Source organism: Pseudomonas agronomica (assembly GCF_025917275.1).
In the GTDB taxonomy this organism is placed as follows: domain Bacteria; phylum Pseudomonadota; class Gammaproteobacteria; order Pseudomonadales; family Pseudomonadaceae; genus Aquipseudomonas; species Aquipseudomonas agronomica.
This window is the reverse complement of sequence record NZ_JAOSHO010000009.1, coordinates 1-42,371: the sequence shown is the minus strand read 5'-3', so window position 1 is coordinate 42,371 and position 42,371 is coordinate 1. Positions and strand designations below refer to the sequence as shown.

The window sequence follows — 42,371 nt, the reverse complement described above, 5'->3', positions numbered from 1 at the left end:
CCCTCGCCACGGGTTTGTCGACGTCCTTTAGCGAGCGGCAACGCCCCCGATCACGGCCACCTGTGCAAATCCCAAACAAGTCCTGTGTCGCCCACGCTGTGTTCGGGTGCCGGTCATGGCCCTAGCATTCCCTTCATTCACTCCACGAAAGAAGGAACTGTCCATGCAGCGTTTTACCCGTCGTTTCCTCTCCGCCTGTGTAATCTCAGGCGTTCTCGCCAGCGCCGGCGCCTCGGCCGAAACTCATCCAACCATCCGCGCCATGTCCGGCGCAGTGCCGGTCAGCCAGTTGCCTGCCGGTAAAACCGCGTTACTGGTGATCGATTTCCAGAACGAATACTTCACCGGTAAGATGCCGATCCCCGACGGCCCGGCAGCGCTGGCCAACGCCCGGAAGCTGATCGAGTTCGCCGATGAACACAAGATGCCCGTCTACCATGTCCAGCACATTGCACCCGCTGGTTCGCCAGTGTTCGCCATCGACGGTGAAACTGTGAAATTCCACCCCGACATACAGCCCAGGGCCAAGGATCCGGTCTTGCAGAAAACCACTGTCAGCGTGTTCGGCAGTACCGATCTGGACAAGCGTCTCAAAGCCGCCGGAATCGAGAACGTGATCGTCTCCGGTCTCATGACCCATGCGTGCGTGGCGGGCGCAGCCCGGGATGCGGCGCCGCTGAGCTATAACGTGTTGGTGGCGGCCGATGCATCGGCTACCCGTGCGATTACCCGGGTCAACGGAGAGTCGACCGACAAGGACGCCTTGCACCAGGCCGCGCTCGCCGAAATCGAGGACACGTTCGGCGATGTGATGAACACCGCCGAAATCATCAAGCTACCGGTGCGCTAACCCCATGAATCAGATGCTCGCCATGCGCGTGTTCCGCTGCGTCGTCGAGGCCCAGGGTTTTACAGCCGCCGCCGAGCGGCTGGATACCACGCACTCGTCGGTCTCCCGACATTTGCAGCAATTGGAATCCACGTTGGGCGTGCGTCTGATCAATCGCAATACCCGCCGGATGAGTCTTACGGCGGCGGGGGAAAAGTATTACGAAGCTTGCGTGGATATTCTCGACCGGGTAGACGCTGCCTCCCAAGCCGCTGCCCAGGAACAGGAGCGGCCCTCCGGTCTGCTTCGCATCAGCGCGCCGTTGGTTACAGGAACGTTGGAGCTGGCTCGCTGGCTACCGACGTTCCAGGCGCGATATCCAGATATTCAAATTGATTTGTCTTGCTCCGATCCGTTGGTCGATCTGGTGGCCGAGGGATTCGATGCGGCGCTACGCATCTGTGGGCCCCTGGCCGACAGCAGCCTGGTCGCGCGGTTGCTCAGCGTATCGCCGCTGGTGCTGGTCGCGGCGCCGGCCTACGTGTTCAAGCGTGGCTTGCCTCGCAGCGTTGCCGAACTCAACGACCATCGGCTACTCACCTATGGATCGGCTGGCCAATGGACGCTCGCCAATGCGAAGGGAGAATCGATCACCCTGGACTGTCACGGCACGTTTCACACCGACACCATCACAGCCTTGCACGCCTGTGCCTTGGCGGGCGGTGGCATTGCCGCATTTACCCTGGCGACGGTGCAGGATGACCTGCTGGCGGGAAGGTTGGTGCGGATTCTGCCTGAACACACCCTTGGGGAACGGCACTACTACGCGCTTTATCCTCACGCCCGGCATCTGCCGGCCAAGGTGCGAGTGTTCGTCGATTACATGGCGCAGTACTACCAGGCGATGTCAGGCGGGTGAGCGCAGCGACGCGCCCTGCGCACCGCGAATCAATCAGCATTCATGACGTTGCCGGCCTGCGCAACGCCGCGATGTCCCGCTTCGGCGAAGCGCCGAACAGGCGGCTGTATTCACGGCTGAACTGCGAAGGGCTTTCATAGCCCACCTGGTAGGCGGCGCTCGCTACGTCCAGGTGCTCGTTGAGCATCAGGCGCTTCGCTTCGTTCAGCCGTAGCCATTTTTGATACTGCAGCGGGCTCATCGCGGTGAGCTGGCGGAAATGATGGTGGAAGGTCGGGGCGCTCATCTGCACGCGCGCCGCGAGGTCGTCCACGCGAACGGGCCCGGTGTAGTTGAGTTTCAGCCAGTCGATGGCCTTGGCGATCCGGTAACCCTGGCTGTCGACGGAGGCAATCTGCCTCAGCCGCGCGGCCTGGTCGCTCATCAACAGTCGATAGTGGATCTCCCGCTGGATCAGCGGGGCCAGCACGGGGATCGCTTCGGGTTCATCCAGCAGCGCCAGCAGACGCACGAACGGCTCGAGGAAATCCGCTGACGCCGTGCCGATACTCGCGCCAATCCCTGCGGGGCGCTCGACACTGGGCGCCACGCCACCCTGGGCGACCAGATCGGCGACCATGCGCAAGTCAAGCCGCATGACCAGGCCCAGGCACGGCTGCTCCGGGCTGGCCGCCAGCACTTCGGAGTTCGCGGGCATATCCAGCGACGTCATCAGGAAACGTGTGGTGTCGTACCCGTATGCCTGGCCGCCAATCCACACCTGCTTCATCCCCTGGGCGACGAGGACGATGCTTGGCTCGATCATGCAGATCATGGGCGGGGCAGGGGCGTCGCGACGGAAAAAGCACAGGCCCGCAATTGACGTTTCAAAGTCACCCGCGCCGGCCGTCCGGGTGGCGATGAGGTTTGCGAGCCGGTCTTGTGGCGATCTGCCTTGGGTGGTCATGTCGATTCTGTCTGGGTTGATAGCTATGGGCAGGACATTAACCCGCCAAGCGAAGCGTTGCCTATGCGTAACCGGCGGGTTCACAGGATCGGGCAAGAACTCCAGCGAAATGTTCTACCGACCGTCGATACCCATTCGTGAAAATACCCGTCGGATTCAGTTCATGGCGTCATCGTCGCCGTCGCGAGCAAGCTCGCTCCCACGAGGGCTTCCGAGCGCTCCAGAAATTTCAGGATTGTTATGACCTCTATCTCATCGCTAGAACCACAGGGCAAGCCTGCGTGGGGCGCGGTGCTTGCCATGTCGCTGGCTGCCTTCGCCCTTGTTGCGTCCGAATTCATGCCCGTCAGCTTGCTGACGCCGGTGGCGGCGGACCTCCAGATCAGTGAAGGGCAGGCCGGCCAGGGCATCGCCGTCTCGGGTGCCTTTGCCCTGGTGACCAGCCTGCTCATCGCACCGATTGCGGCCCGGATCGAACGCAAGTGGCTGCTCTCGGCACTGACGCTGTTGATGATCTTGTCCGGCACAGTGGCGGCAGCGGCGCCCAGTTACCTGATTTTCATGGTCGGTCGCGCGCTGATCGGCGTTGCGATTGGCGGCTTCTGGTCGCTGTCGGCGGCCACGGCCATGCGGCTGGTGCCGGAAGATAAAGTCCCTCGCGCCCTGGCCATCGTCAACGGTGGCAACGCCCTGGCGACAGTGGTCGCTGCGCCGCTAGGCAGCTTTCTGGGGGCGATTATCGGTTGGCGTGGCGCGTTTTTCTGCATCGTACCGGTCGCCGCACTCGCCCTGGCGTGGCTGCTGTTGAGCCTGCCCTCGATGCCGAACCAGGCGAAGCGCGGCGGCGGGAATCCTTTCAAGCTCATGACCCGGGCGCCGGTGGCGTTGGGCATGCTGGCGGTCAGCACGTTCTTCATGGGCCAGTTCATGTTGTTCACTTACCTGCGACCCTTCCTGGAAACCGTGACGCAGGTGGGCGTCTCGCTGCTATCGCTGATGCTGCTGGCGATTGGTCTGGCGGGTTTGCTGGGCACCTTCCTGATTGGCTCGTTCTTGAAGAACGGCCTGTATCGCACGCTCATCGTCATCCCGCTGTTGATGGCCGCGATCGCCCTCGCGCTGGTGGGGTTCGGCAGCTCCGCGTCGGTCACGGCTGTGCTGCTCGGCCTCTGGGGCCTGGTGGCCACGGCCGCCCCCGTAGGTTGGTGGACTTGGCTGGCCAGAACGTTGCCGGAGGATGCCGAGGCCGGAGGCGGTTTGATGGTTGCAATCGTCCAGCTCGCCATTGCCTCGGGGGCCACGGTGGGCGGCGTTCTGTTCGACTTGAGCGGTTATCGCGCAACTTTCGAGACCAGCGCGGCCGTGCTGGTTGTTGCCGCTGTGTTGACGATCCTCGCAGCTCGCGCGGCGGCTCGACAATCCTCGCGGACATCGCGCGCCAGGACATACAGCACGGTGGGTTGAGAAGAACCGTTGGGCGCCTGCGGTTGGTGGCACATTGATATCTTGGTAAGCTCCAGGCTGGTTACCTACCGAGTTGGTTAGTTGTGTCTACTGAAAGAATCCAGCCCTTGGAGCAAGCCCTCCTGGCAGTCATCGCCGCTGCGGGAAAGATGGGCATCAGTTGCGATGAGTTATGCGCGCATGCGGTCGGCGGGCTCGTGTCGGAGCAGTACTGGACTTGGGCGGACGCCCAGCATGCCGAGCGCGCCGCCGATGAGATCGACAATGCCTTGGCAATCCTCGTTGGCAGGCAAGCCGGGACGCCGACCAAAAGAGGGCCCGATGCGACATTAGAATCGGCTGCAAACTAAGAACGGGCGACTCGTTGAGTCGCCCGTTTTATTTTTATAGACCCAAGCCTTCCTCGATGATCGAGAGGAAATCATCTTCATCCAGCGTGACGGGTTCGGGCCGTGGTTGTCCGGTTGGCTGCAGAAGCCAGCGCGACTCGCCATGTTCGCCCACCGTCCGCAGGATGCAGCGCTCCGTGCCTTTCATGTGGATTTCGATGCACCCTTCGGCGCCGGGGGAAAAACGCGCGATCGGATCAAGCGAGATGCGGCGGTGATTACCTTCGATGACCAATTGATCAATTGCGTAGTTATACGTCGATCCGCTGGCATGACGCTCGAAGACATGGGTGGGGTTACGCCGGATAACCAGGCCCGCTTCACAAACCGGCGCCAGCCAGGTTTCAAGCTGGCGATACAGCTCGTACACCTGGCCAGGCCAATGTTCGATCGCCAGGTCCGCACAATTGTCGGTGTCGGCCGGCGTGCGTTGGGCCTGCCTCAGCTTCGCCGCCAGTTCGTCTGCCTTGCTCATGTCTATTCCCTGTCGTGGTGATGGGTTGAGCTTAGCTGAAGGGGCGGGGTGGTCAGTTGCGCTGGGTCATGGAAGCGAACTTGCAAGTTAATGCTGGGCGCGGGATGACGCATCAACTCGCAGCGGTTTTCTGACGGTGTTGCCCTGGGTCAGTTGCTCAGGCATCTCCGGCAACGAAGCCACATGCACGGCCCGGGACGGCATGGCGAAGCGCACGCCGATCCTGGCGAACTCGTCCATCATCCCCAGGTTGATGGCTTGCTGGATGTCCATGTAGACGTTGTAGCTGGGGTCCAGGACGATGTAGACCGTTTCGAATTCCAGCGTACTTTCGCCGAAACTGCGAAAGTGCGCGCGGTCGAAACGGGTTTTTTCCTGGGCCTTGATGATCCTTTCGACGATGGCAGGCACTTGGCGAAGCTGTTCGGTCGAGCATTCCTGAGGCAGGGCGAACTCAAAGACGATGCGGCGTTCCTGCAGCCGTTTGTAGTTCTGGATGGTGGTGCTGATCATCCCGGCGTTGGCCATGACGATCTGCTCGCCGCCCAGGCTGCGGATGCGTGTGGTCTTCAGGCCGACATGCTCCACGGTACCGGCCAGCGAGCCGACGACAATGAAGTCACCCACTTCGAACGGTTTGTCCACGGCAATCGACAGCGAGGCGAACAAGTCGCCAAGGATGTTCTGTACGGCGAGCGCAACGGCGATGCCGCCGACACCGAGGCTGGCGATGAAGGCGGTGATGTTCACGCCGAGGTTGGAAAGCATGGCCAGCAGCACCACCGCCCACAGGAACACTTTCGCGCCCCAGAGGCTCAACGTTGCCAGGGCACTTTTCTGATGGATATCGGTGTGGCTGTGCCGGGCAAAATAATGCATCAGCGCCAGGGCGATCGCCCGGTTTGCCCACAGGCCCACCTGCAAGGCCGCGACCACGAACCAGAGGCTGCTGACCCGTCCGAGCCAGCGTTCCGGCAGATCCAGCACACCGATGCCTATGAGAATCGAGGCCAGCAACAGCAAGGTGTTGCTGGTGCTGGACAGCACCTCGACGGCGATATGGCTGATGTAGGCGTCGGGCTTCTGCGCCCGGGCGCGCACGTTTTTCAACAGGAAGCCGATACCGGCCCTGGCGACGATGAAACTCAGCGTCATCACGCTGAACGCCAATAACCAGTTGGCAATGGAGATGCCGAGTAGTTGGGTGTCGGTAAAAATCTCGAGGGAGCTTGAATCCATTGGCGGGTCACCTGTGCCATTGCTGTTCAGGTTGTGCCCTGGCCGATTCGGTGCAAAGGCACGGGCCGGGCCATGAACTTTGTTAGTTCATGTGAGGCGGGTGCCGTTCAAATTATTGTCGTCCCGGTTGGCAGGCGTGCGATGGGCCATCCAGGTATCAATAGACTGGGTGTTCGAAGGACATATCGGCCACAAGACACGAGGGTTTTTGGATCCACCCGGCCATCCATCGACTTCCTCCTAAAGGCAAATTGCCGCCCCCCAAGCGGTACGCTAAGCTCCCGATTATTGGGGGCTTTTGAGCGATTCGCTCATGTGTTGCCCTCCCCAGGATTTTCGCTTGCCTATCCCCATCCATGATCCGAACCATGCGCCCGGCGGCGCCTTGAAACGCCTGCCGTTGCTCAAGGCTGCGGTGACGTTCATTGCAGCCGTGTGCCTGTGCCTTTGTGCTTTGCTCTATTTTCAATTGGAGCAGTCCCGTCGCCATGACCTGGACTCGGCGCGTGTCGCCTCGGCCAACCTCACCCGGGCCATGGCCCAACAGGCCCAGGACACGTTCGTACAGGCCGACCTGGTGCTGGCCAGCCTGGCGGACTGGATCCAGAACGACGGGTTCGGCCCGTCGACACGGCCGCGGCTGCAGCAGACCTTCGCCCGGCGCGTGCAATCGCTGGAGCAGTTGCACGGCCTGTTCCTGTTCGACAAGAACGGCCAGTGGGTCATCACGTCCTTTGCAAGCCTGCACAGGGGCGCGGGGATCGCGGATCGTGATTATTTCAAGTTTCACCAGCAGAATGCCTCGCTGATCGCCCATGTCAGCCCTGCGATCCGGAGTCGACAAAACGGTGATTGGATTATCCCGGTTTCCCGTCGATTGAATGACGCCAAAGGCAATTTCCAGGGCGTGCTAATGGCCGGCATCAAGATGTCGTATTTCGATCATTTCTTCAGGAGTTTCAATCTCGACGCCAAAGGCGAAATGGCCCTGGCGCTGTCCGACGGTACGCTGCTGGCGCGCCGGCCGTTCGACGAAAGCCTGATCGGCCAACCGTTGGCCGAGGAGCACATCTATAAGCATGAACCGTCGAGCGCCGGTGCCGGCGATGCGATCATTCGCAGCGCCCCCGACGGCATTGTCAGGCTTTACGCGCACCAGCATTTGCAGGCTTATCCGCTGGTAGTCACCGCGGCGATGTCCGAGGAGGCGATCCTGGCGGGTTGGTACGGCACGGCTTTTCAATCCAGCCTCATCGTTGCCTTGGTGGTGTTGGGCATCTGTTTGTTCGGCTGGGTATTCGTGCGTCAGGTGCGCAACAGCGAGCGGATCGAGGCGGACCTGCGCAAGGCTCAGGAGGCGTTGGAACTGATCGCCACCCACGACAGCCTGACCGGGTTGGCGAACCGACGGCTGTTCGAACGGGCGCTGGACGTCGAATTTGGCCGAGGCGCCCGTCAGCGCAGCCCGTTGAGCCTGATCATGCTCGACATCGATTTTTTCAAGCGCTACAACGACACCTACGGGCACGTTGCCGGGGACCACTGCCTGGCGGAGGTGGCGAAGGTGCTCAAGAGTTGCTGTCACCGCAAGGCGGACCTGGCGGTGCGTTTTGGCGGTGAAGAATTCGCGGTCCTGCTGCCCGATACCAACCTGCCGGGGGCCATGGCATTGGCCGAGCAGATCCGTCGCAGTGTCATCGATAAAAACATAACCCATTCGGGTTCTCCCACCGGCTATCTGACGGTGAGCCTGGGTTGCCATGCCTTCGTGCCCAGCAGCCTGGATAGTATCGAAGTCTTCATCCAGCGAGCTGACTCGGCGCTTTATCAAGCCAAGCACGGGGGGCGCAACCGCGTCGCGGCGCTGTCGATGGAAGATGGACTCTGCGCGTTGGAGCGCTCTGATCGTTGAGATCGGTTGGAATCATCGATCATGGACAGCGGTCCATTGCACAACACTTCCTACACATGTCGCGTAGGCCCTTTCGGCAAATTCTGTGGTCTCGTCAATTGAGGCGGATTGGCGGCTAAGTGTAAAAAACCAAGGGTCGATTGCGGTTCATGCTGTGAAGCTTGCACGGCGAAGCCAGCGCCGAAAGGACAGGAACAGGTCGATGGATACCACTGCCGATACCCCTTCTGACGTCACCCGACACGCGCCGATTACGCTACGCCTGGTCGCGGGCCTTGGCGTGTTGTTTGTCGCGGGTGTCCTGGTGGCCATCGCCGTGCTGTTCAACATCGCGCAGAAGCTGGACGCGGAGGACGTGCGCAAGACGCATTTCTATATCGAGCGCGCCCTCGATAATCGAATCACGGCGTCGAGAAACTACATCACCAGTTACGCGTTCTGGACCACGGCGTATAAGCACCTCAATGGCGAAGTCGACGTGCAGTGGGCGTACGGCGAACAGAACATGGGCAAGACCCTGTTCACCAACGATGAGTATGACGGTGTGTTCGTGATTGATCGCGAGCGCACCAAATATGCGGTGGTGCGCGGACAGAATATCCAGGTCGAGGCAACGGCGTATCTCGACATGCCATTGGCGGACCTGGTGGATCAGCTACAGGCACAGGCCGACCTGACGATGCCGTTGATCCGCTACACGCTGTTCGACGGCTGGCCGGCCATTGTCACGGCGTCGGCGATTACACCCAACGACGAACGCCCCCAGGTCGATCGACGAGGAACGTCGGTGTTGCTGTTCGTCGACCAGTTAACGCCGGTCAAGCTGCGCAAGATGGGCAAGGGCTACGGTCTCACCGACTTGAACCTGGTGAAGGATTCGGCGTTGGCTTCCGGCCAGCCCGCCGTGCCGCTGGACAGCACTGGCTACAGCTTGGTCTCGCGGCTGGAGCGGCCGGGCCAGCAACTGCTCTGGTCCCTGCTGCCGCCGTTGGGCGGGGCGTTATTGATCCTGGCGTTGCTCACCGCCTACTTTTTTCGATATGCCATGCGCACGGCTCGCCAGGTGGATGCCGGGTATGACAGCCTCGCAAAGTCGAAACACGCCCTGGAGGCCAGCGAAGAACGCTTTCGCGCCGTGGCCGAGGCCGCGTCCGACTGGATCTGGGAAATCGACAGCCATCGGCACATTACCTACCTGTCGGGGCGCTTCAACACGGTCACCGGTTTCTCCGACCAGCAATGGCTGGGGCAGGATATCGAGCAGCTCTTGTACTGCGACACCACGCCGATTGCGTTGTGGCTAAGCAAACTGGACGAAGAGCAGACCGCCAGCAACTTGCGTTGCTCTTACCGTGACCATTCCGGGCAACTGCGGTTCTGTCGAGTGTCGGCGCGGCCCATCCATGACAAGGCCACCGTAACCGGGTATCGCGGCACCGCCAGCGATATCACCGACGAGGTGGCGGCCCATGCCCAGGTCCAGCACCTCTCGATGCACGATGCGCTGACTGGCCTGCCGAACCGCAACAAATTGGCGCGTCATCTGGATGATGCCCTGGTGGCCAAGGAGCATTCCGCGCCGTTGGCGCTGCTGATGGTGGACCTGGACAATTTCAAGCCGATCAACGACTCGCTCGGCCATCCAGCCGGCGATGCGGTTTTGCTGGAAGTGGCCCAGCGGTTGCGCGACTGCACCCGCGAGCACGACCTGGTGGCGCGCCTGGGCGGTGATGAGTTCGTGGTCGTGCTCAGCGGGATGGAGCACATCACCGAAATCGACCGGTTCTGCGCGCGGCTGATCGAAAGCCTGCAACAGCCGATCCACTACGAGACCCACTCGCTGCACATCGGTGCCAGTATCGGCATCGCCGTCAGCCGCCGCCAAGGCTACGTGCCGGGCGAGCTGATCCGCTGCGCCGACATCGCCCTCTACCAGGCCAAATCCGAGGGTAAGAAGACCTGGTGCTATTTTGCTTCGCACATGAACGATCAGATTCAGCATCGTCGTCAGCTGGAAAGCGACCTGCGCCAAGCGGTGAAAAAAAACGAATTCGTCCTGCATTTCCAACCACGGTACACCGTCGATGGGAAAGAGATCGTCGCTGTCGAAGCATTGGTCCGCTGGCAGCACCCAACCCAAGGCCTACTGGGCCCCGATGCCTTTATTCCATTGGCCGAGCAAACCGAGCTGATCGTTCCGCTTTCGCGCTGGGTGTTGCGTGAAGCCTGCGAAACCGCGCTGACCTGGCCGGGCGCGCTGATGGTTTCGGTCAACCTGTCGCCGGCCCAGTTCGAGCGCAGCGATGTCGTGGAGGACGTGCGCCAGGTATTGGTCGAAACCCATTTCCCGGCGAGTCGCCTGGAACTGGAAATCACCGAGAACGTGATGCTGAACGATGTGGACGGCGCGCTGCAGGTCATGAACGCGCTCAAGGAACTGGGCGTGCGCTTGAACATGGATGATTTCGGCACCGGGTATTCGTCCCTCGGTTATTTGCGCACCTACCCGTTCGATGGCATCAAGATCGACAAGCGCTTCATCGCCTCGATGAGCAACAGCAGCAATGACCGTGCCGTGGTCCAGGCGATCATCAACCTGGGCAAGGCGATGGGCCTGACCGTGACCGCAGAAGGTGTGGAAACCCTGGCCCAACTGGGTTCGTTGGGCACCGATCAATGTCACGAAGTGCAAGGCTATTTCCTCAGTCGGCCCATCGACAAGCAGGCGTTTGCAGACCTGCTCGAAAGCGGTCGATCGTTGCCGCGAACCGGTTCCTGAGTATTTGTTGCAACCTGCGCAGCTTGCCGCCGGTCACAGTAAGTGTCTTGGTAAATCGAGTTCATGGCCCATGAAAAACCTGCGGATCGCGACCTTCAATATCAACGGCATCCGGGCCCGGCTACCCAATCTGCTGGAATGGCTGGAGCGGGAGAAACCCGACGTCGTCTGTTTGCAGGAGCTCAAGGCGGCGGACAAGGACTTTCCGGCGGCGGAGCTGGAGTCGGTAGGGTATGGGTCGATCTGGCATGGCCAGGCCTCGTGGAATGGCGTCGCCATCCTGGCCCGCGACGCGCAGCCGCTGGAAAGCCGGCGCGGTCTGCCAGGTGGCGACGATGACAGCCACAGCCGTTATCTTGAAGCCGCGGTGCATGGCGTCCTGGTGGGGTGTCTTTATCTGCCCAACGGCAATCCACAGCCTGGCCCGAAGTTCGAATACAAACTGGCCTGGTTCGAGCGGCTGATCGATTATGCCCAGGGGCTGCAGGCGAGTGATCATCCCGTGGTGCTGGCGGGCGATTACAACGTGGTGCCCACTGACATGGACATCTACAACCCGCGCTCCTGGCTGAAGGATGCGCTGCTGCAGCCCGAAAGCCGCGAATGCTATCAGCGATTGCTGGACCAGGGCTGGACAGACGCGTTGCGCCACCTCTACCCGGAGGAGCGCATCTACACCTTCTGGGATTATTTCCGTCAGCACTGGCAGAAGAATTCCGGGCTGCGCATCGACCACCTGTTGCTCAACCCGCTGGCCAGCGCCTACCTGAGCGAGGCGGGCGTGGACGCCTGGGTGAGAAACCAGCCACATCCCAGCGACCATGCCCCGACCTGGATCCGGTTGTCTTCGCGCAAGCGGCGCTGAAGGCCCAAAGGGGCATGCCACCGTGCAGATTGTCCATGGAAGGGAAATGCCTTATACCTGCCCGATCGCAGGGCGCTTATTGAAAGCCCTGCATCCGACAGGAAAGGACACCCCCCATGAGCCAACCTCGATTGAGCGATACCGGTCGTTATCTGCGACGCCTGGGCTTCGACTCGGCACCGCCACCCACCCTTGAAACGCTGCGCCAGCTTCAATGGCGCCACACCGCCGAGTTCCCCTTTGAGACGCTTTCGACACTGCTGCGCGAACCCGTGCCGATCGACCTGGAGTCGGTGGAGCGGAAGGTTTTCGAACAGGGGCGCGGCGGTTATTGCTACGAACTCAACCAACTGTTCTTTGCGCTGTTGCAGGCGCTCGGCTTCAATGCCCGCGCGATCACGGGACGGGTGGTCATGAATGCCCCCGAAGGTGCCTGGACTGCACGGACCCATCGCTTGAGCCTGGTGACGATTGATGATGTTCGCTACATCACCGACGTGGGGTTTGGCGGCATGGTGCCGACTGCGCCGCTGCTGTTGGACAGCCGCCAGGTTCAGCTGACTCCTCATGAGCCGTATCGAATCGACGTCAACGAGGACGGCTACCTGTTGCGTGCAAAAGTCGCCGATGAATGGCGCCCGATGTACCTGTTCGACTTGCAGCGGCAAGAAGAGATCGATTTCACGGTTGGCAATTGGTACGTCTGTTCCCACCCTGAATCACCGTTCATGGGCCGGCTGATGGTCGCCCGCACTGGCGACGGTTTGCGCAAGACGCTCAATGGCAACAGCTATGCCGTGCACCGGATAGGGCACGAAAGCGAACGACGCACCATCAACGACGCTGATGAGCTGATGGATCTGCTGGAAAATGAATTCGAGCTGCGAGTACCGCCACGGGCGCTGCTGCGTCCAGCCGTGGAGAGGCTATTGATATAGGTTCTGAGCATTATTGGTTTGGGATTTGCAGTCCGTTCCATGTCGCCGCTGGCAACAAGTTGTATACAACTCTATGGACATTTGTTCTGAGTTTTGAATACAGTGTGCGCATAACAAAAAACAGGGAACCCCCGAACCATGAAAACGCCCCATGTTTCACTCCCACGGCCCGAGGACGAAAATCTCGGCGTCGGCGCGAATATGGCTTACGGCCTGCAACATGTGTTGACCATGTACGGCGGCATCGTCGCGGTGCCCTTGATCATCGGCCAGGCGGCCGGGTTGTCGCCGGCTGACATCGGCCTGCTGATCGCCGCGTCATTGTTCGCGGGAGGGCTGGCAACCCTGCTGCAAACCCTCGGGCTGCCGTTCTTTGGCTGCCAGTTACCACTTGTGCAAGGCGTTTCGTTCTCCGGCGTCGCGACCATGGTCGCGATTGTCGGCACCGGTGGCGAAGGGGGCTTCCAGGCGATCCTGGGCGCTGTAGTTGCCGCATCCTTGATTGGTCTGCTGATTACCCCGGTGTTTTCGCGGATCACTCGGTTCTTCCCGCCGCTGGTGACCGGCATCGTCATCACCACCATTGGCCTGACACTGATGCCAGTGGCGGCGCGCTGGGCGATGGGCGGCAACAGCCATGCCCCCGATTTCGGCAGCATGGCCAACATTGGTTTGGCCGCCGTGACACTGGTACTGGTGTTGCTGTTGAGCAAAATGGGCAGCGCGACCATTTCCCGGCTGTCGATCCTGCTGGCGATGGTCATCGGTACGGTCATCGCGGTGTTCCTCGGCATGGCCGATTTTTCATCGGTCAGCGAAGGCCCCATGTTCGGGTTCCCGACGCCGTTCCACTTTGGCATGCCGACCTTTCATATCGCCGCGATCCTGTCGATGTGCATCGTCATCATGGTGACGCTGGTGGAGACCTCGGCCGACATCCTGGCGGTGGGCGAGATCATCGACACCAAGGTCGATTCCCGGCGGCTGGGCAACGGTTTGCGGGCCGACATGCTGTCGAGCATGATCGCACCGATTTTCGGCTCCTTTACCCAGAGTGCCTTCGCCCAGAACGTCGGCCTGGTGGCGGTGACCGGCATCAAGAGTCGTTTCGTGGTGGCCACCGGCGGGGTGTTCCTGGTGGTGCTCGGGCTATTGCCGTTCATGGGCCGGGTGATCGCCGCCGTGCCGACGTCCGTGCTCGGCGGCGCCGGTATCGTGCTGTTCGGTACCGTTGCGGCCAGCGGTATTCGGACGCTGTCGAAGGTCGATTACCGCAACAACGTCAACCTGATCATCGTCGCCACGTCCATCGGCTTCGGCATGATCCCCATCGCCGCGCCTAACTTCTACGATCATTTCCCAAGCTGGTTCGCGACGATTTTCCATTCAGGCATCAGCTCTTCGGCCATCATGGCGATTGTCCTGAACCTGGCCTTCAACCACCTCACCGCGGGCAATTCCGATCAACAATCGGTGTTCGCCGCCGGCACCGAGCGGGTCTTGCGTTATCAGGATCTGGCCGCGCTGCGCGAAGGCGACTATTTCAGCGACGGCAAGCTGCACGACTGCGATGGCAATGAGATACCGGTGGTGGCGGTGCCCGACCATTTGGCGCCAGAGCATGGTCCCGCGCGACTGAAAAGCAGCGAGCATGTCTGAACCCTGAGTATTCGCGCCAAAAAAAAGCAGCCTGCGGTTCTTGACCGCAGGCTGCTTTTTTATTGCCTCATGGCTGGTTACCAGCGACCGTAGTGACCGCGTGGCGGGCCGTAGTAATAGCCCCGTGGTGGCCCGTAATAAACCGGCGCCGGGCGGTAGTAGATCGGTTGTTCCACGTACACCGGCTGCGGCTGGTAGTAGACCGGAGGGGGTTGCTGTACGTAGACCGGTTGCGGTTGCACATAAACGGGTTGCTCGACGTACACCGGCCGGTCACGGTTGATGAGCGCGGAGCCAACGATGGCAGAGCCGACGATGGCGCCGAACACTGCGGGCCCCTCCCAACCACCGCGACCATGGGCGGATGCCTGGCCGGTGACCGCGAGTGCCCCCACGAGCAGGGCGATGATGGGGAGTTTGCGTTTCATGGCGATTCCTCGTTCCGGCCCCGGCGCCTGTGGTCTGCAACAGACCCGAGTAGGGGCGCGGGGATACTTGCTATGACAGCGATTTTCCCAGGATTTACGACGCCGTTGGGTAAATATTGTGTAAGGTCTGTCGCCGATTTTTTTTACACATAGGCGAATCGCTGCGTTACGCCTGGTGTCTGATCATCGAATAAAACCGGTCAGGACGGCGATTCCGTTGGTCCGAAAAACGCTTGGAGAAGACCCGCATGCAAATGAATCCCAACAAAGACACCCTGCTGTGCATGTCCCTGTCGGGGCGCCCAGGCAATTTCGGCCTGCGGTTTCATAATCATTTGTATGAGCAATTAGGGCTGAATTTCTATTACAAAGCGTTCAGCAGCCAGGACCTGCCCGGCGCCGTGGGCGGTATCCGCGCCCTGGGGATTCGTGGGTGCGGCGTGTCGATGCCGTTCAAGGAGGCCTGCATTGCTTTGGTCGACGAGTTGGACCCTTCCGCCGCAGCGATCCAATCGATTAATACCATCGTCAACACCAACGGCCATTTGAAGGCGTACAACACCGACTACATCGCCATTGCCCAACTGTTGAAAAGCCATGCCGTGCCCACGGAGTCGACATTCGCCTTGCGGGGCAGCGGTGGCATGGCCAAGGCGGTCGCCAGTGCCTTGCGCGATGGTGGCTACAAAAACGGGCTGATCGTCGCTCGCAACGAAACCACCGGACGAGCCTTGGCCGATTCCCTGGGGTACGACTGGCAAGCCGAACTGGGTAATCGTCGTCCACAGATGTTGATCAACGTGACGCCGATCGGCATGACCGGCGGCGCGGAGGCGGATCACCTGGCGTTCGAACCTTGCGCCATCACCGTTGCCGAGACTGTGTTCGATGTCGTGGCGATTCCTTCGGAAACGCCGTTGATCGTGCGTGCCCGAGAGGAGGGCAAGCGGGTCATCACAGGGCTGGAGGTCATTGCGATCCAAGCCCTGGAGCAGTTTGTCCTGTACACCGGCGTGCGGCCCAACCTGGAGCAGTTCGAAAAAGCCGTGGCGTTCGCCCGGGCCGCGTAGCGCGGTTACTCCAACCGCGCCAGCCGTTCTTCCAGCGCCGCGATTCGCGCTTCGAGCTCTTCGATGCGCTCCAGCGACACGCCGCCGGCGGTGTTGCGCTCGGCTGGCTGGTGGCGGGCGGCGAGGATGGCCTCGATGTCCGCCGGATCGCCCATGGCATGCACATAACGGTCTTCGCGCTGGCCGGCCTGGCGCGGAACCAGTAGCGCCAGGCCGCGGGCAATCAGGCGCTCAAGCTGATGCACGACTTGCTCGGTGTCTTCGAAATCGTGCATGCGGCCGCTGCGGGTCAGCAGTTCATTGACCGTTTGCGGGCCGCGCAGGAACAGCAGGCCCATCAGGATCACTTGGGCTGGCACCAATTCCAGCGCCTTGTCGACCCGGTGCTCCCAGCGGTCGGCGCGGCTGCCCATGACCAATCGGGTAAAGCCGCGGCCTTCCAAGGCGCGCAGGCTCTGGCCGACCTGGCCTGGATTGAGGTTGGTCACCGGCTCGCGGCTGGTTTTCTGGTTGCACGCCAGCACCAGCGCATTGAGGGTAAGGGGATAGGTCTCGGGGTTGGTGGCCTGTTTTTCGATCAGTGCGCCGAGAATGCGGATTTCCGTGCTGCTGAGCCGTGGTTCGTCGGCCGGGCTTTGTTCTTCGATGCTCATCGCGCGTTCCCTATGCTGTGGAAGCCGCCTAGCGTAATCCTTGCGCAATAAAAGACAAGGTGCGCAACAAGCCGTGGCTATAATCGCCCACGTTCGATGTATTCCCTTCTATCACTCGCATGAGATTGCCATGACTATTTCTCTGTATGCCGCTTCCGTCCCGGTCTTCAAGCAGATGCTCAACGCCTTGAGCGACGTCCTGAACAAGGCCGAGGCCCACGCCACTTCGAAGAACATCGACCCGAACGCTTTCCTGCAGGCCCGCCTGTTCCCGGACATGTTCCCGCTGGTGCGCCAAGTGCAGATCGCCGTGGACTTCGCCAAGGGTGTGTCCGCGCGCCTGGCCGAGGTTGAGTTGCCAAAGTACGACGACAGCGAGACCACCTTCGCCGAGTTGCAAGCGTTGATCACCAAAGTGCTGGCCTTCATCGAAGGGATCAAGCCCGAGCAGATCGATGGCAAGGAAGGCATCGAGATCGTGACGCGTCCAGGCACGCCGAAGGAGAAGCGCTTCACTGGCCAGAATTATTTGCTGACCTATGGCCTGCCGCAGTTTTTCTTCCACGTGACGACCGCGTATGCGTTGTTGCGTCATAACGGCGTCGAAGTGGGCAAGCGCGATTACATGGGCGCTTTCTAAAGCCAGCGCTATGAAAAAGCCCGGAACGGTGCAAGCCGTTCCGGGCTTTTCTTTTTTGCGGGGCTGTACGGTTTACGCAGTACGCTGCGCTCGCTCTTCCTCGCCCAGGCAAGCCGCCGCCGTGAACAAGACATCGGTAGACGAGTTCAAAGCCGTTTCAGCCGAATCCTGCAGCACACCGATGATGAAGCCCACCGCAACCACCTGCATGGCGATTTCACTGGGGATACCAAACAGGCTGCACGCCAGCGGGATCAGCAACAGCGAACCACCGGCAACGCCGGAAGCACCGCAGGCGCAGATCGCTGCGACGATGCTCAACAGCACGGCCGTTGGCACATCCACGACGATGCCGAGCGTATGCACGGCTGCCAATGTCAGGACCGTGATGGTGATGGCCGCGCCGGCCATGTTGATGGTTGCGCCCAACGGGATGGAAACCGAGTAAGTATCTTCATGCAGGCCAAGACGTTTGCTCAGTTCCAGGTTCACCGGAATGTTCGCCGCCGAGCTGCGGGTGAAGAACGCGGTGATGCCGCTCTCGCGCAGGCAGGTGAACACCAGTGGGTACGGGTTGCGACGCAATTTCCAGAACACGATGAGCGGATTGACCACCAGCGCCACGAACAGCATGCAGCCGATCAGCACGGTCAACAGGTGCAGGTAGCCGAGCAGGGCGCTGAAACCGGAGGTGGCGAGGGTCGAGGCCACCAGTCCGAAAATCCCCAGCGGGGCGAAGCTGATGACCAGCCGTACGATCACCGTCACGCCGTTGGACAGGTCTTCCAGCACGGTGCGCGTGGTTTGGCCCGCGTGGCGAATGGCGATGCCCATGCCGATGGCCCAGGCCAGGATGCCGATGAAGTTGCCGGTCATCAACGCACGGACCGGGTTATCGACGACGCTGAGCGCCAGGCTTTGCAATACTTCGCTGATGCCGCCGGGCGCCGTGACGGCAACGTCCTGGGTGGCCAGCACCAGGCTGGAGGGGAACAGCGTACTGGCAATGACCGCGACCACTGCCGCGGCAAAAGTACCCAGCAGATACAGGAACAGGATGGGCCGGATGTGGGTTTCCTGGCCATGCTTGTGGTTGGCGATCGAGGCCATGACGAGTACGAACACCAGGATCGGCGCCACGGCCTTGAGCGCGGATACAAACACCTTGCCGATGAACTCGGTGGATTTCGCCAGATCTGGCGCCAGCCATGCCAGGACAATACCGGCGATCAGGCCGATGATGATTCGCGTGACCAGGCCAGTCTGTTTGAGGCGTTGCAAAAGTGAAGGGGACACAGCAGTCATAACGGCATCTCTGATTTTTTTATGTGCAACGGTCAGCCAATCAGGGCAACAAGCGGGCAGGCCACATGAGCTGGACCGAAAAGAAGGTGAAGCAATTTGCAGGCCGCGGACTTTATCACAGCCCGACAAAAAATCTGACGGACCTGTGACGATCCGTCACCCGCATGTTTAAGCGCATTTTGCCGGAAGGGACATTCTGTTAGGCTTTGCCTTCCTCACCTTTCAATATCTCCAGCGGGCCTTTGGCTAACGCTGGTGTCGTCGTTTTGTTGGAGTCTTGCATGTTGTTGCCCATCTTTCTGTTGTCCGCCGCCGGCTTTACGGTGCTGACCACGGAATTCATCATCGTCGGCCTGCTCCCCGCCATTGCCCGCGATCTTCAGGTCAGCATTCCCCAGGCCGGGCTGCTGGTGACCTTGTTTGCGTTTACGGTGGCGGCATTCGGGCCGTTCCTGACCGCCTGGTTCGCCCGCGTAGAACGGCGCAAATTGTTCATCAGCGTGCTGGTGATGTTCGGCCTGGCCAACACGTTGGCAGCGCTGGCTCCGAATATCTGGGTGATGGCCGTTGCCCGGTTGATCCCGGCGCTGGGCCTGCCAGTGTTCTGGGCGTTGGCCAGTGAAACGGCGGTGGACATCGTCGGGCCGCAGTTCGCCGGGCGTGCCATCGCCAGGATCGGTTTCGGCATCGTCTGCGCCACCGTGTTCGGCATCCCGGTGGGCACGCTGATCTCCGATGCGTTTGGCTGGCGCAGTGCCTTTGCGATCCTGGCGGTCATCGCGTTTGCCAAGGCGCTGCTGCTGTTCATTTACCTGCCGAAGACCAACCTGCATCAGCATCAGGTGAGCTTTCGCTCGCAATTCAAGATCTTGCGCAGCCCCTTGATGCAAGGGCATGTGCTGCTGTCGATCCTGGTCTTCAGCGGCATGTTTACCGCCTATACCTACCTGGCGGATATTCTTGAACGCCTGGCCGGCTTCGACGGCACGCTCGTGGGCTGGTGCCTGATGGGCTTCGGCGCGGTGGGCTTGCTGGGCAATTCCCTGGGCGGTCGCGCGGTGGACCGGCACCCGTTGATCGCGTCGATGGTGTTCTGCCTGTTCATGATCGGCGGCATGGTGGCACTGGTGCCAAGCATTCATTCGACTCTGGGTCTGGCGGCTGCGATGGGGATTTGGGGGGTGACCCAAGCGGCTCTGTTCCTGGTCAGCCACGTACGGCTGATGAAAGCCGCACCCGAGGCACCGGCGTTCGCGGCGTCGCTGAACATCGCTGGCGCCAACCTGGGCATTGGCCTGGGCGCGATGGTGGGCGGGCGGGTCATTGATACCCTGGGGTTGGGCAACGTCGGTTTCGCGGCGGCCGGATTCATCCTGGTGTCGATATTGTTGGCGTTGCTTTTGATGACCTTCAAGCCTCGTGCTGCCTGCGCTTAGACGCTGAACAGCTCGCGGCGCGCACCTTCGGCGATGGCGACGATGCCCGGATGGCTGACCTTGCGCTCCACGGAGATGGCGTAGAAGGACTCGCTCACTGCATCTGTCTGGCCGATGACCTGCACGCCGTATTGTCGCTTGACCTCTTCAGCGATCACGCTGGGGCCGATGAAAATCCCGCTGCCGGATTGACCAAACGCCTGCATCAGCGCGCTGTCGTCGAATTCACCGACGATGCGCGGTTGGATCTGCTGCTCGGCGAACCAGCGTTGCAGGCGGCTGCGGATCACGGTTTCCGGCCCGGGGATCAGCAGCGGGGCGTCATGCAGGCCGTGGGGGAAATCCCGTCCATGACGATCGGCCAGCGCGGCGGTGGCGAAAAAACTGATTCCGCATTCTCCCAGCTTCTGGCTGAAGCCCTTGATATCCAGGTGGCTCGGCATCGGGCTGTCGGAAATTACCAGGTCCAGGCGCTGGATTGCCAGGTCTGCCAACAGCCGTTCGAGCTTGTCTTCGCGACAGGTGATGCGCAGCGGTTCAGTCAATTCCATGGTCGGCGCCAGCAGCCGATAGACGATCGATTTGGGCACGACATCCGCCACCCCGACCCGAAACAATGTTTGTTGCTCGTTGGGCTGGGCCCGCAGCATCAGTTCCAGTTCGCCGCCCAGTTGGAACATCTGCTCGGCGTACGGCAACGTCTGGCGACCGGCCTCGGTCAGCTCAAGTTGGCGTCCGACGCGGCGGAACAGCTTGATATTGTAGGTCTGTTCGAACAATGAAATTTGTCCGCTGATGGTCTGCGGGGTCAGGTTCAGCTGCTCACAGGCGCGGACAATACTCCCGGTTTTCGCCACCACCCAGAAATAATGCAATTGCCGATAATTGAGCATGACATCCGCCGCTTCGTAAAAACCGAAGTATAGCTGCCAAAAATACGAATTTTCCTGAAGTATTTCCGTCTCTAGAATTCCGGGCCATCGGTGAGCCATGTTTTGTGCTCGTTCTATTCTCTGAGAGGCACTGTCCATGATGCATAGAAACCTGGGGCTCGCGGCCTTGCTGTCGTTGTCGTCGATGGCCCTGGTGGGCTGTGAACAAGCGGAAAAAAGCGCCCAGCAATTAGCCCAGCAACTTAAGGAACAAGCGGTCGAAACGGCCAAGCAGGCTATCGACGATACGCACAAGGCAGCCGAACAAGCCCTCAGCGAGGCCACCGGAGGGCTGATCAGCCCAAAGGAAGAGCCGGAGAAAGACGCTGAAACATCCGAATCCTCCACCAAGACCCTCTAACCGTCATATCGAGTCAGGACTGACCCATGGATTATCTGTTACAGCTCGCCGCCAGCCCCACTGCCTGGATTGCCCTCGCAACCCTGGTCGTCATGGAAATCGTGCTCGGCATCGATAACCTGATCTTCATCTCGATTTTGACCAACAAGCTGCCCGAACAACACCGTGTCAAGGCACGGCGGGTCGGCATCGGCATGGCGCTGATCCTGCGCCTGGGCCTGTTGAGCACCATCGCCTTCATTGTGCAGTTGACGGAGCCTGTCCTCGAAATTCTCGGCCAGGCGTTTTCCTGGAAGGACATGATCCTGATCGCTGGCGGCTTGTTCCTGTTGTGGAAAGCCACTACCGAGATTCACCACAGCATGGACCCGGCGCCCAACGACCCCAAGTCGGCCTCGTCTGGCGTGACCCTGGGTTTTGCTGCCGCGATCGGTCAGATCCTGATGCTGGACCTGGTGTTTTCCATCGACAGCATCATCACGGCGGTGGGCATGACCGAGCACCTGCCGATCATGATTATTGCCGTGGTGGTTTCGGTCCTGGTGATGCTGTTGGCGGCCGAGCCGTTGGCGAAATTCATCAATGACAACCCGACCGTGGTGATGTTGGCCCTGGGCTTCCTGATCATGATTGGCATGACGCTGATCGCCGAGGGTTTCGGTGCCCATGTACCTAAGGGTTATATCTACGCGGCGATGGCCTTCTCGGCAGCGATCGAGGTGCTGAACATGTTGTCCCGTCGCGCCAGGGAAAAGGCGATGGTCAACAACGGCTGATTCCCAGCGAAAAAAAGCCGCCCCGGTCCAAGGCCGGGGCGGCTTTTTCATGTGTGGCCGATAGACGTCAGTGTGCAGCGGCGTGGCCCCTGGCGGGTTTCGGGGTGGGCTGCGTTTGCCGTGCAGGACCGGGATGGTGGCGCCGGGCGATCCGCAATACGCCCCACAACATGGCGGTGGCTACGCTCAGCCAGCCAAATATCAGCATCAGAATAGTCGTCGTCAGGCTCATCTGTGCCTCCTTCTGCCCAAGGTCGGGCAATGCACTCATTACAATGGACAGTCTAGTCGCTGAAGTGTTACGGGCAGTCGATCCGCGGAATCGACCAACGGATCGGTTCGTTCTATCTCGATGGTGAAACTGTCGTTAATGGCTATACCCAGGCTTGCAGGCACCTTATGATCGTCCGCCCAAGCCCGGCCCGGATGCCGGGCCTGCCTTAACGAGAGAGTCATCATGTCGCCGGTCATTTCATCTTTTCGATCACTGGTACTGGCGGTGTCCTGCCTCGTCGCCCTGGTGGGGTGCGCGGGAAGCGTGTCGCCGCAGATCAAACGCCTGCCTGAACGGGTAGAACTCAACAGCGTGCCGTTCTATAGGGGCGAAATGTACCTGGGCGCCCCGCAGTCACTGGCGGCGCTGCTGACGTTGCAGGGCACTGTCATTACCCCGGGACTGTTGGAAAAACCCTTGCACTTGCCGGGTGGCGAGCCTCTATTGCAGCAGAGCCTGCAATCCTTGGCGCGTGAGTACGGCTTGGTGGTCTACCCGCTCGACAACGAGCTTGGCGCGTTGCTTGAACAGGTAGCGGCGGGTTATCCGGTGCTGTTGCGCTATACCGGGGGGGCAGCGTTCTGGTCCGGCCCGCGATACGCGATTCTCGCTGGGTATAACCGGCAGAAACGCACGGTACTGCTGCGCTCCGGGATGAACCGGCGGTCATTGATGAGTTTTGGTGCGTTCGAATCAGCATTCAAGGACGCGGGGGGGTGGGCGGTCCTGGTCCAGCAACCTACTCAGCTGCCGGCCAACGTCGACTCGCAGCGCTGGCTGAAGGCTGCCGGTGAGCTGGCCGGGGCGGGGCAGGAACAGGCGGCAGCGCGCGCCACCAAGGCTTTGGGCAACGCACGCTAACGCGAATCCCCGTTCGTCACCTGCCGGGCACGACCTTGCCTGCCTTGGGTTCATATCGTCAGGGCCTGGAGTCTCCGGGCCATGATTCAAGGAGGCAGCAATGGCACAGTCGAAAACACCTTCCGGGCCACATTCTTCCGAGCATTCATCCGGCGATGACGATTTGGGGTTCGATCCGGATTCACCGGATCTCGACGATCCTCAGGTCGACCCGATAGGCCCGGCGAAGGCGCCCCGGGACGAGAAGGATCAGGAACCGCCTTCATCCAGGCCTTATGATCCGTTGGGTGATTTGAAGCCCTGAATATGAATAGCCCCGACGAGTCGGGGCTATTCATTGCTGATGCATCTCGTCCTACTTGGACGCTTCCACCACGCCGCTCTGGCGGCTCTTGAGGTTCTTGGCGGCTTTGTATTGCAAAGCGACTGCCGGAACGCTGGCGCTTTTCCCGGTCTCTACCCAACTGCGAATACGGCTGGCATCGGCAAAATGAGTGTACTTGCCGAACGCGTCGAGAATGACCAGCGCCATCGGCCGATCACCCATCTTGGTCAACAGGACAAGACAATGACCGGCCTCGTTGGTGAAGCCTGTCTTTGTCAGCTGGATGTCCCAGTTGGCCTTGTGCACGAGATGGTCAGTGTTGCGAAACCCGAGGCTGTAGACCGGTTTGCGGAACGTCACGGTCTTTTCCTTGGTCGTGCTCAGTTCACTCAGCAGCGGGTATTTGCGCGCGGCCATCAAGAGTTTCGTCAGGTCGCGGGCGGTCGACACGTTGTGGATAGATAGGCCGGTCGGCTCGACGTAATGGGTGCTGGTCATGCCCAGGGCCTTGGCCTTGGCATTCATTGCCGCGATAAACGCCGCGTAGCCGCCAGGGTAGTGATGGGCGAGGCTGGCCGCAGCGCGGTTTTCCGATGACATCAGTGCGATCAGCAACGTATCCCGGCGGGACAGTTCGCTGTTGAGCTTGACCCGGGAGAACACGCCTTTCATTTCCGGCGTGTTGGTGATGGTCATGGAAATGTATTCGTCGAGGTTCTGCTTGGCGTCCAGCACGATCAGGCCCGTCATCAACTTGGTCACCGATGCGATCGGTACCACGACGTCCGGATTGCTCGAATAGACCACTTTGTCTGTCTGCAAATCCAACAAGATGGCGCTGCCGGAGGCGACTTGAAGTTTCGATGTATCCCGTGGCGCCGCGATGGTTTCCTGCGCGTTGACGTTTTGCGTGATGAAGGTGCCTGTGAAAACGAAAAACAGGCTGAGGATCGAAAGACGAATTTTCACGCGAATAGACTCGATAGAGTTGAAAAGGCCATTAAACAGCGGCTTGTTGAAAAAACGCCGCATTTTATGAGTATGGGCGAGGACAGCGCTATATGCCCATGCCAGCGGGGCTGAAGAATAAATAAAGTTTAATGGACGGGGATTCTGGCGAATCGGATCTGAAAAATTTGTAGTCCGAGCGCCACGAGCCTGATCAAGGCTTCAGCCCCTGAAAAAACTGTGGGAGCGAGCTTGCTCGCGATAGCGGTGCACCAGACAACGTACTTGTTGACTGGACACGACCCTATCGCGAGCAAGCTCGCTCCCACAGGTTTGGTTGGGGGTTTTGTCAGCTATGCAGCGTCTCGGCTGCGTACAGCGTGTTCTCCAACAGGCAGGCCCGCGTCATTGGGCCGACGCCGCCAGGTACCGGGGTGATCCAGCCGGCGCGGGGCAGGGCGGTCTCGTAGACCACGTCACCTACCAGCTTGCCGTCGTCCTGGCGATTGATGCCCACGTCAATGACGATGGCGCCTTCCTTGATCCACTCACCTTTGACCAGGCCTGGCTTACCCGCCGCCACGACGACCAGGTCGGCACGGCCGACGTGGCCTGCCAGGTCCTTGGTGAAGCGGTGGGTCACGGTGACGGTGCAACCGGCCAGCAGCAGTTCCATGGCCATTGGACGGCCGACGATATTGGACGCGCCCACGACGACGGCGTCGAGCCCGTAAAGATCCACGCCGGTGCTTTCCAGCAAGGTCATGATGCCCTTGGGGGTGCAGGGACGCAGCAGCGGGATGCGTTGGGCAAGGCGACCGACGTTATAAGGATGAAAACCGTCGACATCTTTGTCCGGGCGGATACGCTCCAGCAGCTTGGAGGCGTCGAGGTGCTCGGGCAGGGGGAGCTGGAGCAGAACGCCATCGATGTTCGGATCGTCATTGAGACGGTCGATCAGGTCGGCCAGCGCTTGCTGAGTGGTTTCGGAAGGCAGGTCGTAGGCCTGGGAAAGGAAGCCGACCTCTTCACAGTCTTTACGCTTGTGCGAGACATAAACCTGAGAGGCAGGATCGCTGCCGACCAGGATCACCGCCAGGCCGGGCGTGCGCAGGCCTTGCTCGCGGCGCTCGGTGACTCGTTGGGCGATCTGCTGGCGCAGGCTGGCGGCGATCGATTTGCCGTCGATAAGTTGTGCAGTCATTGCGCGTGGTTAACCATCGAGAGGGGAAAAAAAGAGAACGCATTCTCGCATGCCGAGGCGTGAGGGCAAAGGCGGTTGGTCTGCAAATTCCCCTAAGCCCTTTAATTAAATGAATTTTTTTCAGAAAAGAGTTGACGACCTATCAGGCCGTCTATAACATTCGTCGCACTTGTCGGGCACAGCCTAGCACTGGTTAAGAAGGTAGAGCGGAGTTGGTTGTTTCAACTCGGCAAAACTGAAAGCACTTAGTTTGTAATCGTCCAAGAATACAGATTAAAAAGGCGCCCGTAGCTCAGCTGGATAGAGCATCCGCCTTCTAAGCGGATGGTCGCAGGTTCGAGTCCTGCCGGGTGCGCCATTAGGCAGCTTTGGCACAAGTAACGCAACAAGGCAATATGGTGGGCGTAGCTCAGTTGGTAGAGCACGGGATTGTGACTCCCGTTGTCGTGGGTTCGATCCCCATCGTCCACCCCATATTCTAGAAAGGCGCCAGATTTAACGGTCTGGCGCCTTTGCTTTAAAAAAGCTTGAAACGCGGATGTGGTGGAATTGGTAGACACACTGGATTTAGGTTCCAGCGCCGCAAGGTGTGAGAGTTCGAGTCTCTCCGTCCGCACCATACAAGTGGCTATTTAATTAGCAGAGAACGGCGCAGAACCTGAGAAGGGGCTGCGCCGTTTTTGTTTTCAAGGATTGTGTGTTCGCGTCGGCCCGGTTTTCACGCGGGCGCGATGTAGTCGATTCGTCGCAAAAAGTGTTTCGCGATGATGCTCGACAGGTTTGCCGGCCTTCCTCTGGAGGCGGCATGCCAGGTTTTTGGAAATGACGCTTCTATATATAGAAGCGCTTTGCAGAGCCTTGGCGATGAGCGACTGTATTTTGCAAACCGGGCGGGGCATGACCGATTGTCCCGCTCCTTAATTCGGCGCCTGTTTCCTGCGCGTTTTCAGTAGGGTGACTTCTTGAGTTTGACCTACTAGAATGCATGCCCTTGATTCTGGGGTCGGAAACGCCCGGCCAACGTCTGTGCAACGAGGAATATCCATGCAAGTTTCTGTTGAAAATACTTCTGCTCTTGAGCGCCGCATGAGCATCACCGTGCCAGCTGAGCGTATCGAGACTCAGGTCAACAAGCGTCTGCAGCAGACTGCCCAAAAGGCCAAGATTCCAGGTTTCCGCCCAGGCAAGGTGCCAATGAGCGTGATCCGTCAGCGTTACGAAGCTGATGCGCGCCAGGAAGCCGTGGGCGACGTGATCCAGTCTTCGTTCTACGAAGCCGTGGTCGAGCAGAAGCTGAACCCGGCTGGCGCTCCTTCCGTCGAGCCTAAAGTGCTGGAAAAAGGCAAGGACCTCGAGTTCGTTGCCACGTTCGAAGTGTTCCCAGAGTTCACTGTTGCCGGTTTCGAGTCCATCGCCGTCGAGCGCCTGAGCGCTGACGTGTCGGACGCCGACCTGGACAAGATGCTGGACATCCTGCGCAAGCAGAACACCCGTTTCGAAGTGACTGATCGTGCTGCCCAGACCGAAGACCAACTGAACATCGATTTCGTTGGCAAGGTTGACGGTGAAGTGTTCGCAGGCGGTTCCGCCAAGGGCACCCAGCTGGTGCTGGGCTCCGGTCGCATGATCCCAGGTTTCGAAGATGGCCTGGTCGGCGCCAAGGCTGGCGAAGAGCGCGTCCTGAACGTGACCTTCCCAGAGGACTACCAGAACCTGGACCTGGCTGGCAAAGCCGCTGAGTTCACTGTAACCGTCAACAGCGTTTCCGAGCCGAAGCTGCCTGAGCTGAACGAAGAATTCTTCGCCCAGTTCGGTATCAAGGAAACTGGCCTGGAAGGTTTCCGCGCCGAAGTTCGCAAGAACATGGAGCGTGAGCTGCGCCAGGCCATCAAGTCCAAGGTGAAGAATCAGGTCATGGACGGTCTGCTGGCCTCCAACCCGATCGAAGTGCCAAAGGCCTTGCTGGACAACGAAGTGAACCGTCTGCGCGTGCAGGCCGTCCAGCAGTTCGGCGGCAACATCAAGCCAGACCAACTGCCGGCCGAGCTGTTCGAAGAGCAAGCCAAGCGCCGCGTTGTGCTGGGTCTGATCGTTGCTGAAGTGGTCAAGCAATTCGAACTCAAGCCTGACGAAGCCCGCGTTCGCGAGCTGATCCAGGAAATGGCCTCGGCTTACCAAGAGCCTGAGCAAGTCGTGTCCTGGTACTACAAGAACGACCAGCAACTGAACGAAGTCCGTTCGGTTGTGCTGGAAGAACAAGTTGTGGATACTGTTCTGCAGAAAGCTAGCGTGACCGACAAAGCGGTCTCTTACGAAGAAGCGGTCAAGCCGGTGGAAGCTCCACAAGCCGATTGATGGTTTCGCGGTAAGAAACACACCCATAAGCCAGCCTTCGCGCTGGCTTATGCGTATTCAAGACATAACTATTTGGGAGTGACTGCGAGACATGTCCCGCAATTCTTTTTATCAGCAGAGCTCTGACATCCAGGCCGCAGGCGGTCTGGTCCCGATGGTTATCGAGCAGTCCGCCCGTGGCGAACGTGCCTATGACATCTACTCGCGCCTGCTCAAGGAGCGAGTGATCTTTCTGGTGGGCCCGGTAGAGGACTACATGGCCAACCTGATCTGTGCACAACTGCTGTTCCTTGAAGCGGAAAATCCGGACAAGGACATCCATCTCTATATCAACTCGCCGGGCGGTTCGGTGACTGCCGGCATGTCGATCTACGACACCATGCAGTTCATCAAGCCCAACGTCTCGACCACCTGTATCGGCCAGGCGTGCAGCATGGGTGCGTTCTTGCTGACCGCCGGTGCCCAGGGCAAGCGTTACTGCCTGCCCAACTCGCGTGTGATGATTCACCAGCCACTGGGTGGTTTCCAGGGCCAGGCATCGGATATCGAGATCCATGCCAAGGAAATCCTCTTCATTCGCGAGCGCCTCAACACCTTGATGGCCAAGCACAGCGGGCGCACCCTTGAAGAAATCGAGCGCGATACGAACCGCGACAACTTCATGAGCGCCGAAGCTGCACGTGAGTATGGCCTGATCGACGAAGTGATCAGCCAGCGCCCCGCTTAAAATAAGCCGCTCAAAATGAGGGTGGTCGGCACGTCCGATCACCTGCGGGCTTGAAAAAGCCCGCAATTGCCTTCATCTTGTGTTGCAAGCCTATCGGATTTGGATCGATCGAATGACTGACACCCGCAACGGCGAGGACAACGGCAAACTGCTTTATTGCTCCTTCTGTGGCAAAAGCCAGCATGAAGTACGCAAATTGATTGCCGGCCCCTCGGTCTTCATTTGCGACGAGTGCGTCGACCTGTGCAATGACATCATCCGTGAGGAGGTGCAGGAAGCCCAGGCCGAAAGCAGCGCGCATAAGTTGCCTTCGCCCAAAGAAATCAGCGGCATCCTTGACCAGTACGTAATCGGTCAGGAACGCGCGAAAAAGGTACTGGCCGTAGCGGTTTACAACCACTACAAGCGCCTGAACCAGCGTGACAAGAAGAATGACGAGGTCGAACTCGGCAAGAGCAACATCCTGCTGATCGGCCCGACAGGCTCGGGTAAGACCCTGCTTGCCGAAACCCTGGCCCGCTTGTTGAACGTTCCCTTCACCATCGCCGACGCAACCACCCTCACCGAGGCGGGTTACGTGGGTGAGGACGTCGAGAACATCATTCAGAAGCTGCTGCAGAAGTGCGATTACGATGTGGAAAAAGCCCAGATGGGCATTGTCTACATCGACGAAATCGACAAGATTTCCCGCAAGTCCGACAACCCGTCGATCACCCGGGACGTTTCCGGTGAAGGCGTGCAGCAGGCCTTGCTGAAATTGATCGAAGGCACGGTTGCCTCCGTTCCGCCCCAGGGCGGTCGCAAGCACCCGCAGCAGGAGTTCCTGCAGGTCGATACCCGCAACATCCTGTTCATCTGTGGTGGTGCGTTCTCCGGCCTCGAAAAGGTCATCCAGAACCGTTCCACCCGCGGCGGCATCGGTTTCAACGCCGAAGTGCGCAGCAAGGAAGAAGGCAAGAAGGTCGGTGAATCCCTGCGTGAAGTCGAGCCTGACGATTTGGTCAAGTTCGGTCTGATCCCCGAATTCGTCGGTCGTCTGCCGGTCCTGGCGACGCTGGACGAGTTGGATGAAGCGGCATTGATGCAGATTCTGACCGAGCCAAAGAACGCCCTGACCAAGCAATATGCCAAGCTGTTCGAAATGGAAGGTGTAGACTTGGAATTCCGTTCCGACGCGCTGAAATCAGTCGCCAAGCGTGCCCTGGAGCGTAAAACCGGTGCCCGTGGGTTGCGCTCGATTCTCGAAGGCGTATTGCTGGACACGATGTACGAGATCCCGTCGCAGTCCGACGTCAGTAAAGTCGTCATCGACGAAAGCGTCATAGAAGGCAAGTCCAAGCCACTGTATATCTACGAAAACAGTGAGCCGGCTGCCAAGGCTGCACCGGACGCGTGAGTGTCCCGCAGTTGAAATAAAAGAAGGGGCCTTCGGGCCCCTTTGCTATTAGCGCGTTTTAGACGTGTCTTAGCGCTTGTTTTTTTTGAAGGCTGCCCCCATCTTGGTTTCAAGCTTACTTCCATCTGTTTACGGCCTTACGGCCGCCGTAGAGGCGAAATCATGAAGACAACCATCGAATTGCCTCTCCTGCCATTGCGCGATGTCGTGGTGTATCCGCACATGGTTATCCCGCTGTTCGTGGGGCGCGAGAAGTCCATCGAAGCCCTTGAGGCCGCGATGACGGGTGATAAGCAGATTCTTCTGATCGCTCAGAGAAATCCTGCCGACGACGATCCCGGCGAAGACGCACTTTATCGCGTAGGTACGATTGCAACGGTCCTGCAACTGCTCAAGCTGCCCGACGGCACCGTCAAGGTCCTGGTTGAAGGCGAGCAGCGTGGGGCAGTCGAGCGTTTCAGCGAAGTGGACGGGTATTGCCGTGCCGAGGTCTCGCTGATCGACGAAGTCGATGCGCCGGAACGTGAATCCGAGGTGTTTGTCCGCAGCCTGCTATCGCAGTTCGAACAGTACGTGCAATTGGGCAAGAAGGTGCCTGCCGAGGTGCTGTCGTCGCTCAATAGCATCGACGAGCCGGGACGCCTGGTCGATACGATGGCGGCCCATATGGCCCTCAAGATCGAGCAGAAGCAGGAAATTCTTGAAATCATCGATTTGTCGGCCCGTGTCGAACACGTACTGGCATTGCTCGATGGCGAGATCGACTTGCTGCAGGTCGAGAAGCGCATTCGCGGTCGCGTCAAGAAACAGATGGAGCGCAGCCAGCGCGAGTACTACCTGAACGAGCAGATGAAGGCCATTCAGAAAGAGCTCGGTGATGGCGATGAAGGTCATAACGAAATCGAAGAGCTGAAGAAGCGCATCGATGCCGCCGGCCTGCCGAAGGATGCGCTTGCCAAGGCCCAGGCCGAGCTGAACAAACTGAAGCAGATGTCACCGATGTCGGCCGAGGCCACCGTGGTGCGTTCCTACATCGACTGGCTGGTCCAGGTGCCGTGGAAGGCCCAGAGCAAGGTTCGCCTGGACCTGGCGCGTGCGGAAGACATCCTGGACGCGGACCACTACGGGTTGGAGGAGGTCAAGGAGCGCATCCTTGAATACCTCGCCGTGCAAAAACGCGTGAAGAAGATTCGTGGCCCGGTGCTGTGCCTGGTGGGCCCTCCAGGGGTCGGTAAGACCTCCCTGGCAGAATCGATTGCCCATGCCACCAACCGCAAATTCGTTCGGATGGCACTGGGTGGCGTGCGCGACGAGGCGGAAATTCGCGGCCATCGTCGGACTTACATCGGTTCCATGCCAGGAAGATTGATTCAAAAGATGACAAAGGTAGGCGTGCGCAACCCTTTGTTCCTTTTGGATGAAATCGACAAGATGGGCAGCGATATGCGCGGTGATCCGGCATCTGCGTTGCTGGAAGTGCTCGATCCGGAGCAGAACCACAATTTCAACGACCATTATCTGGAAGTCGATTACGACCTATCGGACGTGATGTTCCTCTGCACCTCCAACTCGATGAATATTCCGCCAGCGTTGCTGGACCGGATGGAGGTGATTCGTCTGCCGGGCTACACCGAAGACGAGAAGATCAACATCGCTGTCAAATACCTCTCGCCGAAGCAGATCCAGGCCAATGGCCTGAAAAAGGGCGAGCTGGAATTCGACGAGGAAGCGATCCGCGACATCATTCGTTACTACACTCGCGAGGCCGGTGTGCGTGGCCTGGAGCGTCAGATCGCCAAGGTCTGCCGCAAGGCGGTGAAGGAGCATGCTCTCGAGAAGCGCTTCGCAGTCAAGGTGACTTCGGACTCGCTGGAGCATTTCCTGGGCGTGCGCAAATTCCGCTACGGCCTTGCCGAGCAGCAGGACCAGATCGGCCAGGTGACCGGCTTGGCGTGGACGCAAGTCGGTGGCGAGTTGCTGACCATCGAAGCGGCCGTCGTGCCGGGCAAGGGCCAGTTGATCAAGACCGGTTCCCTGGGTGATGTAATGGTCGAATCGATCACCGCGGCGCTGACGGTTGTTCGCAGCCGGGCTCGTAGCCTGGGCATTCCATTGGATTTCCATGAAAAGCGCGACACCCACATCCACATGCCTGAAGGTGCCACGCCCAAGGACGGTCCAAGTGCTGGCGTAGGCATGTGCACGGCATTGGTATCGGCGCTGACCGGCATTCCGGTGCGGGCCGATGTGGCCATGACCGGGGAAATCACCCTGCGTGGCCAGGTGCTGGCGATTGGCGGCCTGAAGGAAAAACTGCTGGCGGCCCACCGTGGTGGCATCAAGATCGTGATCATTCCTGAAGAGAATGTTCGTGATTTGAAGGAAATTCCTGACAACATCAAGCAGGATCTTCAGATCAAACCGGTTAAATGGATTGACGAGGTCCTGCAAATTGCGCTGCAATACGCGCCGGAGCCCTTGCCGGATGTGGCTCCGGAGATTGTCGCGAAGGAAGAAAAGCGAGAGTCTGACTCTAAGGAAAGAATTAGCACGCATTAATACGCATTTGCCTGGGGGGCTTCCTTGACAGTTTTTTAGAGCCCTTGTTATAAAGCGGCTCTTAAGTGTCTGCAGGCCATTCAGCACTCGTTTTTGCTTTCACCAAAAAAACTTAGAATCATCTCAAAATAGATATAAGGGGACTTAGAGTGAACAAGTCGGAACTGATTGATGCTATCGCTGCATCCGCTGATATCCCGAAAGCTGCTGCTGGCCGTGCGCTGGACGCTGTAATCGAATCCGTCACTGGCGCTCTCAAGGCTGGCGACTCTGTTGTTCTGGTTGGTTTCGGTACTTTCTCCGTTACCGATCGTCCAGCTCGTGTTGGTCGCAACCCGCAGACCGGCAAGACGCTGCAGATCGCTGCTGCCAAAAAGCCAGGCTTCAAAGCTGGTAAAGCGCTGAAAGAAGCCGTTAACTAAGGTTTCATTGAGTTTATCCGGGTCGGGGTCATGCCTGGCTTGGCAGCGGAGCGGTAATGCGTCCGGTAACATCCGGGCTGTCACGCCAGGGCTCGCGGGTTCGAGCCCGGTCCGCTCCGCCAGTTACGAGAAGGCGCATCCTCGGATGCGCCTTTCTTCTATCCGGATTCTACCCACGCTCCACGGTTGCCTAAATTTGAAGTTCAACCGTTTCTGGGGGACGCATGCTGCAGAATATCAGGGACAATTCACAAGGCTGGATTGCCAAGACCATCATCGGGGTCATCGTCGCATTGATGGCGTTGACCGGTTTCGATGCCATTTTCAAAGCCACCACCAACAGTAACGAAGCGGCCAAGGTCAACGGCGAAAACATCAGCCAGAACGAGCTGAGCCAGGCGGTCGACATGCAACGCCGCCAGCTCATGCAACAGTTGGGCAAGGATTTCGATGCTTCGCTGCTGGACGAAAAAATGCTGCGCGACTCGGCGCTCAAGGGCCTGATCGATCGCAAGTTGCTGCTGCAAGGTGCCCATGACGCGAAGTTCGGGTTCTCCGAAGCCGCGCTGGACCAAGTGATCCTGCAGACGCCTGAGTTCCAGGTCGATGGCAAATTCAGCCCGGAGCGTTTCGACCAAGTGATTCGCCAGTTGGGTTACGGTCGCTTGCAGTTCCGCCAGATGTTGGCCCAGGAAATGCTGATCGGCCAATTGCGCGCTGGCCTGGCTGGCAGTGGCTTCGTCACTGATGCCCAGGTGCTGGCGTTTGCTCGCCTGGAAAAGCAGACCCGTGATTTCGCCACCCTGACCATCAAGGCAGATCCGTCGGCGGTGAAGCTGACCGATGACGAGGTCAAGGCTTACTACGACCAGCATGCCAAGGAATTCATGACGCCTGACCAGGTCGTCATCGATTACCTTGAATTGAAGAAAGCGTCTTTCTTCGACCAGGTCAGCGTCAAGGACGAAGACTTGCAAGCGGCCTACCAGAAAGAGATTGCTAACCTGTCTGAGCAACGTCGGGCAGCGCATATCCTGATCGAAGTGAACGACAAGGTCACCGAAGCCCAGGCCAAGGCGAAGATCGAGGAAGTCCAGGCTCGCCTGGCCAAAGGCGAATCTTTCGAGGCGTTGGCGAAGGAATACTCCCAGGATCCGGGTTCGGCAAACAATGGCGGTGACTTGGGTTATGCCGGGCCAGGTGTCTACGATCCCGAGTTCGAAAAAGCGCTGTATGCGTTGAGCAAGGATCAGGTATCGGCACCGGTGCGAACCGATTTCGGCCTGCACCTGATCAAGCTGCTGGGCGTTGAAGCCCCTGAGGTGCCGACCTTCGCTAGCCTGAAGGAAAAGCTCACTCGCGAGCTGAAGACCCAGCAGGTGGAGCAACGCTTCGTCGAAGCGACCAAGCAACTGGAAGATGCATCGTTCGAAGCTTCTGATCTCGCTCAGCCGGCGCAGGACCTGAAGCTGACCGTGCATACGTCGGCGCCGTTCGGTCGTGAAGGTGGCGAAGGGATCGCGGCCAACCGCGCCGTCGTGACCGCTGCGTTCAGCCCGGAAGTCCTGAATGAGGGTGCCAACAGCACCGCCATCGAACTGGACCCGGAAACGGTCGTGGTGCTGCGTGCCAAGGAGCATCGCAAGCCTGAGCAACTGCCATTGGAAAACGTGGCCGGGCCTATCCGCGCCCAGTTGGCCAAGGAGCATGCGAGCGCGGCTGCCAAGACCCGTGCCGACGAGCTGATCGCCAGCTTGCGTGATGGCAAGGCGGCGTTGGACAAGCCCGTCAATGGCCAAGGCTGGAAAGCCGTCGAAGCAGCTACTCGTGGCCAGGAGGGCGTTGACCCTGCGGTGTTGCAGGCGTTGTTCCGCATGCCCAAGCCTGAGTCGAAGGATAAGCCAACGTTCGCCAGCGTGACCTTGGCGGACGGCAGCGTGACGGTCCTGCGCTTGAACGGCGTGAACGAAGCGGCGGCGCCGACGGACGAAGAGAAGGCGGAGTATCGTCGCTACCTCGCGTCCCGTGTCGGTCAGCAGGACTTCGCGGCGTATCGCAAGCAATTGGAAAGCCAGGCGGACATCAAGCGTTTCTGATGTTTTGACGGTGTGTCTATCTAGACCCCGGCCGAAAGGTCGGGGTCTTTTTTTTGTTTCTGCGCGTGACTCCTGGAAGCGATGTTCGTCGATTCGTCGAGTTTTGTCTTTTTCCTGTCGGCAACCCACCGTAGACTTGTAAGCCCTTTGAGACATGATTAGCCAAGCTGACCGGCAGCGTTCTGTTGCACAATACGCGCCGGACTGTTTTCTCCAGGATGTTCAATGTTCAGATCATTTCACATGCGCACCGTTGGGCTGGCATTGCTGCTGGCCGTCGCAACCGGTTGTTCCTCCAAGAAGGCGGCCATCTACGAGCACGAGAACTTTGATGATTCGGGCACGTTCTCGCGCACTTACCCGGTGACTGATGTGGCGACCTGTGAAGCGGGCCGTCGGGCATTGCTCAGCCAGGGTTACATCATCACCAGCAGCGATCCGAAGCTGGTCAGCGGACACAAGAGTTTCCAGCAGACCGGTGACACCCACATGGAGATCAGTTTCAATCTGGTCTGCGCCGAGGATGGCGGCCCCGGACATCGCGCGACCATGTTCGCCAACGCCCTGCAGGACCGTTATGCCCTGAAGAAAATCAATAACTCCGCCAGCCTGGGCGTGGGGGTATTGGGGTCTGTGTCGATGCCGATCGGCTCTTCGGATGATTCGATGGTCAAGGTGGCCAGCGAAACCGTGTCGGCAGCCAAGTTCTACGAGCGTTTCTTTACGTTGGTGGAACTCTTCCTGCCTCCGGAAGCAAAAAAAGCCGTCGAGACTGGCGACAAACCGAAAACCGAGCTCGGCGTTCCCGAGTCCAAGGCCGAACCGGCTGCCTTGGTTCCCCCTCCAGCCCCCCAGCCGGCGGCGCTGCAGGCTCCCGAGCCGACGCCAGCCCCTGCGCCTGCGACGCCGGTTGAACCTGCCCCTGCGGTGTCGGAGCCGGTCGCACCACCGGTCGAGCCCGCGCCGATTGCCCCCAGCGAGCCAGAGTCTTCTGCACCTTCGGCGACGGAAACCATTACGCCGCCACCGGCCAGTTCCCTGCCGGCGCCGACCGAGCCCATCCAGCCACTTCCGGCGTCCTGAAGCGGTGTGGCAAGGAGCGTAATCCCTTGCTACATCTCCCAGCTTTAAATTCCCGATGCTGTGCTACGTTTAATTCATGAAGCCTTGGCTTCATGTTTTGTTCATAAAGCAGCTTTATGCTGATTCCAGGCCTTCAGGCATTGGTTCAACGATATTGGGAAGGACAGGCAATGGACGATTATCAGGAAGAGCTGCTGGAATATCAGGCGTATGAGCTGGATCCGCTGGAGCCCGCCGAAGACGCGACGGAGCTGTAGGTCGGCAGGGTAGCTGGCGCTGCACGCCTCAAAGAGTGGCGCTCAAGCGCCCTTGCGGCTGCGACGAAACTCTCCCGGCGTCTGGTTGTTCCAGCGCTTGAAAGCGCGCTGAAACGCCTCGGCTGAGGCAAACCCGAGCAGGTAGGCGATTTCGCCGAACGCCAGTTCCGTGTCGCGAATGTACGTCATTGCCAGGTCTCGGCGCGTGTCGTTGAGGATCGCGCGGTATTGCGTACCTTCTTCCGCCAGCTTGCGACGCAATGTCCAGGTCGGCAATTTCAGGCGCGTGGCAACTTCTTCGAGATCCGGTTCCCGTCCCCCACTGAGTAACGGTCCCAGCAATTGGATGATGCGCTCGCGCAAGCTGCGCGTTCGTGTCAGTTGCTCCAGTTCCCGTTCGCATAATTGAACCAGATGGTGCCAGGTGCTTGGGCAATGCTGGCGGTTGCGCTGGGCGAGACTGTCCAGGCCCAGGCGCAGCTGATTCTGTTCGGCGCCGAATTGGATCGGGCATTCGCCTAAGACACGGTAGGCCTCCAGGTACTCCGGCTCCTGGAATTCGATTTCGATACGTTCAGCCCGCAGCGGGACGTCGCTTATGCTGGACAACTGATGGAGCCAGCCGGCGATGATCGAATCCACGACAAAGCGGTTATAGGCGTTGTACGGACTGATGGAATAGAACCGCAGCCACGCACCTCGCGCATCCTCATGCAAACTCGATTGCCCGCGGTAGTTAGAGCCGTATAGGGGTTCGAAACGGATCATGCAGCGCGCGGCTTCGCGCACGGTGGGTGCTTGTGCGGCGGTGACGCCGGCCAGCCCGGCCTGGCTCAAGCGGCTGAGCTGGCCCATGCGCAGGCCCAGGGCCGGGTCCTGGGTCAGTTGGATCGCGGCATGGCCCAGGCGCATGTAGCGCGGAATCGACAGGCGAGCCCCGGGTTCGGCCAGGCGTGCCGCATCGAGGCCGTATTGTTCAAGCAGTGGCTGGGGATCCTGCCCATGGCTGGCCACTGCATCAGCGAGGCTGTGGACGAAACCTACGGACAGGTCGCCCAGGCGCATCGGTTGCGGCTTCATGTTCACAGCCACAGGTTGAGCAGGCGTGCGCCACGGGCTTCGCCGTCGGCGAATTGCTGGCCGTCGTGGCTGATGAAACTCTGCCCGGCGCTGCCGCTGTCCCAGAATTGCCCGCGCAGGAACACGCTGACGCCGCCACGTGCCTGGCTGACCGGCAATTGGCTGGTCAATGTCAGGCGTCGCCAGGCCTGGCCTTCGTTCACTTCACCGGGCTTGAGGCTCACTTCGCTTGGGGTGGACAGGCCTTTATAGCCGCTCCAGGGTTTGCTCCAGGTATCGCGACCGACGACGAAGGCCGGTACGGCGATCAGTTGCGCGCCTTGTTCGTTGAGTTGTCGATAGTGCAGCGGGTACCAACTGTCGGTGCCGATCAGCACGCCCAGGCGTCCAGCGGGCGTTTCTATGACATGCGTGGCGTCGGGCCGTTCGGCCTGGAGCACATCCTGCCGGTCAAACGCCGGATAGCGTTGACGCTGGGGCTGGCCGATGGGACGGCCGTCGCGACCGAACACCAGGCTGCTGTTGTACAGGGCGCCGCGCCCGATAGTCAGTTCGCCTTCGTTGACGCTGGGCTCGGGCAGGACGATGGAGCCGGCCACCAGTGTTACGTTGAATTCCCTGGCGAGGCCGCCGAACAGGACTTGATAGTCGCGGGCCATGGTGTCTGCCTTCATGCGCAGGTACGCATCGTCCAGGCGGTTGTCGCCCTGGGCGCCGGCGAGTGCACGAATGAATGCCAACGGGTTGCTGAACGCCAGCCAATGCATGGCTTGTCTCAAGGTAGGCGCTTGGTACACCTCATCTTTTTCACCGCTGACCATCAACCAGGTGCCGATGTGCTCGGGCAGGACCACGACAGTCTTATCGTTGAGAAACCCTTGGTCGCGAGCAGTCTGCAGGTAGGCGGCGAGCTTTCGATGCAGGCGTTCGGGGCTCTGGTAGTCGGTGGGGAACAATTCAGGCTGGATGCCCAGCAGGTTGCCTCGATCAGCAGGGGTGCCTTGGTCGACCGCCAGGTTGATCCGCAGATCTGACAGGTAATGGCCCATCGGGCGGTCTGCTGTCCACGAGGCGTAGGTGAACAGGACGGCCAACAACGCCAGGGAGAACAGCAGGTACAGAAATTTGCGCATGAGAACAGTCGGTCGCCGCGTACAGGGTCGTGATTTTCATCAAGAGTCACCTGGCAGGGTACGGAAAACAATGGATTAGCGAAAGGGTGTGCCGGACACGCCGGACATCCCCCTAATGTTTCTTGGCCTTCCTGATGCGAAGCATGATCAGCAACATGATCAACAGTACCGGCGGCGCCATGCCCAATAGCGCGTCACGGGCAGACAGATTCGCCCCCAGCGTATGCAGCCCGCTATAAACCAGTTTGAACAGGTTGATCAGGTAGTAGGTGATGGCGATGATGGATAAGCCTTCCACCGCACGTTGAATCTTTATTTGCGCGTCGGCGCGTGCGTTGAGGCTGCGCAGGATTTCCGCGTTCTGGTCTTCCATCTCGACCTGTACGCGGGCTTGCAGCAGGTCACCCAGGTTGGCAACGCTCAAGGCGAGCTGTTCAAGCCGCTGTTCGGTGGCGGCGCAATACCGCACCGTCGGTTTGAAGCGCCGCTCGATGAACACGCCCAATCGCTGACAGTCACCCAGGTGGCTCTCCCGCAATTCGCCCAGGCGTTCGAAGACCAGTTGCGCATAGGCTCGGGTCGCGCTGAACCGATGGCGATTCTTGACCGTACTGCTGACGACCTGGCGGGAGAGTTGGGTGATATCTTCCAGCAAGGCCTTGGCATGCACGCCGCTGGCCTTTGCATTGCGTTCGGAAAGCGCCACGAGGGTGCGATCGTATTCATTCAGTTGCGGGTCCAGTGCCTTGGCAGTGCTCAGCGACAACGACGCCATCATGCGATAGGTTTCGATTTCCAACAGCCGCCGGATCATCCGTCCCTGGCGGTAGGCGTTGAGTCTTCGATTGATGAACAGCAAGCGATTGGTACCGTCCTCGGTCAGCCGAAAGTCGCTCCAGACCACGGCATCGCCGCCGCCGACACTGGAGCCGCAGGGATCCTTGAAGCCGTAGCTGGGCAAGTCGAGCCCTGCTTCGCCACGCACCACCACCTGAACGGCATTGATGATGTGCTCGCGGTGGTCTTCGATACCCCGCGCCAGGCAATCGGGGAGGGCGGCCCACTGCAGCTCATCGCTACCCGCCGCAACGACCAGGGTCAGGGTGAAGAACTCGGTGTGGCGCTCCCATTTCAGAGGATGCCCGTCCAGTTGGGTAATGCCCTGTGCGGCATCGCTCGACACCGTGTCGGGGCACAGCTGCCCGAGCAGCTTGTCGCATCGGAGGTTGTCACCCAGCAATGCCAAGTGAAAGACGTGAGCCGGTTCGTCGAAATACAGCGACGGGCGTGCGTGCAATTCGTTGTGCAGCGTTTTTCGTTGGGGATGCATGCGAGGGGCGACCGTGTGGTTAGCGTTTTTTTTAGGTAGAGCACCTGCCAGCTTCCATAGGACTCGCGCGCTCTGCCGCAAGTCACGGTCCACCGCCCGGAGTCGCTGCGCATTTGGATCATTAAGTTGTCAGTTACGGTCATTGAGCGCCTGCCCCCCGACTCTTACGCTGTTGGGCAAGAGATGGAGGCCGAAGAGCTTCCGCATTTTCCGTGATCGCCCGTAGTGGAGTTACCGATGACCGCCCCTCATTACCCGCATTTGCTGGCCCCGCTGGACCTGGGCTTTACCACGTTGCGCAACCGCACCCTGATGGGGTCGATGCACACCGGTCTCGAGGAGAAGCCGGGTGGTTTCGAGCGCATGGCGGCGTATTTCGCCGAGCGTGCCCGGGGCGGCGTGGGCCTGATGGTGACCGGCGGGATCGGGCCTAACGATGAAGGTGGCGTTTACTCCGGTGCGGCCAAGTTGACTACCGAGGAAGAGGCGCTCAAGCACCAGATCGTCACCCGGGCGGTGCATGAGGCCGGAGGCAAGATCTGCATGCAGATTCTCCATGCCGGTCGTTATGCCTACAGCCCCAAGCAGGTGGCACCGAGCGCGATCCAGGCTCCGATCAACCCGTTCAAGCCCAAGGAACTGGACGAAGAGGGCATCGAGAAACAGATCAGTGATTTTGTCACCTGTTCGGTGCTGGCCCAGAAGGCCGAGTACGACGGTGTCGAGATCATGGGGTCGGAAGGTTATTTCATTAACCAATTCCTGGCGGCACACACCAACCACCGGACCGACCGCTGGGGCGGCAGCTATGAAAACCGCATGCGCCTGCCGGTGGAAATCGTGCGCCGAGTACGCGAGGCGGTCGGCCCGAATTTCATCATCATCTTCCGTCTGTCGATGCTCGACCTGGTGGAAGGGGGCAGCACGTGGGATGAGATCGTTCAATTGGCCCAGGCCATCGAGCAGGCCGGCGCGACGATCATCAACACCGGTATCGGTTGGCACGAAGCGCGGATTCCTACCATTGCCACCAAGGTGCCGCGGGCGGCGTTCAGTAAAGTCACCGCCAAGTTGCGTGGCTCGGTGAGCATTCCGTTGATTACCACCAACCGTATCAACACGCCTGACGTGGCGGAGCGGATCCTGGCGGAAGGCGACGCCGACATGGTGTCCATGGCGCGGCCCTTCCTCGCCGACCCGGAATTCGTCAACAAGGCCGCCGCAGGCCGGGCCGACGAAATCAACACCTGCATCGGCTGCAACCAGGCCTGCCTGGACCATACGTTTGGCGGCAAGCTCACCAGTTGCCTGGTGAATCCGCGGGCGTGCCATGAGACTGAGCTCAATTACCTGCCGGCGACCCAGGTGAAGAAAATCGCCGTGGTCGGCGCCGGTCCTGCCGGGTTGTCCGCGGCTACCGTGGCGGCCGAGCGGGGGCATCAGGTGACATTGTTCGATGCCGCCAGCGAAATTGGCGGTCAGTTCAACGTCGCCAAGCGGGTGCCGGGCAAGGAGGAATTCTTTGAAACCCTGCGCTACTTCAAGCGCAAGTTGCAGACCACCCACGTCGAGCTGTGCCTCGATTCCCGCGTCGATGTGGCGCAGTTGGTGGCCGGCGGTTACGACGAAATCATCCTGGCGACCGGGATTGCGCCGCGTGTACCTGCGATCCCGGGGGTGGAACATCCCAAGGTGCTGAGTTACCTGGACGTGATCCTCGAACGCAAGCCGGTTGGCCGCAGTGTCGCGGTGATCGGTGCCGGCGGGATTGGCTTTGACGTGTCGGAGTTCCTGGTCCATCAAGGTGTTGCGACCAGCCAGGACCGCGAGGCGTTCTGGAAGGAGTGGGGGATCGACACCCATCTCCAGGCGCGTGGCGGTGTCGCCGGGATCAAGGCCGAGCCCCATGCTCCGGCGCGCCAGGTGTTCCTGTTGCAGCGCAAGAAGTCCAAGGTCGGCGATGGCCTGGGCAAGACCACCGGCTGGATTCATCGCACTGGCTTGAAGAACAAACAGGTGCAGATGCTCAACAGTGTCGAATACCTGAAGATCGACGATGAGGGCTTGCACATTCGCATTGGCGAGACGGGCGAGCCGCAGGTGCTGCCCGTGGATAACATCGTCATCTGCGCCGGGCAGGATCCGCTGCGCGAGTTGCAGGAAGGCCTGGAAGCGGCTGGGCAGACTGTCCACCTCATCGGCGGTGCCGACGTGGCGGCGGAACTGGACGCCAAGCGCGCCATCGACCAGGGTTCGCGGCTGGCGGCACAGTTGTAAGGCGCAAAGCCCCTAGCTCCAAGACCCAT

Annotated in this window: 37 protein-coding genes and 3 tRNA genes; 28 read left to right on the top strand and 12 right to left on the bottom strand. The window is 59.9% G+C overall.

Annotated features, from left to right (window positions below; translation table 11 throughout):
- The first annotated feature begins 163 nt into the window (after positions 1–163).
- Entirely contained in the window at positions 164–850 is a 687-nt protein-coding gene (locus OC610_RS01940; RefSeq protein WP_264426286.1) for a cysteine hydrolase family protein, read from the top strand.
- Positions 851–854: 4 nt separating this feature from the next.
- Entirely contained in the window at positions 855–1,748 is an 894-nt protein-coding gene (locus tag OC610_RS01935; protein WP_264426285.1) for a LysR family transcriptional regulator, read from the top strand.
- A gap of 40 nt (positions 1,749–1,788) precedes the next feature.
- Here the strand turns inward: OC610_RS01935 and OC610_RS01930 are convergent, their stop codons facing one another.
- Positions 1,789–2,694, bottom strand: a complete 906-nt coding sequence (locus tag OC610_RS01930) for an AraC family transcriptional regulator (RefSeq protein ID WP_264426284.1) — start codon at positions 2,692–2,694, stop codon at positions 1,789–1,791.
- 240 nt (positions 2,695–2,934) lie between these two features.
- Here OC610_RS01930 and OC610_RS01925 point away from each other — a divergent pair, with 240 nt between their 5' ends.
- Both OC610_RS01925 and OC610_RS01920 read left to right on the top strand, forming a co-directional pair.
- On the top strand, positions 2,935–4,158 hold the full coding sequence (locus OC610_RS01925; RefSeq protein WP_264426283.1) for an MFS transporter: 1,224 nt from the start codon (positions 2,935–2,937) through the stop codon (positions 4,156–4,158).
- Positions 4,159–4,265: 107 nt separating this feature from the next.
- A complete protein-coding gene (locus tag OC610_RS01920) occupies positions 4,266–4,508 on the top strand; it encodes a hypothetical protein (protein WP_264426282.1) in 243 nt (80 codons plus the stop codon).
- A gap of 34 nt (positions 4,509–4,542) precedes the next feature.
- Here the strand turns inward: OC610_RS01920 and OC610_RS01915 are convergent, their stop codons facing one another.
- Both OC610_RS01915 and OC610_RS01910 read right to left on the bottom strand, forming a co-directional pair.
- The gene (locus OC610_RS01915; protein WP_264426280.1) at positions 4,543–5,022 is read right to left on the bottom strand and encodes a hypothetical protein; all 480 of its coding nucleotides are present in this window, start codon (positions 5,020–5,022) and stop codon (positions 4,543–4,545) included.
- 87 nt (positions 5,023–5,109) lie between these two features.
- Complete coding sequence (locus OC610_RS01910) at positions 5,110–6,261, bottom strand: mechanosensitive ion channel family protein (RefSeq protein ID WP_264426279.1); 1,152 nt, start codon at positions 6,259–6,261, stop codon at positions 5,110–5,112.
- A 340-nt stretch (positions 6,262–6,601) separates the two neighbouring features.
- On the opposite strand from OC610_RS01910, the gene OC610_RS01905 reads away from it, so the two are divergent.
- The 5 genes from OC610_RS01905 (at position 6,602) to OC610_RS01885 (ending at position 14,414) form a co-directional block, all read left to right on the top strand.
- Positions 6,602–8,173: a sensor domain-containing diguanylate cyclase gene (locus OC610_RS01905; protein WP_264426278.1), complete on the top strand. Its 1,572-nt coding sequence runs from the start codon at positions 6,602–6,604 to the stop codon at positions 8,171–8,173.
- Between the two features lie 202 nt (positions 8,174–8,375).
- Entirely contained in the window at positions 8,376–10,952 is a 2,577-nt protein-coding gene (locus OC610_RS01900; protein WP_264426277.1) for a bifunctional diguanylate cyclase/phosphodiesterase, read from the top strand.
- A 70-nt stretch (positions 10,953–11,022) separates the two neighbouring features.
- The gene (gene xth, locus OC610_RS01895; RefSeq protein ID WP_030140005.1) at positions 11,023–11,817 is read left to right on the top strand and encodes an exodeoxyribonuclease III; all 795 of its coding nucleotides are present in this window, start codon (positions 11,023–11,025) and stop codon (positions 11,815–11,817) included.
- 116 nt (positions 11,818–11,933) lie between these two features.
- On the top strand, positions 11,934–12,755 hold the full coding sequence (locus tag OC610_RS01890; protein ID WP_264426276.1) for an arylamine N-acetyltransferase family protein: 822 nt from the start codon (positions 11,934–11,936) through the stop codon (positions 12,753–12,755).
- Positions 12,756–12,893: 138 nt separating this feature from the next.
- A complete protein-coding gene (locus OC610_RS01885) occupies positions 12,894–14,414 on the top strand; it encodes a nucleobase:cation symporter-2 family protein (RefSeq protein ID WP_264426275.1) in 1,521 nt (506 codons plus the stop codon).
- A 77-nt stretch (positions 14,415–14,491) separates the two neighbouring features.
- Here the strand turns inward: OC610_RS01885 and OC610_RS01880 are convergent, their stop codons facing one another.
- Complete coding sequence (locus OC610_RS01880) at positions 14,492–14,842, bottom strand: hypothetical protein (protein WP_181286862.1); 351 nt, start codon at positions 14,840–14,842, stop codon at positions 14,492–14,494.
- 248 nt (positions 14,843–15,090) lie between these two features.
- Here OC610_RS01880 and OC610_RS01875 point away from each other — a divergent pair, with 248 nt between their 5' ends.
- Entirely contained in the window at positions 15,091–15,912 is an 822-nt protein-coding gene (locus OC610_RS01875; protein WP_264426274.1) for a shikimate 5-dehydrogenase, read from the top strand.
- 5 nt (positions 15,913–15,917) lie between these two features.
- Here OC610_RS01875 and OC610_RS01870 read toward each other — a convergent pair whose 3' ends face one another.
- Positions 15,918–16,565 carry a YceH family protein gene (locus tag OC610_RS01870; RefSeq protein ID WP_264426273.1) on the bottom strand — a complete coding sequence of 216 codons (648 nt, stop codon included), beginning with the start codon at positions 16,563–16,565 and terminating at the stop codon, positions 15,918–15,920.
- Between the two features lie 130 nt (positions 16,566–16,695).
- On the opposite strand from OC610_RS01870, the gene OC610_RS01865 reads away from it, so the two are divergent.
- Positions 16,696–17,205 carry a DUF1993 domain-containing protein gene (locus tag OC610_RS01865; protein WP_264426272.1) on the top strand — a complete coding sequence of 170 codons (510 nt, stop codon included), beginning with the start codon at positions 16,696–16,698 and terminating at the stop codon, positions 17,203–17,205.
- Positions 17,206–17,277: 72 nt separating this feature from the next.
- Here the strand turns inward: OC610_RS01865 and sstT are convergent, their stop codons facing one another.
- On the bottom strand, positions 17,278–18,510 hold the full coding sequence (gene sstT / locus OC610_RS01860) for a serine/threonine transporter SstT (RefSeq protein WP_264426271.1): 1,233 nt from the start codon (positions 18,508–18,510) through the stop codon (positions 17,278–17,280).
- A gap of 281 nt (positions 18,511–18,791) precedes the next feature.
- Between sstT and OC610_RS01855 the strand changes: the two genes are divergently transcribed.
- On the top strand, positions 18,792–19,946 hold the full coding sequence (locus OC610_RS01855) for an MFS transporter (protein ID WP_030140012.1): 1,155 nt from the start codon (positions 18,792–18,794) through the stop codon (positions 19,944–19,946).
- Here OC610_RS01855 and nhaR read toward each other — a convergent pair.
- Positions 19,943–20,839, bottom strand: coding sequence for a transcriptional activator NhaR (gene nhaR / locus OC610_RS01850; protein WP_264426270.1), 897 nt, complete (start codon positions 20,837–20,839; stop codon positions 19,943–19,945). The genes OC610_RS01855 and nhaR overlap by 4 nt on opposite strands.
- Before the next feature lie 136 nt (positions 20,840–20,975).
- Between nhaR and OC610_RS01845 the strand changes: the two genes are divergently transcribed.
- The 4 genes from OC610_RS01845 to OC610_RS01830 all read left to right on the top strand — a co-directional run bounded on the left by OC610_RS01845 (position 20,976) and on the right by OC610_RS01830 (position 23,454).
- Positions 20,976–21,239 carry a hypothetical protein gene (locus tag OC610_RS01845; RefSeq protein WP_264426269.1) on the top strand — a complete coding sequence of 88 codons (264 nt, stop codon included), beginning with the start codon at positions 20,976–20,978 and terminating at the stop codon, positions 21,237–21,239.
- A 26-nt stretch (positions 21,240–21,265) separates the two neighbouring features.
- The gene (locus OC610_RS01840) at positions 21,266–22,015 is read left to right on the top strand and encodes a TerC family protein (RefSeq protein ID WP_264426268.1); all 750 of its coding nucleotides are present in this window, start codon (positions 21,266–21,268) and stop codon (positions 22,013–22,015) included.
- A 457-nt stretch (positions 22,016–22,472) separates the two neighbouring features.
- The gene (locus tag OC610_RS01835) at positions 22,473–23,150 is read left to right on the top strand and encodes a peptidase C39 family protein (RefSeq protein WP_264426267.1); all 678 of its coding nucleotides are present in this window, start codon (positions 22,473–22,475) and stop codon (positions 23,148–23,150) included.
- Between the two features lie 100 nt (positions 23,151–23,250).
- Positions 23,251–23,454, top strand: a complete 204-nt coding sequence (locus tag OC610_RS01830) for a DUF6021 family protein (RefSeq protein ID WP_264426266.1) — start codon at positions 23,251–23,253, stop codon at positions 23,452–23,454.
- 51 nt (positions 23,455–23,505) lie between these two features.
- Here OC610_RS01830 and pbpG read toward each other — a convergent pair whose 3' ends face one another.
- Positions 23,506–24,444: a D-alanyl-D-alanine endopeptidase gene (gene pbpG, locus OC610_RS01825; protein ID WP_264426265.1), complete on the bottom strand. Its 939-nt coding sequence runs from the start codon at positions 24,442–24,444 to the stop codon at positions 23,506–23,508.
- Positions 24,445–24,772: 328 nt separating this feature from the next.
- Positions 24,773–25,627: a bifunctional methylenetetrahydrofolate dehydrogenase/methenyltetrahydrofolate cyclohydrolase FolD gene (gene folD / locus OC610_RS01820; protein WP_030140019.1), complete on the bottom strand. Its 855-nt coding sequence runs from the start codon at positions 25,625–25,627 to the stop codon at positions 24,773–24,775.
- A 281-nt stretch (positions 25,628–25,908) separates the two neighbouring features.
- On the opposite strand from folD, the gene OC610_RS01815 reads away from it, so the two are divergent.
- The 11 genes from OC610_RS01815 to OC610_RS01765 all read left to right on the top strand — a co-directional run bounded on the left by OC610_RS01815 (position 25,909) and on the right by OC610_RS01765 (position 36,522).
- Positions 25,909–25,985 (top strand) — tRNA-Arg (locus tag OC610_RS01815).
- A 40-nt stretch (positions 25,986–26,025) separates the two neighbouring features.
- Positions 26,026–26,101 (top strand) — tRNA-His (locus OC610_RS01810).
- 60 nt (positions 26,102–26,161) lie between these two features.
- A tRNA-Leu gene (locus tag OC610_RS01805) sits at positions 26,162–26,246 on the top strand.
- 425 nt (positions 26,247–26,671) lie between these two features.
- On the top strand, positions 26,672–27,982 hold the full coding sequence (gene tig / locus OC610_RS01800) for a trigger factor (RefSeq protein WP_181286851.1): 1,311 nt from the start codon (positions 26,672–26,674) through the stop codon (positions 27,980–27,982).
- A gap of 91 nt (positions 27,983–28,073) precedes the next feature.
- Positions 28,074–28,709, top strand: coding sequence for an ATP-dependent Clp endopeptidase proteolytic subunit ClpP (clpP, locus tag OC610_RS01795; protein ID WP_030140021.1), 636 nt, complete (start codon positions 28,074–28,076; stop codon positions 28,707–28,709).
- A gap of 112 nt (positions 28,710–28,821) precedes the next feature.
- Complete coding sequence (gene clpX, locus OC610_RS01790; RefSeq protein ID WP_030140022.1) at positions 28,822–30,105, top strand: ATP-dependent Clp protease ATP-binding subunit ClpX; 1,284 nt, start codon at positions 28,822–28,824, stop codon at positions 30,103–30,105.
- A 162-nt stretch (positions 30,106–30,267) separates the two neighbouring features.
- Positions 30,268–32,664: an endopeptidase La gene (lon, locus tag OC610_RS01785; protein ID WP_030140023.1), complete on the top strand. Its 2,397-nt coding sequence runs from the start codon at positions 30,268–30,270 to the stop codon at positions 32,662–32,664.
- A gap of 149 nt (positions 32,665–32,813) precedes the next feature.
- The gene (locus OC610_RS01780) at positions 32,814–33,086 is read left to right on the top strand and encodes an HU family DNA-binding protein (RefSeq protein WP_008077714.1); all 273 of its coding nucleotides are present in this window, start codon (positions 32,814–32,816) and stop codon (positions 33,084–33,086) included.
- Positions 33,087–33,310: 224 nt separating this feature from the next.
- Entirely contained in the window at positions 33,311–35,182 is a 1,872-nt protein-coding gene (locus OC610_RS01775; protein WP_264426263.1) for a SurA N-terminal domain-containing protein, read from the top strand.
- Positions 35,183–35,407: 225 nt separating this feature from the next.
- Positions 35,408–36,265, top strand: a complete 858-nt coding sequence (locus OC610_RS01770; protein ID WP_264426261.1) for a DUF2242 domain-containing protein — start codon at positions 35,408–35,410, stop codon at positions 36,263–36,265.
- Between the two features lie 116 nt (positions 36,266–36,381).
- On the top strand, positions 36,382–36,522 hold the full coding sequence (locus tag OC610_RS01765; RefSeq protein WP_264426259.1) for a hypothetical protein: 141 nt from the start codon (positions 36,382–36,384) through the stop codon (positions 36,520–36,522).
- Between the two features lie 42 nt (positions 36,523–36,564).
- On the opposite strand, the gene OC610_RS01760 is transcribed toward OC610_RS01765, so the two are convergent.
- The 3 genes from OC610_RS01760 to OC610_RS01750 all read right to left on the bottom strand — a co-directional run bounded on the left by OC610_RS01760 (position 36,565) and on the right by OC610_RS01750 (position 40,065).
- Positions 36,565–37,602 carry an AraC family transcriptional regulator gene (locus OC610_RS01760; protein ID WP_264426258.1) on the bottom strand — a complete coding sequence of 346 codons (1,038 nt, stop codon included), beginning with the start codon at positions 37,600–37,602 and terminating at the stop codon, positions 36,565–36,567.
- A 2-nt stretch (positions 37,603–37,604) separates the two neighbouring features.
- Positions 37,605–38,735: a carbon-nitrogen hydrolase family protein gene (locus OC610_RS01755; protein WP_264426256.1), complete on the bottom strand. Its 1,131-nt coding sequence runs from the start codon at positions 38,733–38,735 to the stop codon at positions 37,605–37,607.
- A gap of 112 nt (positions 38,736–38,847) precedes the next feature.
- Entirely contained in the window at positions 38,848–40,065 is a 1,218-nt protein-coding gene (locus OC610_RS01750) for a DUF3422 domain-containing protein (protein ID WP_264426255.1), read from the bottom strand.
- A 237-nt stretch (positions 40,066–40,302) separates the two neighbouring features.
- On the opposite strand from OC610_RS01750, the gene OC610_RS01745 reads away from it, so the two are divergent.
- Positions 40,303–42,342: an oxidoreductase gene (locus tag OC610_RS01745; RefSeq protein WP_264426254.1), complete on the top strand. Its 2,040-nt coding sequence runs from the start codon at positions 40,303–40,305 to the stop codon at positions 42,340–42,342.
- The last annotated feature ends 29 nt before the right edge of the window (positions 42,343–42,371 follow it).

Coding starts and splice junctions, on each gene's coding strand:
- tig (WP_181286851.1), top strand. CDS start 26,672: ATGCAAGTTTCTGTTGAAAATACTTCTGCTCTTGAGCGCCGCATGAGC.
- OC610_RS01845 (WP_264426269.1), top strand. CDS start 20,976: ATGATGCATAGAAACCTGGGGCTCGCGGCCTTGCTGTCGTTGTCGTCG.
- OC610_RS01840 (WP_264426268.1), top strand. CDS start 21,266: ATGGATTATCTGTTACAGCTCGCCGCCAGCCCCACTGCCTGGATTGCC.
- OC610_RS01765 (WP_264426259.1), top strand. CDS start 36,382: ATGCTGATTCCAGGCCTTCAGGCATTGGTTCAACGATATTGGGAAGGA.
- OC610_RS01890 (WP_264426276.1), top strand. CDS start 11,934: ATGAGCCAACCTCGATTGAGCGATACCGGTCGTTATCTGCGACGCCTG.
- OC610_RS01855 (WP_030140012.1), top strand. CDS start 18,792: ATGTTGTTGCCCATCTTTCTGTTGTCCGCCGCCGGCTTTACGGTGCTG.
- OC610_RS01900 (WP_264426277.1), top strand. CDS start 8,376: ATGGATACCACTGCCGATACCCCTTCTGACGTCACCCGACACGCGCCG.
- OC610_RS01750 (WP_264426255.1), bottom strand. CDS start 40,065: ATGCATCCCCAACGAAAAACGCTGCACAACGAATTGCACGCACGCCCG.
- OC610_RS01770 (WP_264426261.1), top strand. CDS start 35,408: ATGTTCAGATCATTTCACATGCGCACCGTTGGGCTGGCATTGCTGCTG.
- OC610_RS01830 (WP_264426266.1), top strand. CDS start 23,251: ATGGCACAGTCGAAAACACCTTCCGGGCCACATTCTTCCGAGCATTCA.
- OC610_RS01835 (WP_264426267.1), top strand. CDS start 22,473: ATGTCGCCGGTCATTTCATCTTTTCGATCACTGGTACTGGCGGTGTCC.
- OC610_RS01745 (WP_264426254.1), top strand. CDS start 40,303: ATGACCGCCCCTCATTACCCGCATTTGCTGGCCCCGCTGGACCTGGGC.
- clpP (WP_030140021.1), top strand. CDS start 28,074: ATGTCCCGCAATTCTTTTTATCAGCAGAGCTCTGACATCCAGGCCGCA.
- OC610_RS01915 (WP_264426280.1), bottom strand. CDS start 5,022: ATGAGCAAGGCAGACGAACTGGCGGCGAAGCTGAGGCAGGCCCAACGC.
- OC610_RS01755 (WP_264426256.1), bottom strand. CDS start 38,735: ATGCGCAAATTTCTGTACCTGCTGTTCTCCCTGGCGTTGTTGGCCGTC.
- OC610_RS01875 (WP_264426274.1), top strand. CDS start 15,091: ATGCAAATGAATCCCAACAAAGACACCCTGCTGTGCATGTCCCTGTCG.
- nhaR (WP_264426270.1), bottom strand. CDS start 20,839: ATGCTCAATTATCGGCAATTGCATTATTTCTGGGTGGTGGCGAAAACC.
- OC610_RS01910 (WP_264426279.1), bottom strand. CDS start 6,261: ATGGATTCAAGCTCCCTCGAGATTTTTACCGACACCCAACTACTCGGC.
- OC610_RS01885 (WP_264426275.1), top strand. CDS start 12,894: ATGAAAACGCCCCATGTTTCACTCCCACGGCCCGAGGACGAAAATCTC.
- OC610_RS01870 (WP_264426273.1), bottom strand. CDS start 16,565: ATGAGCATCGAAGAACAAAGCCCGGCCGACGAACCACGGCTCAGCAGC.
- OC610_RS01940 (WP_264426286.1), top strand. CDS start 164: ATGCAGCGTTTTACCCGTCGTTTCCTCTCCGCCTGTGTAATCTCAGGC.
- xth (WP_030140005.1), top strand. CDS start 11,023: ATGAAAAACCTGCGGATCGCGACCTTCAATATCAACGGCATCCGGGCC.
- lon (WP_030140023.1), top strand. CDS start 30,268: ATGAAGACAACCATCGAATTGCCTCTCCTGCCATTGCGCGATGTCGTG.
- OC610_RS01865 (WP_264426272.1), top strand. CDS start 16,696: ATGACTATTTCTCTGTATGCCGCTTCCGTCCCGGTCTTCAAGCAGATG.
- OC610_RS01880 (WP_181286862.1), bottom strand. CDS start 14,842: ATGAAACGCAAACTCCCCATCATCGCCCTGCTCGTGGGGGCACTCGCG.
- OC610_RS01775 (WP_264426263.1), top strand. CDS start 33,311: ATGCTGCAGAATATCAGGGACAATTCACAAGGCTGGATTGCCAAGACC.
- OC610_RS01760 (WP_264426258.1), bottom strand. CDS start 37,602: ATGAAGCCGCAACCGATGCGCCTGGGCGACCTGTCCGTAGGTTTCGTC.
- OC610_RS01925 (WP_264426283.1), top strand. CDS start 2,935: ATGACCTCTATCTCATCGCTAGAACCACAGGGCAAGCCTGCGTGGGGC.
- sstT (WP_264426271.1), bottom strand. CDS start 18,510: ATGACTGCTGTGTCCCCTTCACTTTTGCAACGCCTCAAACAGACTGGC.
- OC610_RS01935 (WP_264426285.1), top strand. CDS start 855: ATGAATCAGATGCTCGCCATGCGCGTGTTCCGCTGCGTCGTCGAGGCC.
- clpX (WP_030140022.1), top strand. CDS start 28,822: ATGACTGACACCCGCAACGGCGAGGACAACGGCAAACTGCTTTATTGC.
- folD (WP_030140019.1), bottom strand. CDS start 25,627: ATGACTGCACAACTTATCGACGGCAAATCGATCGCCGCCAGCCTGCGC.
- OC610_RS01930 (WP_264426284.1), bottom strand. CDS start 2,694: ATGACCACCCAAGGCAGATCGCCACAAGACCGGCTCGCAAACCTCATC.